At 70.8% G+C, this 56338-nt stretch carries 52 protein-coding genes and 2 tRNA genes (1 of these 54 running past the window's edge); 33 read left to right on the plus strand and 21 right to left on the minus strand.

Features of this window, described 5'->3' with window-relative positions:
* Both AC5YDV_RS02475 and AC5YDV_RS02480 read right to left on the minus strand, forming a co-directional pair.
* Positions 1 to 1611: the 5' portion of a helix-turn-helix transcriptional regulator gene (locus AC5YDV_RS02475; protein ID WP_496181972.1), read on the minus strand. Its footprint begins 1221 nt before the window's first position; only the first 1611 of its 2832 coding nucleotides appear in the window; its start codon is at positions 1609 to 1611; the stop codon falls past the left edge of the window.
* A 29-nt stretch (positions 1612 to 1640) separates the two neighbouring features.
* Entirely contained in the window at positions 1641 to 1811 is a 171-nt protein-coding gene (locus tag AC5YDV_RS02480; protein WP_496181971.1) for a hypothetical protein, read from the minus strand.
* A gap of 118 nt (positions 1812 to 1929) precedes the next feature.
* On the opposite strand from AC5YDV_RS02480, the gene AC5YDV_RS02485 reads away from it, so the two are divergent.
* On the plus strand, positions 1930 to 2445 hold the full coding sequence (locus AC5YDV_RS02485) for a hypothetical protein (protein WP_496181970.1): 516 nt from the start codon (positions 1930 to 1932) through the stop codon (positions 2443 to 2445).
* 17 nt (positions 2446 to 2462) lie between these two features.
* Here AC5YDV_RS02485 and AC5YDV_RS02490 read toward each other — a convergent pair.
* A tRNA-Lys gene (locus tag AC5YDV_RS02490) sits at positions 2463 to 2535 on the minus strand.
* Positions 2536 to 2572: 37 nt separating this feature from the next.
* Here AC5YDV_RS02490 and AC5YDV_RS02495 point away from each other — a divergent pair.
* Both AC5YDV_RS02495 and AC5YDV_RS02500 read left to right on the plus strand, forming a co-directional pair.
* Entirely contained in the window at positions 2573 to 3184 is a 612-nt protein-coding gene (locus AC5YDV_RS02495) for a hypothetical protein (protein ID WP_496181969.1), read from the plus strand.
* Positions 3185 to 3335: 151 nt separating this feature from the next.
* The gene (locus tag AC5YDV_RS02500; RefSeq protein WP_496181968.1) at positions 3336 to 4940 is read left to right on the plus strand and encodes an SH3 domain-containing protein; all 1605 of its coding nucleotides are present in this window, start codon (positions 3336 to 3338) and stop codon (positions 4938 to 4940) included.
* A gap of 95 nt (positions 4941 to 5035) precedes the next feature.
* Here the strand turns inward: AC5YDV_RS02500 and AC5YDV_RS02505 are convergent, their stop codons facing one another.
* Both AC5YDV_RS02505 and phoH2 read right to left on the minus strand, forming a co-directional pair.
* Complete coding sequence (locus AC5YDV_RS02505) at positions 5036 to 5596, minus strand: DUF4245 domain-containing protein (protein WP_496181967.1); 561 nt, start codon at positions 5594 to 5596, stop codon at positions 5036 to 5038.
* A gap of 20 nt (positions 5597 to 5616) precedes the next feature.
* Positions 5617 to 6960: an RNA 5'-3' helicase PhoH2 gene (gene phoH2 / locus AC5YDV_RS02510; protein ID WP_496181966.1), complete on the minus strand. Its 1344-nt coding sequence runs from the start codon at positions 6958 to 6960 to the stop codon at positions 5617 to 5619.
* Between the two features lie 257 nt (positions 6961 to 7217).
* Between phoH2 and tsaA the strand changes: the two genes are divergently transcribed.
* The gene (tsaA, locus tag AC5YDV_RS02515; protein ID WP_496181965.1) at positions 7218 to 7904 is read left to right on the plus strand and encodes a tRNA (N6-threonylcarbamoyladenosine(37)-N6)-methyltransferase TrmO; all 687 of its coding nucleotides are present in this window, start codon (positions 7218 to 7220) and stop codon (positions 7902 to 7904) included.
* A gap of 124 nt (positions 7905 to 8028) precedes the next feature.
* Positions 8029 to 10437 (plus strand): glycoside hydrolase family 31 protein, encoded by a 2409-nt coding sequence (locus AC5YDV_RS02520; RefSeq protein ID WP_496181964.1) that lies wholly within the window; start codon positions 8029 to 8031, stop codon positions 10435 to 10437.
* Here AC5YDV_RS02520 and AC5YDV_RS02525 read toward each other — a convergent pair.
* Positions 10425 to 11231, minus strand: a complete 807-nt coding sequence (locus AC5YDV_RS02525) for an isoprenyl transferase (protein WP_496181963.1) — start codon at positions 11229 to 11231, stop codon at positions 10425 to 10427. The genes AC5YDV_RS02520 and AC5YDV_RS02525 overlap by 13 nt on opposite strands.
* A 22-nt stretch (positions 11232 to 11253) precedes the next feature.
* Positions 11254 to 12198, minus strand: a complete 945-nt coding sequence (locus tag AC5YDV_RS02530; protein ID WP_496181962.1) for an NAD(P)-dependent oxidoreductase — start codon at positions 12196 to 12198, stop codon at positions 11254 to 11256.
* A 109-nt stretch (positions 12199 to 12307) separates the two neighbouring features.
* Here AC5YDV_RS02530 and trhA point away from each other — a divergent pair, with 109 nt between their 5' ends.
* Entirely contained in the window at positions 12308 to 12949 is a 642-nt protein-coding gene (gene trhA / locus AC5YDV_RS02535; protein WP_496181961.1) for a PAQR family membrane homeostasis protein TrhA, read from the plus strand.
* A 36-nt stretch (positions 12950 to 12985) separates the two neighbouring features.
* Here the strand turns inward: trhA and AC5YDV_RS02540 are convergent, their stop codons facing one another.
* The 3 genes from AC5YDV_RS02540 to mca are packed head-to-tail and all read right to left on the minus strand — an operon-like array spanning position 12986 to position 16256.
* Positions 12986 to 15127 (minus strand): thioredoxin domain-containing protein, encoded by a 2142-nt coding sequence (locus tag AC5YDV_RS02540; protein ID WP_496181960.1) that lies wholly within the window; start codon positions 15125 to 15127, stop codon positions 12986 to 12988.
* Positions 15127 to 15339, minus strand: coding sequence for a hypothetical protein (locus tag AC5YDV_RS02545; RefSeq protein ID WP_496181959.1), 213 nt, complete (start codon positions 15337 to 15339; stop codon positions 15127 to 15129). The genes AC5YDV_RS02540 and AC5YDV_RS02545 overlap by 1 nt, the downstream gene beginning before the upstream one ends.
* Positions 15321 to 16256: a mycothiol conjugate amidase Mca gene (gene mca, locus AC5YDV_RS02550; RefSeq protein ID WP_496181958.1), complete on the minus strand. Its 936-nt coding sequence runs from the start codon at positions 16254 to 16256 to the stop codon at positions 15321 to 15323. The genes AC5YDV_RS02545 and mca overlap by 19 nt, the downstream gene beginning before the upstream one ends.
* Positions 16257 to 16289: 33 nt before the next feature.
* Between mca and AC5YDV_RS02555 the strand changes: the two genes are divergently transcribed.
* Positions 16290 to 16694, plus strand: coding sequence for a DUF4307 domain-containing protein (locus AC5YDV_RS02555; RefSeq protein ID WP_496181957.1), 405 nt, complete (start codon positions 16290 to 16292; stop codon positions 16692 to 16694).
* A 12-nt stretch (positions 16695 to 16706) separates the two neighbouring features.
* Positions 16707 to 17213 carry a transcription elongation factor GreA gene (greA, locus tag AC5YDV_RS02560; protein ID WP_496181956.1) on the plus strand — a complete coding sequence of 169 codons (507 nt, stop codon included), beginning with the start codon at positions 16707 to 16709 and terminating at the stop codon, positions 17211 to 17213.
* Between the two features lie 8 nt (positions 17214 to 17221).
* On the opposite strand, the gene AC5YDV_RS02565 is transcribed toward greA, so the two are convergent.
* The 3 genes from AC5YDV_RS02565 to AC5YDV_RS02575 form a co-directional block, all read right to left on the minus strand.
* Positions 17222 to 17737, minus strand: a complete 516-nt coding sequence (locus AC5YDV_RS02565; protein ID WP_496181955.1) for a DUF2089 domain-containing protein — start codon at positions 17735 to 17737, stop codon at positions 17222 to 17224.
* The gene (locus AC5YDV_RS02570; protein ID WP_496181954.1) at positions 17734 to 18522 is read right to left on the minus strand and encodes a hypothetical protein; all 789 of its coding nucleotides are present in this window, start codon (positions 18520 to 18522) and stop codon (positions 17734 to 17736) included. Before AC5YDV_RS02570 ends, AC5YDV_RS02565 begins: the two co-directional genes overlap by 4 nt.
* A gap of 368 nt (positions 18523 to 18890) precedes the next feature.
* The gene (locus AC5YDV_RS02575) at positions 18891 to 20069 is read right to left on the minus strand and encodes an AI-2E family transporter (protein WP_496181953.1); all 1179 of its coding nucleotides are present in this window, start codon (positions 20067 to 20069) and stop codon (positions 18891 to 18893) included.
* Positions 20070 to 20136: 67 nt separating this feature from the next.
* On the opposite strand from AC5YDV_RS02575, the gene AC5YDV_RS02580 reads away from it, so the two are divergent.
* On the plus strand, positions 20137 to 20814 hold the full coding sequence (locus tag AC5YDV_RS02580) for a uracil-DNA glycosylase (RefSeq protein ID WP_496181952.1): 678 nt from the start codon (positions 20137 to 20139) through the stop codon (positions 20812 to 20814).
* 18 nt (positions 20815 to 20832) lie between these two features.
* Here the strand turns inward: AC5YDV_RS02580 and AC5YDV_RS02585 are convergent, their stop codons facing one another.
* Positions 20833 to 21501 carry an HAD family hydrolase gene (locus AC5YDV_RS02585; protein ID WP_496181951.1) on the minus strand — a complete coding sequence of 223 codons (669 nt, stop codon included), beginning with the start codon at positions 21499 to 21501 and terminating at the stop codon, positions 20833 to 20835.
* A 225-nt stretch (positions 21502 to 21726) separates the two neighbouring features.
* Here AC5YDV_RS02585 and AC5YDV_RS02590 point away from each other — a divergent pair, with 225 nt between their 5' ends.
* The 5 genes from AC5YDV_RS02590 (at position 21727) to AC5YDV_RS02610 (ending at position 27749) form a co-directional block, all read left to right on the plus strand.
* Positions 21727 to 22668, plus strand: a complete 942-nt coding sequence (locus tag AC5YDV_RS02590) for an HAD family hydrolase (protein ID WP_496181950.1) — start codon at positions 21727 to 21729, stop codon at positions 22666 to 22668.
* Between the two features lies 1 nt (position 22669).
* A complete protein-coding gene (locus tag AC5YDV_RS02595) occupies positions 22670 to 24397 on the plus strand; it encodes a glycoside hydrolase family 3 protein (RefSeq protein WP_496181949.1) in 1728 nt (575 codons plus the stop codon).
* 184 nt (positions 24398 to 24581) lie between these two features.
* Entirely contained in the window at positions 24582 to 25892 is a 1311-nt protein-coding gene (locus AC5YDV_RS02600; protein ID WP_496181948.1) for a TerC family protein, read from the plus strand.
* Positions 25893 to 26012: 120 nt separating this feature from the next.
* Positions 26013 to 26936 carry a proline dehydrogenase family protein gene (locus AC5YDV_RS02605; protein WP_496181947.1) on the plus strand — a complete coding sequence of 308 codons (924 nt, stop codon included), beginning with the start codon at positions 26013 to 26015 and terminating at the stop codon, positions 26934 to 26936.
* Positions 26937 to 27050: 114 nt separating this feature from the next.
* Positions 27051 to 27749 carry an EcsC family protein gene (locus AC5YDV_RS02610; protein WP_496181946.1) on the plus strand — a complete coding sequence of 233 codons (699 nt, stop codon included), beginning with the start codon at positions 27051 to 27053 and terminating at the stop codon, positions 27747 to 27749.
* 40 nt (positions 27750 to 27789) lie between these two features.
* Here the strand turns inward: AC5YDV_RS02610 and metB are convergent, their stop codons facing one another.
* Positions 27790 to 28953 carry a cystathionine gamma-synthase gene (gene metB, locus AC5YDV_RS02615; protein WP_496181945.1) on the minus strand — a complete coding sequence of 388 codons (1164 nt, stop codon included), beginning with the start codon at positions 28951 to 28953 and terminating at the stop codon, positions 27790 to 27792.
* Positions 28954 to 29035: 82 nt separating this feature from the next.
* On the opposite strand from metB, the gene AC5YDV_RS02620 reads away from it, so the two are divergent.
* The 5 genes from AC5YDV_RS02620 to AC5YDV_RS02640 all read left to right on the plus strand — a co-directional run bounded on the left by AC5YDV_RS02620 (position 29036) and on the right by AC5YDV_RS02640 (position 33066).
* On the plus strand, positions 29036 to 29464 hold the full coding sequence (locus tag AC5YDV_RS02620) for a CBS domain-containing protein (protein ID WP_496181944.1): 429 nt from the start codon (positions 29036 to 29038) through the stop codon (positions 29462 to 29464).
* Positions 29461 to 29760 (plus strand): acylphosphatase, encoded by a 300-nt coding sequence (locus AC5YDV_RS02625; RefSeq protein ID WP_496181943.1) that lies wholly within the window; start codon positions 29461 to 29463, stop codon positions 29758 to 29760. The genes AC5YDV_RS02620 and AC5YDV_RS02625 overlap by 4 nt, the downstream gene beginning before the upstream one ends.
* A gap of 103 nt (positions 29761 to 29863) precedes the next feature.
* Positions 29864 to 30586 (plus strand): response regulator transcription factor, encoded by a 723-nt coding sequence (locus AC5YDV_RS02630; RefSeq protein ID WP_496181942.1) that lies wholly within the window; start codon positions 29864 to 29866, stop codon positions 30584 to 30586.
* On the plus strand, positions 30586 to 32055 hold the full coding sequence (locus AC5YDV_RS02635; RefSeq protein WP_496181941.1) for a sensor histidine kinase: 1470 nt from the start codon (positions 30586 to 30588) through the stop codon (positions 32053 to 32055). The genes AC5YDV_RS02630 and AC5YDV_RS02635 overlap by 1 nt, the downstream gene beginning before the upstream one ends.
* Before the next feature lie 60 nt (positions 32056 to 32115).
* Complete coding sequence (locus AC5YDV_RS02640; protein WP_496181940.1) at positions 32116 to 33066, plus strand: 1-phosphofructokinase family hexose kinase; 951 nt, start codon at positions 32116 to 32118, stop codon at positions 33064 to 33066.
* Between the two features lie 12 nt (positions 33067 to 33078).
* Here AC5YDV_RS02640 and AC5YDV_RS02645 read toward each other — a convergent pair whose 3' ends face one another.
* The gene (locus AC5YDV_RS02645; protein WP_496181939.1) at positions 33079 to 34644 is read right to left on the minus strand and encodes a succinic semialdehyde dehydrogenase; all 1566 of its coding nucleotides are present in this window, start codon (positions 34642 to 34644) and stop codon (positions 33079 to 33081) included.
* Positions 34645 to 34704: 60 nt separating this feature from the next.
* Between AC5YDV_RS02645 and AC5YDV_RS02650 the strand changes: the two genes are divergently transcribed.
* The 7 genes from AC5YDV_RS02650 (at position 34705) to AC5YDV_RS02680 (ending at position 41989) form a co-directional block, all read left to right on the plus strand.
* Entirely contained in the window at positions 34705 to 36393 is a 1689-nt protein-coding gene (locus AC5YDV_RS02650) for an ABC1 kinase family protein (RefSeq protein ID WP_496181938.1), read from the plus strand.
* A 73-nt stretch (positions 36394 to 36466) separates the two neighbouring features.
* The gene (locus AC5YDV_RS02655; RefSeq protein ID WP_496181937.1) at positions 36467 to 37519 is read left to right on the plus strand and encodes an ABC transporter ATP-binding protein; all 1053 of its coding nucleotides are present in this window, start codon (positions 36467 to 36469) and stop codon (positions 37517 to 37519) included.
* Position 37520: 1 nt separating this feature from the next.
* Complete coding sequence (locus AC5YDV_RS02660) at positions 37521 to 38345, plus strand: ABC transporter permease (protein WP_496181936.1); 825 nt, start codon at positions 37521 to 37523, stop codon at positions 38343 to 38345.
* Positions 38346 to 38386: 41 nt separating this feature from the next.
* Entirely contained in the window at positions 38387 to 39616 is a 1230-nt protein-coding gene (locus AC5YDV_RS02665; RefSeq protein WP_496181935.1) for a sensor histidine kinase, read from the plus strand.
* On the plus strand, positions 39613 to 40218 hold the full coding sequence (locus AC5YDV_RS02670; protein ID WP_496181934.1) for a response regulator transcription factor: 606 nt from the start codon (positions 39613 to 39615) through the stop codon (positions 40216 to 40218). The genes AC5YDV_RS02665 and AC5YDV_RS02670 overlap by 4 nt, the downstream gene beginning before the upstream one ends.
* Positions 40219 to 40289: 71 nt before the next feature.
* Positions 40290 to 40958 (plus strand): deoxyribose-phosphate aldolase, encoded by a 669-nt coding sequence (gene deoC / locus AC5YDV_RS02675; RefSeq protein ID WP_496181933.1) that lies wholly within the window; start codon positions 40290 to 40292, stop codon positions 40956 to 40958.
* A gap of 194 nt (positions 40959 to 41152) precedes the next feature.
* Positions 41153 to 41989: an endonuclease domain-containing protein gene (locus AC5YDV_RS02680; RefSeq protein WP_496192326.1), complete on the plus strand. Its 837-nt coding sequence runs from the start codon at positions 41153 to 41155 to the stop codon at positions 41987 to 41989.
* 176 nt (positions 41990 to 42165) lie between these two features.
* Here AC5YDV_RS02680 and ppdK read toward each other — a convergent pair whose 3' ends face one another.
* Positions 42166 to 44820, minus strand: coding sequence for a pyruvate, phosphate dikinase (gene ppdK, locus AC5YDV_RS02685; RefSeq protein WP_496181931.1), 2655 nt, complete (start codon positions 44818 to 44820; stop codon positions 42166 to 42168).
* Between the two features lie 169 nt (positions 44821 to 44989).
* On the opposite strand from ppdK, the gene AC5YDV_RS02690 reads away from it, so the two are divergent.
* The 6 genes from AC5YDV_RS02690 (at position 44990) to AC5YDV_RS02715 (ending at position 52393) form a co-directional block, all read left to right on the plus strand.
* Positions 44990 to 46021 carry a class I SAM-dependent methyltransferase gene (locus AC5YDV_RS02690; protein ID WP_496181930.1) on the plus strand — a complete coding sequence of 344 codons (1032 nt, stop codon included), beginning with the start codon at positions 44990 to 44992 and terminating at the stop codon, positions 46019 to 46021.
* Positions 46018 to 46836: a YwiC-like family protein gene (locus AC5YDV_RS02695; protein ID WP_496181929.1), complete on the plus strand. Its 819-nt coding sequence runs from the start codon at positions 46018 to 46020 to the stop codon at positions 46834 to 46836. The genes AC5YDV_RS02690 and AC5YDV_RS02695 overlap by 4 nt, the downstream gene beginning before the upstream one ends.
* 25 nt (positions 46837 to 46861) lie before the next feature.
* The gene (locus AC5YDV_RS02700; RefSeq protein ID WP_496181928.1) at positions 46862 to 48223 is read left to right on the plus strand and encodes a glycoside-pentoside-hexuronide (GPH):cation symporter; all 1362 of its coding nucleotides are present in this window, start codon (positions 46862 to 46864) and stop codon (positions 48221 to 48223) included.
* Between the two features lie 57 nt (positions 48224 to 48280).
* Positions 48281 to 49333 (plus strand): alpha/beta fold hydrolase, encoded by a 1053-nt coding sequence (locus AC5YDV_RS02705; protein WP_496181927.1) that lies wholly within the window; start codon positions 48281 to 48283, stop codon positions 49331 to 49333.
* A 77-nt stretch (positions 49334 to 49410) separates the two neighbouring features.
* A complete protein-coding gene (locus AC5YDV_RS02710; RefSeq protein WP_496181926.1) occupies positions 49411 to 51414 on the plus strand; it encodes a S9 family peptidase in 2004 nt (667 codons plus the stop codon).
* A gap of 10 nt (positions 51415 to 51424) precedes the next feature.
* Positions 51425 to 52393, plus strand: coding sequence for a hypothetical protein (locus tag AC5YDV_RS02715; RefSeq protein WP_496181925.1), 969 nt, complete (start codon positions 51425 to 51427; stop codon positions 52391 to 52393).
* A 25-nt stretch (positions 52394 to 52418) separates the two neighbouring features.
* Here the strand turns inward: AC5YDV_RS02715 and ypfJ are convergent, their stop codons facing one another.
* Entirely contained in the window at positions 52419 to 53285 is an 867-nt protein-coding gene (ypfJ, locus tag AC5YDV_RS02720) for a KPN_02809 family neutral zinc metallopeptidase (protein ID WP_496181924.1), read from the minus strand.
* A gap of 133 nt (positions 53286 to 53418) precedes the next feature.
* On the opposite strand from ypfJ, the gene AC5YDV_RS02725 reads away from it, so the two are divergent.
* A complete protein-coding gene (locus AC5YDV_RS02725; RefSeq protein ID WP_496181923.1) occupies positions 53419 to 54132 on the plus strand; it encodes an NUDIX hydrolase in 714 nt (237 codons plus the stop codon).
* An 88-nt stretch (positions 54133 to 54220) separates the two neighbouring features.
* Here the strand turns inward: AC5YDV_RS02725 and AC5YDV_RS02730 are convergent, their stop codons facing one another.
* The 3 genes from AC5YDV_RS02730 to AC5YDV_RS02740 form a co-directional block, all read right to left on the minus strand.
* Positions 54221 to 55039 (minus strand): Bax inhibitor-1/YccA family protein, encoded by an 819-nt coding sequence (locus AC5YDV_RS02730; RefSeq protein WP_496181922.1) that lies wholly within the window; start codon positions 55037 to 55039, stop codon positions 54221 to 54223.
* Positions 55040 to 55129: 90 nt separating this feature from the next.
* A tRNA-Leu gene (locus tag AC5YDV_RS02735) sits at positions 55130 to 55202 on the minus strand.
* A gap of 68 nt (positions 55203 to 55270) precedes the next feature.
* Positions 55271 to 56239: an IS481 family transposase gene (locus AC5YDV_RS02740; protein ID WP_496181913.1), complete on the minus strand. Its 969-nt coding sequence runs from the start codon at positions 56237 to 56239 to the stop codon at positions 55271 to 55273.
* Positions 56240 to 56338 lie beyond the last annotated feature (99 nt).

The following is a 56338-nucleotide window of genomic DNA, read 5'->3' on the forward strand; positions in this document are numbered from 1 at the left end:
GATCGCACGGAGGCTGGCGGCAGCCTCGTCCCGGCCGAGGTGCCGCGCCAGGGTCAGCGCCTCCTCGCCCACCGTGGCGCCGGCGTCCCACTCCCGCTGGTCGAGGAGCGCCTCGGTGAGGGCACGCAGCGCCTCGAGGCGGACCAGATCCGTCCGCCCCTCGGTGATCCGGACGGCCTCGCGGGCCGCCTCCACGAGGCTCCCGTCGAAGATGGAGTGACGGCCGTACTCGACGTAGGCGGCCAGCAGCCGGGCGCGACGCTCGCCGGGTGTGGCCAGCCCCGGGTGGGCCAGCCGGTCGGCGATGTGCTGGCCGGCCCGGCGTTCCTCCCCCGCGGCGAGGGCCGCGTCGGCCGCCAGCAGGACCAGCTCGTCCTGCGCGGGGTCGTCCTGTCCGAGCCAGCTCATCGCCGCCTCGAAGTGGGCGAGCGCCTCGCGCGGGCCTCCCATGCGCAGGGCCTCCTCGCCGGCCCGGCGGGACGCCTCGACCGCCGTCGCGAGGTCACCGCTCCCCGCGGCGTGCCGCGCCAGTTCGGCCGGCGGGTGCCCCGGTCGCTCCCCCAGCGCCATGGCGAGCGCGCGGTGCAGCCGGATGCGCTGGCCGGGGAGCAGCGACTCGCGGATCGCCTCCCCCAGGAGCGCGTGTCGGAAGGTGTAACCGGCCGACGACCCCGGCGTCAGGATCTTGTGTTCCACGGCCTCGGCGAGCGCGGCGTCCAGGGTCTCCTCCCCGAGTCCCGCCACGGCGGCGACGATGTCGTGGGACGCCTCCGACCCGGCCACGGCCACCACCTGCACCACGCGCTGGGCGTCCGGACCGAGCTGGTCGACCCGGGACCGCAGGACGACGCCGAGGCTCTCGGCGAGCAGGTCCGAATCGCTGGCCGCCAGTTCCTCGGCGAAGAACGGGTTGCCCTCGGCGCGGGAGACGACCTGGTCGATGCGGGCCCGGCTCGTCCCACCCCTGATCAGGGCCCGGATGGAGGCGTCCGGCATCGGGCCCACCTCGACCCGTGAGACCGCCGGCAGGCGCGTCCACACCGGAAGCGTGTCGTGCAGCGGGTGCCCGCGGTGGAGGTCGTCCGACCGGTAGCTGACCACCAGCCCCACGGGCGCTCGGAACCCACGCGTCAGCAGCACGGTGAGCAGGTCGCGGGTGCTGTGGTCGGCCCAGTGCACGTCCTCGACGACGGCCAGCACCGGGCGCTCGGACGCCGCCCGCGTCAGGCAGGCGTGGACGGCCTCCGCAAGCGCCTGCGCCGAGGAGGAGTCGGCAGGGCGCGGGGAGAGCCCGGGCAGGAGCTGGGCCAGCGCCGGGTGGGTGGCGACCTCGGCCTCGACGGGTTCGGGCAGTTCGACGTGGAGGCCGAGCATCAGCTCGGTGGCGGGCAGGTAGGGCATGGCGAAGCCCGACTGGCCGACGCAGTGGCCCACCGCCACCGCCCAGCCGCGGGCGCGGGCCTCGTCGGCGACGCGGCCCAGGACGCGGGTCTTGCCGATGCCCGCGTCCCCGGACACGACCGCGAGGCCGCCGGCGCCCGACTCGACGCCGACGGCGTCCAGCAAGCGGGCGACCTCATCGTCACGACCGATGAACGGTCTGGGTTCCATGACCTCGATTATGACCGCCACGGCGATGCTCAAGCCGCGCGTCGGTGCACCAATTGCTCGGCGGCCGCGCGGACGGCGGCCGACAGGATCTCCGTCGAGGTCCGGCGGAGCAGCCGCGGCGGGATCAGGCCACCCTCTTCGAGGCGGCGCACCTGCTCGTCGGTCATGGTCTTGGCATCGGGGGTCGGGAAGATGTTCATGCTGGGATGGTGCGTGCCTGAGGTAGGGCCCCGCATGGGGTGGATGTCCTATTTGTGCGCCCGTCCGTGTCGGCTACCTCAGTGGGACCCGAGCGACTGAGTGCGTAGGCTCGGGGGCATGACCTCCCAACCCGCAGCCAGCCGTCCGGACGCCAAGGAACTCGATCGCCTGCGGGCCTCCCTCGCCGCCGCGGGACGCATCACGATGACCCACGCCGAGGCGCTCGCGTGGAACCGGCACTGGTCGGAGGCGGACACCCAGATCCTGCAGCGTCACCTCGCGCGCGTCGGTGCGGTCCGCTTCAGCCGCACCGGCAATGGCGCCTACGTCCGGTGCGTCGACGCGCAGGACCGCGTCGTCATGATCATCGCCCCCGGTTACGTGACGTTCCCGAAGCCCTGGGTGAACGAGGAGTGCTCGCCGGACTGGCCCGGCATCGCGCTGTCCACGTTCGGTTTGCGGCCGTCCACCAGCGCGGCCGCGAAGCCGGCTCGGACGCCCCGGGCGTCCACCCGCGCGCCCCGCCAGCCCGCCGCCCAACGGACGCCGCCGCGCGCCGAGCCGACGCCCAAGTACTGCCCGCGGTGCTTCCTGGAACTCACGACCACCGGGCTGTGCGGCAACTGCGACTGACTGGTCCCCGCTCAGGGTGGGCCCACTGGGGATCGAACCCAGAACCCGCGGATTAAAAGTCCGCTGCTCTGCCAGTTGAGCTATAGGCCCCGCGACGGGTGAGTCTACCGCCGCCTAGGCTGGCGGCATGAACCCTCCGGCATGGGGCATCCCGGTCCTGCTGGTCCTCGGCGTGTTGGTCATCGGCCTGGGCTGGTGGTGGGACCGACGCCGCGCCAGGGAGGAGTCCGAGGGGTCCACGACGGAGGAGGACCTCCAGGCCCAGACCCCGAACGACGTCCTCCCTGACGCCGACCTGGCCGCGCTCCTGTCCTCGCGGGGCCCTGAACCGACCCTGCCCGGCGGGCTGGCGGACCGGGAGTTCCTGACCCACCCGCAGCGCGGGGTCGCCGCCGTCCGGAACCCCATCGTGGTCGTCACGGACGCCCCACTCGAGGACGAGCGGCTCATCCTGTCCCTCCTCGACTCCGCCCGGACGCGATCCCGGCCCCTCGTCCTGGTCGCCCCCGATTTCGGCTTCGGACTGCTCGGGACGCTGCGCGCCAACCACCGCACCGGTCGGGTGACCACCCTCCCGATCGAGCTGGCCGATCCCGACCTCCTCGCTCGGACGGCCGCGCTGTGCGGCACCGTCGTCGTCCCCGACGCCGACCTCCGGTCCGGCTGGCTGCCGGAGACGAGTCGCGGCTCCGCGTCGTCCTGGGTGGCCGACCTGGACGACTCCTGGGTCGAGGGTTGAGCCTGCCCACTCTCGACCTCGCCTTCAGGTTTCTCAGGGTTCCCCGTCAATCCGCTTGCCACGCCCGTGTTGGTCGGCATCTACTGACGCTTGCCGTCCAGCGCGTCCTCAGGGAACGTCCAGCGACGGACAGGACTCAGGAGGGGGACCCATGAAGCGTGCCGGCCGATTGACGAACGCGGTCGTGGGCGGCTGCGTCGCCCTCGCGATGCTGGGCACCACCGGACTGGTCATCGCGGGCGTCGCCAACGCCACGACGACCATGACCGCCACCACCTGGGTGAACATGCGGTCCGGCCCCGGCACCGCCAACGGCGTCATCGCCGTCCTGGCCCCGTCCGAGCCTGTCACCGCCTCCGGCAAGATCTCCGGAGGCTGGTACGAGGTCACCACCGCCAAGGGCGTGACCGGCTGGGTCTACAAGAACTACCTCAAGGCGACCGAGTCGGCGGCGCCAGCCGTGCCGCTGTCGACCGGCGGGGCCGCACCCACGGCGTCCGGCCAAGCCACGACGACGGCCGGTGTGAACGTGCGGACCGGCCCCGGAACGAGCTACGCCGCCGTCGGCGTGGCCCCCAAGGGTTCCACCCTCCCGACGACGGGGAAGACGTCGGGGGGGTGGACCGAGGTCATCTGGTCCGGGCAGGCCCGCTGGATCTCGAGCAACTACCTGACGACCGGCACCCCCACCGCGAGCAAGCCCGCGGGCCAGATACGGACGACGGCGAACCTGTACCTCCGCACCGGCGGCAGCACCGCCTACTCCTACACCGGGGTCCTGCCGGCCAACTCGGTCGTCGACACCACCGGACAGACGACCGCCGACTACACCGAGATCATCTGGTCCGGCCAGAACCGCTGGATCGCCACCCGCTACACCACGGCCGTCACGACGAGCGCGCCGACCCCGGCTCCGGCCCCCGTGGCCCAGGGCACGGTCCAGGTGAACGTCGGCGCGCTGTACGTCCGTGCCACCTCCGCATCGGACGGGCGGATCGTCGGCACCGTCTACCGCGGCGCCACGCTGCAGACCACGGGCGCCGAGGCGAACTCGCGCATCCAGGTGATCCACAACGGGGTCGCCGCCTGGGTCTACAAGCCGTACACGACCTCCGGCGCGCCGGCGCCCAGCGCGTCCGTGCCCCTGGCGAGCGGGGCGGTCTGGGTGAACGTCGGCTCCCTGTACGTCCGGGCGACGTCGTCCGCGAGCGGGACCGTGGTGGGCACCGTGTACCGCGGCACCAAGCTCCCCACCACCGGCACCGTGGAGGGCGACCGCCTGCAGGTGATCTTCAACGGCGCGGCCCGATGGGTCTACAAGCCCTACACCACGACCGTCGACCCCGGGACGTCCTCCCCCACGTCGTCCGCGCCGAACACCTCGGTCTCGCTGCCGGGGTACGACCGGCTGAACGGCAACGCGAAGACGGCCGTCCAGTACGTGCTCGACAACTACCCCCTGGTCCGGACCATCGGCGGCTACCGTCCCTCGAGCGACTACTCGTCCGACCACCCCAACGGCCGGGCGATCGACGTGATGATCTCCAACTGGTCCACGCAGTCGGGCCAGGACTACGGGTGGGCCATCGCGCGCTACTTCGCCGCCAACGCGCAGCGGTACAACGTCACCTACATCATCTGGCGCCAGCAGACCTTCAACGCGTCCTACCCCGAGCGCGGGTGGCGTCCGATGGAGGACCGTGGGTCGGCCACGGCCAACCACCTGGACCACGTGCACATCTCGTTCCGCGACTGAATCAAGGCTGAACCAAGCCTGGCGCGTGTGCATTTCCGGGACAGCATTTCCCCGAGGATCCTTGGGAAAATGCTGTCCCGGAAATGCATCTGAGCTCAGGGGCGCACCGGCTCCAGCGTCGTGGCGAAGGCATCAAGGGCCTCGTACGACAGGTCGCCGGACACGATCGTGACGGCGTCCTCGCCCCGGGCGACCAGCGAGCGCGTGCGCCCGTCCTCGGACACCATGCGCTGCCAGGTGCGGCCCAGCGCGTCCGAGCTGCCCTCGACCCGCCCGTTGCGCGTCACGACGCCGACGAACTGGTCGGGCGCCACGTCACGCTGGTCGACCGCGACATAGCGCTGCTCCGGGCTGAGGAAGCCGAGCTGGAGCGTGTCCCCGATGGCGGTGTCACCCCCGATCGCGCGGCTCCCGGTCGGGATGAAGCGGGCCCGCGTCGCGATCCAGCCCTCGGGCAGGTTCCCCGGGGCCAGCACCTCGTAGTCGGCCTCGGACGCCGCTTGGCGCACCACCGGCGCCCAGTCGATCGCCGTGACCGGCGGCGGGGGGTTGCGCGTGAACAGCATCGAGATCGCGATCACGGGGACGAACAGGACCGCCATGGCCACGAGCATGTGCAGGACCGTGGGGTTCGGGCGCTTCTTGGTGGTGGCCATGGGGGCCATTGTCCCATGCGTCAGAAGCTGATGTCCTCCAGCATGTCCGTGACGAGGGCCGCGATGGGCGAGCGCTCCGAGCGGGTCAGGGTGACGTGGCCGAACAGCGGGTTGCCCTTCAGCTTCTCCACGACCGCGGCGATCCCGTCGTGACGGCCGACGCGGAGGTTGTCGCGCTGGGCCACGTCATGGGTGAGGACGACCTTCGAGTTCTGCCCGATGCGGCTCAGCACCGTGAGCAGGACGTTGCGCTCCAGCGACTGGGCCTCGTCCACGATCACGAACGCGTTGTGCAGGCTCCGACCGCGGATGTGCGTCAGGGGCAGCACCTCGATGACCTCGCGGGCGACGATCTCGTCCATCACGTTCTTGTGGACGACCGACCCCAAGGTGTCGTAGACCGCCTGCCCCCAGGGCGACATCTTCTCGTGTTCGGTGCCGGGCAGGAACCCGAGCTCCTGGCCGCCCACGGCGTACAGCGGGCGGAACACGATCACCCTGTCGTGCTGCCGGCGCTCCATGACCGCCTCCAGGCCGGACGCCAGCGCCAGGGCCGACTTGCCGGTTCCGGCCCGTCCGCCGAGGCTGACGATGCCCACGGACGGGTCGAGGAGGAGGTCGAGGGCGACCCGCTGCTCGGCCGAACGCCCGTGCAGGCCGAAGGCGTCCCGGTCGGTCTTGATCAGGTGCAGCGACTTGTCCGGATGGACGCGGGCCAGCGCCGTCGAACCGCCGCCCTTCAGGACGACACCGGTGTGGACCGGCAGATCGACCGCCTCGACGACCGCCGTCACGCCGGTGTCGTACAGCTCGTCCATGGCCTCGGGGGTGAGGTCGAGGGAGCTCATGCCGGTCCAGCCGGAATCAGGGGGCATCTCGTGGCGGTACTCCTCCGCGGCGAGCCCCACGGCGGCGGCCTTGACGCGCAACGGCAGGTCCTTGGTCACGAGGACGACGTCGCGGCCCTCGTGGGCGAAGTTCACCGCGACGGCCAGGATGCGTGAGTCGTTGTCGCCCAGGCGGAAACCGGCCGGGAGGCGCTCCACATCGGTGTGGTTCAGCTCGACGTGGACGACCCCGCCCTGGTCGTTGACCTTGACCGGCGCGTCGAGGCGTCCGTAGGTGACGCGCAGGTCGTCCAGGAAGCGCAACGCCTTGCGGGCGAAGAAGCCCAGCTCGGGGTGGTGGCGCTTGCCCTCCAGCTCCGTGACGACCACCAGGGGCACGACCACCTGGTGCTCGGCGAAGTACATGAGGGCGTTCGGGTCGGACAGCAACACCGAGGTGTCGATGACGTACGTCCGCAGTGTGGCGGGGGCGCTCGTCGCGGTGCTGGTCCGGGCGTCGGCGGCGATGTCGGTCACGTCGGTCCTTTGCGTCAGGGCCGGATGACCACCACCCGGCCTGTCCGTGTGGTTCAGCCGAGGGCGTCCCGTGATCGGGGAAGGAGTCTCATCGGAATCCTCTCGAGGCCACCAGTCGGTGGTGTCCTGAGGCCGACAGTAAGCGTGACGTCGGCGGGATCAAGGCCGACACGGCGATGTTCAGCGAAAGTTCATCCACGGTGCCCCAGGAGCGCGAGGTCGGCGAGGTGGGTCAGCGCCTTGGCAGAATGCGGGCCATGAACCACGAGATCCGGCCGGTGGCGTTCGCGCGCACCGACTTCCCCGCGAAGTTCGGCATCCCGCGCCAGGCCGGGTTGGTGCCCGAGTTGCGCGCCCGGATCGTGTTCGTCCCCGAGTTCCGCACTCCCGACGCCGTGCGCGGCCTCGAGGGGTTCTCCCATGTCTGGCTGGTCTGGGGGTTCTCGGCCGTCGTGCGCGAGGGGTGGTCGCCGGTCGTCCGGCCGCCGCGGTTGGGGGGTGGCACCCGGGTCGGGGTGTTCGCGTCGCGGTCTCCGTTCCGCCCCAACGGATTGGGCCTGTCGTCCGTGCGGCTGCTCGCGATCGAGTCCGACGCCGCGGGCGCCCCGGAACTCGTCGTCGGCGGCGCGGACCTCATGGACGGCACGCCGATCTACGACATCAAGCCCTACGTCGCCGCGGACTGCCACCCGGATGCGCGCTTGGGCTTCACGGCGACCAACGCGGACTACGAGCTCGACGTGGACCTTCCTCCTGCACTCGCCACGCAGGTGCCCCCTGACAAGCGGGAGGCCCTGCTCGGCATCCTGGCCCAGGACCCGCGTCCGGCCCACCAGCGCGACCCTGAGCGGGTCCACGGGGTGACGTTTGCCGGCCTCAACGTCCGGTTCCGGGTCGCCGACGGAGTGCTTCACGTCGTCGAGGTGATGGCGATCGACCAGTGAGTGGGCACTCACTTGGGCGGCTCCGCTCAGTGCCTTGGAGCGACCCGCCCCGAGTGGACGATCACCATCACCGAAGCACCGTTCCTTGGTCCTGACAAAGCGGTGCGGTCCCTAGGCTGGACCCATGCCCCTGCACCAGCGCTTCCGTCCCGCTGTCTCCCCGTTGTCGGACCCCGGCCAGGTGCTGGTCGGGCCCACCTGGCGCATCACCATCCTCACCGAGCGCCTGCTGCGCCTGGAGTGGTCCGACGACGGCCAGTTCGAGGACCGCCCCACCCAGGTGGTGTGGAACCGTGAGTTCCCACCGGTCCCCTTCGAGCTCGCCCGCGACGGGGACGCCCTGCAGCTCACCACGCGCGGCCTGCACCTCACCTGGGACGGGCAGCGCTTCTCCGCCGGCGGCCTCCAAGTCCGGCAACCGGGCGTTGCCGACTGGCGCAGCGTCTGGCACTTCGGCGATCCCGAGGTCGTCCAGGAGCGCGAGGCCGGCTGGCACGTCGGCAACCTGGGCGGCACGGCCCGGACCCTCGACGAGGCGGACGGCGCGGTCCCGCTCGAGAAGGGCCTGATCAGCGCCTTCGGGTACGCCACCTGGGATGACAGCGCCTCGTTGGCCCTCGACGAGGACGGCTGGCCGACCCCGCGCATCGGCGACGTGGACCTCTACCTCTTCGTCCACGGGTACGACGCCCCGGGGGTGCTGCGCGACTTCCACGCGCTGACCGGCCCGACGCCCCTGCTCCCCCGCTGGGCCCTGGGCAACTGGTGGTCGCGGTACCACGCCTACACCTCCGAGGAGTACCTCGCCCTCATGGACCGCTTCGACCGGGAGGGCCTGCCGTTCTCCGTCGCCGTCCTCGACATGGACTGGCACTGGGTCGACGTCGACGCGCGCCACGGTTCCGGCTGGACCGGCTTCTCGTGGAACACCAACCTCATCCCCGACCCGGTGGCCCTGCTCGCCGACCTCCACGAACGCGGCCTGACGGTCTCGGTCAACCTGCACCCGGCGGACGGCGTCCGCTCGTTCGAGGACGCCTACGCGGACCTCGCCGAGCGCCTGGGCCTCGACCCGGCGGCGGGCGACCCAATCCCGTTCGACGTGACGAGCCCCGACTTCATGGAGGCCTACTTCGACGAGGTCCTCCACCCCCTGGAGGAGCAGGGCGTCGACTTCTGGTGGGTCGACTGGCAGCAGGGCGGCTCGTCCTCGATCCCGGGGCTGGACCCGCTGTGGCTGCTCAACCACCTGCACTTCCTCGACTCCGCCCGCGAGGGGAAGCGTCCGGTCACCTTGAGCCGCTACGCCGGCCCGGGGTCGCACCGCTACCCCATCGGCTTCTCGGGCGACACGGTCACCTCGTGGGAGTCGCTGCACTTCCAGCCGTGGTTCACGGCGACCGCCGCCAACATCGGCTACGGCTGGTGGAGCCACGACATCGGCGGGCACATGTTCGGCGAGCGCGACGACGAGATGGTCGCGCGGTGGTTCCAGTTGGGCACGTGGTCCCCCATCAATCGCCTGCACTCGACGTCGTCGCCGTTCCAGGGCAAGGAGCCGTGGAACTTCGGTCCCCAGGCGGCGGCCGTCATGGCGGAGTCGCTCCGCCTCCGGCACCGGCTCGTCCCGTGGCTCTACACGATGAACGAACGGGCGCATCGGCTGTCCGAGCCGCTCGTCCGGCCGCTCTACCACCTGGACCCGCGCCCGGAGACTGCCCTCCGGGGCTCTGGGGGGTTCCTGTTCGGCACCGGCCTGCTCGTCGCCCCGCTCACCACGCCGGCCGACCGTCGGACGCGGCGGGCGTCCGTCACCACGTGGCTGCCGGAGGGGACCTGGCACGACTGGTACTCCGGGCTGCGCTACACCGGCGGACGGTTCGTGACGCTGCGGCGTCCGCTCGAGACGTACCCGGTGCTGGCGAGGTCGGGGACGATCGTGCCGCTGGTGGACGGCGACGACCTGTCGGTCGCCAACCCGGGCGCCCTGCACGTCCGGGTCTTCGCCGGGGCGGACGGCGAGTTCGTCCTCTACGAGGACGACGATGCGGTCGAGCCGAGGTCGTGCACCACTCGCCTGACCTGGGACGAGGCCGGGGGCCTGTTCACCGTCGACCCCATCGTGGGGGACGCGTCGGCGATCCCGGCGACGCGCCGCTACCGGGTGTCGGTGACGGGCCTGGCCCCGTCGGACACCCTCTCCTCGGATCAGACCGTCACGTACGACCACGCGACCGGGACGGTGACGGTCGACCTGGGCGAGGTCGACGCCTCCACGGGGGCGACGTTCCACTTCTCCTCGTCACCCGGCACATCCTCCCAGCGCATCGAGGACCGCCTGTTCGCGATCATCCACGACCTGCAGGTGGGCTACATCGACAAGCACACGCTGTGGGCGTTCCTGGCGTCGACGCCGGGGACCCTCGCCCGCGTGGCCGGCGTGGCGTCCCTCCCGATCGCCCAGGACATCAAGGACGTCATCTCGGAGGTCCTGCTCGCCGAGGTTGACGAGCAGCGGGGTCACCGCCCGTAGCGACGCTCCCGGGAGGCGTAGTCGCGCAGGGCGCGCAGGAAGTCCACGCGGCGGAAGTCCGGCCACAGCGCCTCGCAGAAGTAGAACTCCGAGTGCGCCGACTGCCACATCAGGAACCCCGACAGCCGCTGCTCGCCGGAGGTCCGGATGATGAGGTCGGGGTCCGGATCGCCGGCGGTGTAGAGGTGCTGGGAGATGTCGTCGATCTCGAGGCGCTGGGCGACGTCCTCGAGGGTGGCGCCGTGGGTGGCCTCCTGGGCCAGCAGCTTGCGGACGGCGTCGCGGAGCTCATGGCGTCCGCCGTACGCGATGGCGACGTTGACCTGGAGCCCGGTCACGGACGCCGTGTCGAACTCCGCGGCGCGCAGCGCGTCCGTCATGGTCTCGGGCAGCAGGGTCGGGTCACCGACGAGCTTGAGCCGCCACCGTCCGGTCTCGGCCAGTTCAACGAAGAGGTGCTCGATGACGTCGAGCAGCGGGCGGACGTCGTCCTCGTTGCGGGCCAGGTTCTCGGTCGAGAGCACCCACAGGGTCACGACGCCGATCCCGACCTCGTCGCACCACTCGACGAACTGCTTCAGCTTGTCCGCACCCGCCTGGTAGCCGACCTCGTAAGGCTGCCCGGGAGCGTTCAGGCGTGCCCACCGGCGGTTGCCGTCCGCGAGCACGGCCACGTGGCGCGGCAGCCTCGTGCGGTCGATCTCGGCCAGCAGGCGCTGCTCGTACGTCGAGTACAGCAGGCTCGCCGGGTGCAACCGATCAACGAGTTCACGTGCTCGTTCACCCCAGGACATGCTCGCAGCCTAACGCCGACGATCACCGCGGGACGGCGTTGCGGAGCGGCTGCCCCGCCCGCAGGCGCGTGATGTTGTCGTTCAGGAGCTCGTTCGACCCGTGGGCCCGACCGCCCGCCATGTGCGGGACGATGATGGTGTTCGGCGCGTCCCACAGGGGGCCGTCTGCGGGGTAGGGCTCGGGCGTGACGACGTCCAGACCCGCACCACCCAGCTCACCGGCGTGCAGGGACGCGATGAGGGCGTCCTGGTCGACCGTCGTGCCGCGGCCCACGTTGATCACCCACGCGCGCTCGGGCAGCAGGGCGATCCGATCGGCGTCGAGGGCCTTGTCGGTGGAGGGATCGGTCGGCAGGACCATGACCAGGATGTCCGTCTCGGGGAGCAACGTCGGGAGGTCGGCGTCGGTGAAGACCTCGAAGCCCGCCCGTTCACCCGCCGAGTTCGCCACACCCCGGACGCGGCCGCCGACGGCCGCGAAGTTGCGCGCGACCTGCTGTCCGATGGCGCCGAACCCCCAGACCAGGACGTTGGCGTCGACCACCGAGCCGACCTTGCCCGCCGGGTGCAGGGGACGCCACGACCCGAACTCGTCGTGCGCCCAGCGGCGTTCGCGCTGGGCGTCCTGCAGGGCGGGGAACCGCAGGATGCCCGCCAGGGCCAGCGCGAGAGCCGTCTCGGCGACCGTCCGGTCGTGCAGGCCGCCCCCGTTGGTGATGACCACGTCGGGGCGGAACCCTGCCGCGAGCACGCCGTCGGGGCCGGACGCCATCGTCTGCACCCACCGCAGGTTGGACGCCTCGCGCGCGAGTTGGGCCACGGCCGGGGACGTCCACCCCTGGACGATCGCGGCGTCGGCGTCCAGGTGCTCAGCGGGGACGGGATCGTCCTCGCCGAACGGGACCACCACCACATCGGCAGGGGGCTCGAACTCGAAGGGGACGTCGGTGGTGGCGAGGATCTTCACCCACTCACCCTAGGGGCCGTGCGGGCCGCGGAGCTTGCGTGTCCGGAGCCACCGAACTACCCTAACCTACGTGACCGTAAGTTACGCTTCGTCAAGTAAGGGCACGGGCATGCAGACCATCGTCCCCAAGCCGCGCCTGCGGGGGTGGTTCCACCTCGGCATGGCACCGGTCGTCCAAATCCTCGGGCTGGCGCTCATCGTCGCCGCCGATTCCTGGGTCGCGCGGTTGGGCATCGCGATCTACCTCGTGGGCGCCACCCTGCTGTTCGGCACGTCGGCCCTCTACCACCGAGGCACCTGGACCGAGCGGGTCGGCGGGGTCCTGCGGCGGATGGACCACGCCAACATCTTCATCTTCATCGCCGGCACGTACACGCCGCTGGCCCTGCTCCTGCTCGAGGGGACGAGCCGGGTCGTGCTCCTGGCGCTCGCTTGGGGCATCGCCGCCGCCGGCATCGCCTTCAAGCTGGGCTGGATGAACGCGCCCCGGTGGCTGTACACCGGCCTCTACGTGGCGATGGGTTGGGTCGCCGTCGGCTGGCTCGTCCCGTTCTGGAACGCGGGCGGCCCGCTCGTCGTGAGCCTCATCATCGTCGGCGGCCTCATCTACACCGCGGGCGCGGTCGTGTACGCCCGGAAGCGCCCCGACCCCGCCCCAGCCTGGTTCGGGTACCACGAGATCTTCCACGTGGCGACGGTCGTGGCCGCCCTGTGCCACTTCGCCGCGATCGCGATCGTCACGCTGCGCTGACGTCGTCCGCGGTCGGGCCTGAACTGCCCCGCGGCCTCAGGCCCGCGACCAGAGCGCCGCGCGCAGTTCCTGCACGGTGGACGCCGGCGGGAACTTCACCTCGGCACGCCGGACGCGGACGACCTGGTCGAACGGGACGACCTCGTGCTCGTCGTACTCGTCGCCCTCACCCGCCACCTCGGACACCTGGCCCGAACCGCCCACGCGGGCGTGGGTCAGCTTGGCGGGCCCCGAGGCGCCGGCCGTCGGGGACGCATCCGAGGCAGCCGCCTCGAACCACGACCCGAACCCGGTCCCCGGACGTCCGGACACCACGACCGTGCCCACCGGTGCCATGCGCCACGCGGCGCGTGCGGCCTCGTTGAGCGGGTCGCCCGACTCGTCGAGCACCACCGCGACGGCGGGGCGCAGGCCCTTGCGGGCCTCGTCCGCCACCAGGAGGTCGGTCAACGCGGCGGACGCGTGGCGCGGTCCGGCCGCGACCGTCCCCCACGTGGTCTTCGCCGCGGCGTCCGCACGGGTCACGAAGTCGGTCCGCTCTGCGAGCAGCCCCACCGTGCGCAGCGCCGTGACCAGGGTCATCGTCCCGGACGGCGTCGGGTTGTCCTGCACGTCACGAGGACGGGAGAAGAGCCCGTCGCCGGCGGCGTCGAAGAAGCCGCCGTCCTCAGCGCCGAAGAGCCCGACGGCCTCGTCCAGCAACGCGACGGCCCGGTCGAGCCACACCGACTCCCCCAGCACGCCGGCCAGCAACCCGTAGGCCTGGGCCATGGCGCCGAAGTCCTCGGCGACGGCGGGCGCCGTGCCCGCGTGCCCGTCCAACGACGTCCGGACGAACCCCCCGTCCGTGCGGTGCACCGCCCACACGTACTCGGCGGCCCGGACGGCCAGGTCGAGCCACGACCGCTCGCCGAACACCAGGGACGCCCACAGCAGGGACTCGATCATCCAACCGTTCCAGGACGCGACGACCTTGCCGTCGCGCGGCGGCGCGAACCGGTTCTGGCGCACCGCCAGCAGCCGCTCGGTCACCGACTCCAGGCGGGCGACGTCCGGCGCTCCCCGCAACTGCAGGGTCGACAGGCCGTGCTCGAAGCTGCCGTCCTTGGTGACGTGGAACACCGAGGACGCCCAGTCCGCGTCCTCACCCAGCGCGTCCGCCAACAGCTCGGGGTTCCACGCGTAGTAGATGCCCTCGTGGGCCATGCCGCGGATGTCGGCGGAGTCGGCGTCCAGCGATGCGGCGAAGCCGCCGCCCTCGACCACCATCTCGCGCTCGACCCACCCGACGACGCCCCGGACCACGCGCTCGAACAGCCAACGCAGGCCGGTCTCGTGCTGGGGCGTCCGGCGCCAGCCACGCACATAGGAGCCGAGCAGCAGCGCGTTGTCGTACAGCATCTTCTCGAAGTGGGGAACGACCCAGCCGGCGTCGACGGCGTAGCGGTGGAAGCCCCCACCCACCTGGTCGTGGATGCCGCCCCGGGCCATCGCCTCCAGCGTCCGCTGTGCGAGGTCGAGCGTGCCGGCCTCGCCCTTGACCAGCAGGGCGTCCACCAGCAGCGGCGACGGGAACTTCGGCGCGCCGCCGAACCCGCCGTGCAGCAGGTCGAAGTCGGCGCTCACCTCGTCCAGCACCTCCCACACCCCGGGCGGGGCGGACGCGCTGGGCAGCGCATTGATCTGCGCGAGCTGCTCCACGATGTTGGACGCCGACGCCACGACCTCGTCCTCGCGGTCGCGCCAGGCCTCACCAAGAGCGCCGACGACCTGGGAGAAGGACGGCAGCCCTCGGCTCGGCTCCGGCGGGTAATAGGTGCCCGCGAAGAACGGCTTGCCGTCCGGCGTGGCGAAGACGGTCATCGGCCAGCCGCCCTGCCCGGTGAGGGCCTGGGTGGCGCGCATGTACACCGCGTCCACGTCGGGGCGCTCCTCGCGGTCGACCTTGATCGCGACGAAGTGCTCATTGACCAGCGCGGCCGCCTCGGGATCCTCGAAGGACTCGTGCGCCATCACGTGGCACCAGTGGCAGGCGGAGTAGCCCACCGAGATCAGCACGGGCACGTGGCGCCGGCGGGCTTCGGCGAAGGCCTCCGGACCCCACGGCCACCAGTCGACCGGGTTGGTCGCGTGCTGGAGCAGGTACGGACTGGTCTGGTCGGCGAGGTGGTTCGCCATCAGTTCTCGGGCTGGTCGTCGGGGTTCAGGGACCGGTCTTCGATGCGCGGGGCGTGGATGTCGACGCCCTCGTCATCGGAGAACCGCGCGGCCCGCTTGAGGTGCCGCCGCATGCTGAACCACAGCAGCAGGAGGGCGAGCAGCAGCACGACGGCGGCGCCCAACGGCGCCCAGCTCGGCGCCAGATCGCGCCCTAGATCGAGTAGAACCACGTGTCCAGCCTATCCGCCGCGTGGGTCTCCACCCCCGCGAAGAGGTCGTCCTCGGGCAGCGTCGTCGCGACCCGCGACTTCACGAGCTGGTAGTCCTCGGTCGGCCAGGCCTTCTGCTGGATCGACAGGGGCACCGCGAACCAGAAGCCGTCGGGGTCCACCTGGGTGGCGTGCGCCCGCAGGGCCTCGTCGCGGACGGGGTAGTACTCGGCGCACGGGACGAACGTGGTCAGCCGCTCCGCCTGGCTCGGGTCCTCCGGCCAGTCCGCCAGGCGTTCCCGGTACGGCGACTCCATCCCGTGCTCGTGCATGGCGGCGTCCAGCGCGACGGCCCGCTCGCGGTGGAAGGTCATGTGGTAGTAGAGCTTGGCCACCGGCCAGGGCGCGCCGTGGACGTCGGCGTCCGGGTCGGCCGCGAGGTCGACGGCGCGCATCGTGACGCGGTGGGTCTGGATGTGGTCGGGGTGCGGGTAGCCGCCGTTCTCGTCGTAGGTCGTGACCACGTGGGGCCGGAACTCCCGGATGATCGCGGCGAGATCCGCCCCGGCGGAGTCCACAGCGGCGAGCGCGAAACAGCCCTCGGGCAGCGGCGGCAGCGGGTCGCCCTGCGGCAGGCCCGAGTCCATGTAGCCGAGCCACCGCTGCTCCACACCGAGGATTTCGCGAGCGCGCTCCATCTCGGCGACGCGTAGCGCCGCGATGCCGGCCCAGTTCTCGGGAGTGTCCAGGCGCGGGTTGAGGATGTCGCCGCGCTCCCCGCCCGTGCACGTCACCACGAGCACCTGGACCCCCTCGGCCACGTACTTGGCGACCGTGGCGGCACCCTTGCTGGATTCGTCGTCGGGGTGCGCATGCACCGCCATCAGGCGCAACGGCTCGCCGGATGAGTCCACGCGCGTCTGGGGAAAGTCGGCCATGGCGGCCATTGAACCACGGGCACAATGGGGGCCATGACCGCTTCCGAGACCGACGCCCAGCGCATCGCGCGCCGCTACCCGCCGAGCCGGACGCCGCGCTGGTTGTGGATCGTCGTCGCGGTCATGCTTGCCGGTGTCGGGGGCACGTGGCTGCTCTGGTCGGCCCTGTACGGGGCGAACCCGCCGATCAGCGCGAAGATCGTGTCGTGGACGGTGACGTCCGACCAGACCATGGACGTCCGCGTCACGACGCAGCGACCCGACCCGGGACGTCCGGCGGTCTGCACGATCACCGCCCAGGCGGAGTCGTACGAGACGGTCGGGCAGTACGACATCGAACTCGCGCCCGGCGCCGAGGAATTGGAGGACCACGACATCGTGATCCGGACGTTCAAGCGACCCACGTCGGTCAAAGTCCTCACCTGCGTGCCCCGCTGATAGGGTTGTGGGATGTCTGAAGCAGCACAGAACACCGTGTGGCTCACCCAGGAGGCGTTCGACAAGCTCTCCGGGGAGCTCGAGCAACTCAAGGGCGAGGGCCGCCGAGCTGTGTCGGCCAAGATCGCCCAGGCGCGCGATGAGGGCGACCTGTCCGAGAACGGCGGGTACCACGCCGCACGCGAGGAACAGGGCCAGCAGGAGGCCCGCATCCGCCAACTCGAGGCGATGCTCCGGGACGCCCAGATCGGCGAGCCGCCGACGTCGGCCCGCGAGGTCACCCCGGGCATGACGGTCACCATCTGCTACGACGGGGACGAGGACGACACGGACACGTTCCTGCTGGGCTCCCGCGAGCTCATGGGCGTGACGGACGCCGCCATCGAGGTCTTCAGCCCCCAGTCACCGCTGGGTGCGGCGATCCTGGGCGCCAAGAAGGGCCAGACGGTCTCCTACGAGGCCCCGACGGGCAAGACCATCGAGGTCACCGTGCTCCACTACGAGGTCTACACGGGCTGACGGACGCCTCAGCGCAACTTGTCCAGCAGGTCGGCCGCCACGGCGGGGGAGAGCTGTCCGGACGCCACCTGCGCCAGCACCTGGTCGCGGATCAGGTCGTTGTCCGCGGGGGCGGGGCCCGCGGCGTCCTCCATTGGGGGCGTCGTTGGTGTTGCTTGCTCGACGTCCTCGGTCGGGTCGCCGTTCTCCTCCTCGGTCGAGTCGCCGTCGGTGTCCGCCCCCGCGTCGGACGCCTCGCCCAACCAGCCCAGCCGTTCGAGCACGTCGTTGAAGCGTGCCCTGGCGGTGGGGTAACTCACGCCGAGGTGGCCCTGGAGCTCCTTGAGGTTTCCGCGCGAGGTGAGGAAGACCTTGAGCAGCTCATGGTCGGCCTCGTCCAGTCGGCAGTAGGGACAGGGCGCGAAGTGCCCCACCAACTCGGTGCCGCAGCTCGTGCAGCCCAGGCGAGTGGTGACGAGCGCCTCCCCGCAGACGGGGCAGTCGGCGGGCGCGCGGTGCAGCGGGTGGTGTCCGGGGGCCGTCACGCGTCGGCCCTCTTGACCGTCGCCGAGCCCATGACGACATCGAGGTCGAGGCGTGCTGCTCCGTTGCCGAAGACGACCTCGTCAGGGCTGCCCCCGTCGTCCGGCCAGAGCACCCGCCCCAGCTGGGTGGACGAGCGAACGGTCACGGAAGCCCGCTTGGCCAGCGTCAGCGTCAGGGCTCCGGACTCGATCTTGACCCGCGACCGTCCGACGTTGATGGGGCCCTCGATGCTGCCCGAGCCGGCCTGGATGAGGGCGTCCGTGACGCGACGGGCACCCTTGATGTCGGCGCCGCCGGCGGTCACCCGGACACGCCCCAGGAACGGGACGGCCGTAACCGCGAGGCTGCCCGCGGTGAGCTCGACGTCCACCTCGATGGCCGGGTTGACGCGGACGGTCAGGCCGCGCGCGAAGGTGAGCCCGCGCAGGTCGTCGAGGCTCTTGGGCGGGTTGATGACACTGAAGCCCTCCAGCTTGGGTCCCACCTCACCCTCGGCCGAGATCTCGAGCGATTCGCCGTGGCGGCGCAGCACGTGCTCGCCCGTGACGGACGCCGTGGCCACGGACGGGTCACCGATGACGGTGACCCGCCGACCCACGGCGCGGATGGTCACGCGGTCGGTGCCCTTCACGCCGGTCGGGCCGGCCGGCTCGTCGAAGGTCTCGTGTCCGCCGGTGCCCTGCGCACCGGCTCGGGCAGCCTCGATGCGGCGAGCCGCCTCGGCGGCGTCGATGGTGCCGGCCGCGAGGTCGGCGAGGATTTGCGTGAGATCCGGGTCACTCATGTCACAAATGGTAAGTGCGGGTTGCCATTTGTGGGAGACCAAGTCTCCCCTGATGCGGCCCTGGGGTTCAGTTCGCGGTGTGGAGGCCTGATTGATGGCTTGGGTTCCCGTACGCCACGGCCCAAGCAAATCCCCCGCCCGAGGTACGCCGGATGGGGAAGGGTCCGCCGGTTCAAACCGTGGCAGCTGTTCCGACCCGGCGCGTCCGTCGGCGCGGATGCTCTCAACCGGCGCAGGTGTTCTCAACGCGCGCACACGTGCGCGGCAGGAGCGGGGTACTCCCCTCGAGCGGAGTCCTGAATCCCACCGTGGTCAATGTTGGGAACCCGCGGTCGGCCCGCCGGGTCGGAACCCACACGAAAGGGATGTCAGCCAGACTCGGCCGGAACCACGGGGTCAGGGGTCCGCAGCGCACGCACGAACGCCACACCGAACGCCAGCACCGGGATGGCGACCAGAGCGCCCAGGATCCCGGAGATGATGCCACCCGCCGTGATGCCGACCAGCACGGCCAGCGGGTGCAGGTCGACCGCCGAGCCCATCACGAGCGGCTGCAGGAAGGTGCTCTCGATCTGCATGACCGCGATCACGGCCGCCAGCATGATCACGGCGGACACCCAACCATGGGTGACCAGGGCCAACACGACGGCCACCGCACCGGCGATGGTGGCCCCCAGGATCGGGATGAACGACAGGAAGAACGTCAACGCGAACAGGGCCGCGACGAGGGGCACCTGCAACAGGAGCGCCGCCAGGGCCACGCCCACGGCGTCCACGAACGCGACGATGGCGGCGGAGCGCATGTAGGCGACCAAGGACGTCCAGCCCCGGCGGGCGGCGCGGTCGACGGGGGCCTTGTACGGCCGGGGCATCAGCACCTCGACGGCCCCGGAGAAGATGCGCCGGCCCTGGTAGGCGAAGAAGAAGGTCGCGACGAGCGCCGTGGCCAGCCCGGCGAAGAAGCCACCGAAGGCCGCGCCGACCGAGGCCGCCGCGCTCGCCAGGGCGGACGCCTGGCCCTGCAGCCACTCCGTCCCTTGGGCGATCCACTCACTGAGGCGAGCATCGTCGATGCCGAACGGCAACGTCCCCAGCCAGGCGACCAGGGCCTGGAATCCGTCGCGGGACTGCTCGAGCAGCGCCGGCCACTCGGAGGCGACCTGCTGTCCCACGAAGCCGAGGAGGCCCAGGACGACGAGCACGAGCAACAGCAGCGACACGATGGCGGCCAGGGCGGGGGGCCAGTTCCACCTCCTGAGCAGTGCGGTGAGGGGGTTCAGCATCGCGGTGAGCAAGATCGCGATCCCCAGGGGGACGGTGAGCTGGGAGAAGTGGGCGACCACCTGGTACAGCGCATAGACCGCCGCGCCGATGAACAGCAGCCGCCACGCGTACCCCGCCGCGACGGTCACGCCGCGCGGGATGTCGGGTTCGAGGGACGCCCTCGTCTCGGTGGGAGGCGCTGCGACGGGTACTTGGATGATGACCGGCTCGGCCGGACGGTCCTCGGTGCCGAGGAGACGGCGGAGGGCTGGGATGAGCGACACGGGGTTCTCCTTCCGGGGTCAGCGTACCGGCGGCCCCGGTCAGTGACAGGGAGGCTAGCCTGAGCCGGTGACCGCTCGTCCGCTGACCGAACTCATCGCCCCCGACTGGGCCGAGGCCCTGGCCCCCGTCGCCGATCAGGTGGCCACGATGGGCCGGTTCCTCCGGGAGGAGGTGGCAGCCGGACGGCCCTACCTCCCGGCCGGGGAGAACGTCCTGCGAGCGTTCACGCGTCCGCTCGCGGACGTCCGGGTCCTGATCGTGGGCCAGGATCCCTACCCCACCCCGGGTCATGCGGTCGGGCTCTCGTTCTCGGTGGCCCGGGACGTCCGACCGATCCCCCGGTCGCTGCAGAACATCTACGCCGAACTGGACGCCGACCTGGGCATCCCGCCGGCCGAACACGGCGACCTGGGCGCGTGGTTCGAGCACGGCGTCCTGCTGCTGAACCGCTGCCTGACCGTGCGGCCGGGCGCGCCGGCCTCCCACCGGGGCAAGGGGTGGGAGGTCGTGACGGACGCCGCCATCGACGCCCTGGTCGCACGCGGTGGCCCCCTGGTCGCGATCCTGTGGGGCAAGGACGCCCAAGGTCTCGCGCCCCGGCTGGGTCACGTGCCGGTCATCGCGTCCGCGCACCCGTCACCCATGGCGGCCCGGTACGGGTTCTTCGGCTCGCGTCCGTTCAGCCGCGCGAACGAGGCCCTCGTCGCGCAGGGCGCCGAGCCGGTGGACTGGCGCCTGCCGTGACGGCGACCGCCCCCGCCCTCACTCCAGCAGGCCGAGGACCAGGTCGACGGTCAGGGCGTCCAGATCGTCGATGACCGCGTGCGCGCGGGCGAGGACGTCGTCCGCAGGCGGGTGGAAGCGCGGCGGCACCGCGACCACCTTCATGCCCGCGGCGAGCGCCGACCTCAGGCCGTTGGTGGAGTCCTCGATGGCCACGGTGGCCGCCGGGTCGACACCCAGTTGCCGGCAGGCCGCGAGGAAGCCGTCCGGGTGGGGCTTGCCACGCGCGACCTCCTCGGTCGACACGACGACGGCGACCAGGTCACGGACGCGGAGCAACTCCAGACCCACCTCGATCAGGTCGCGCGGCGAACTGGACGCCACGGCCAAGGGAGCGATCTCCGCCATCCGGTGCACGGCGTCCGCTGCTCCGTGCAGGACCGGGATCCGGCCCGCGCGGTAGGCGTCCGCCATGGCATCGATGGTGCGGCGGGCGGCGTCCTCGGGTGTTCCGGACAGGCCGACCGTCTCGACCAGGTAGTTGGACCACTCGGGTGTGCTCATGCCCATCATCGCCTTGGTGGCGTCCTCGGGCCACGGCAACCCCTCGTCGGCGGCCAGGCGGCGACGGACGACGTCCCACTCCTCCTCGGAGTCGGTCAGGGTGCCGTCCATGTCGAAGACCACGGCTTGCAGGCGCGATTCCATGGCTCCATCCAAGCAGAGGAGGAGAGTCACAGGCCCTCGGCGGCCCGAACCCGAGCCCTCGGCGCCGCGGACCGGAGCCCTCGGCAGCCCGAACCCGAGCCCTCGGCGGCGCGGACCGGGCAATTCGGCGGAACGCGAGCGCATCCCCAGGTGCCCGGCGAGAATGAGGGAACCGCCGGACGCGGCTCGCGCGCGTCCGCACCAGCGCACAAAGGAGACCTCCACGTGAGCCAGCGTCCCGAAGCCGCCCAGGTGCTCGTCGACTTCGTGCCCACGCAGAAGTACTTCGTGGGCATCGACTCCGACGGCTGCGCCATGGACGCCATGGACATCAAGCACCTCGAGTGCTTCACCCCCGCCTACATCAAGGGCTGGGACCTCCAGCCGGTCTCCACGCTCGCCCGTTCGACGGCCCTGTTCGTCAACCTCGGCTCGATCACCCGGGGCCTCAACCGCTGGCTGGCCCTCAAGCAGGTGCTCGACCTCCTCCGCGATCGCGTCGAGGTCGCCGAGCGCGGCGTGACCATCCCCGACTACCCGGAGCTGACCGAGTTCATCAACGCGCCCGGCTATCCGCTGTCCGACAAGGGCATCGCCCGGTACTACGAGGACCACCCGTCCGAGACCATCGCGCGGGCGATCGCGTGGGGCAACGACGTGAACGCCCGGATCGCCGACATGGTGCACAACGCCGGCCCGTTCGTGGGCGTCCTCGAGTCGATGCAGGCGATGCAGGCTGCCGGCGTCGACCAGATGACCGTGTCGGCCACGCCCCTGCACGCGCTGGAGTACGAGTGGAACGCCCACGGGCTGGCCCAGTACATGCAGGTGATCGCCGGCCAGGAGATGGGCTCGAAGGCCGAGCACGTCCAGTACGCCGCCAAGGGCAAGTACGACGACGACAAGATCATGCTGATCGGCGACGCCCCCGGCGACCGGGACGCCGCCGACAAGGTGGGCTGCCTGTACTACCCGATCCTGCCGGGCGAGGAGAAGCGCTCCTGGCTGCGCTTCAAGGACGAGGCCCTGGGCAAGTTCCTCGACGGCACGTTCGCCGGCGAGTACCAGCAGGCGCTGATCGACGAGTTCAACGCCAAGCTGCCCGGCGAGGTCCCGTGGGAGACCATCTCGGGCAACCGGACCATCACGATGCCGAAGGTGAAGTGACATGCCCGTTCTCGTGGACCTCAAGGCCGCCCCCTACAACCTCGACGAGGACCAGATCCAGTGGGTCGAGGACACCCTCGTCTCCATGACGCTGGACGAGCAGGTCGGCCAACTGTTCACCAACCTGTTCTTCTTCGGCGAGGACAGCTTCTCCGGCAACCCCTACACCGCCGAGCAGATCATCGAGAAGTTCCACATCGGCATGGCCCGCTACCACGGCGGCGTGGCCGCCAAGGTGCAGGACCTCCTCAACCGCCTGCAGACGGCGTCGAAGATCCCGATGATCATCGCGGCCAACTGCGACTCCGGCGGCAACGGTGCCATGAACGACGGCACCTACATCGCCTCGGGCGCCCAGACCGAGGCGTCCGGATCGACCGAGGTCGCTCACAACGCGGGCTGGGTGTCCGGCCGCGAGATGAAGGCCATCGGCGTGAACATGAACTTCGACCCCTGCGTCGACATCCTGTTCAACTGGCGCAACACGATCGTCAACACCCGCGCGTACGGCACGAACGCCGATGACGTCATCAAGTACACGACGCCGTTCATCGAGGGCCAGCGCGAGTCGGGCATCCTCACCTGCATCAAGCACTGGCCCGGCGACGGCACCGAGGAGCGCGACCAGCACCTCGTCCTCGGCGTCAATGAGCTGTCGGTGGAGGACTGGGAGGCCAGCTTCGGCAAGGTCTACCGCCACCACATCGACAACACCCAGGTCGAGATGATCATGGCCGGGCACATCGCCCTGCCCGAATACTCCAAGAAGCTCGACCCGAGCCTGGAGGACAAGGACATCCTGCCCGCCACGCTCGCCCCCGAGCTCCTCAACGGTCTGCTCAAGACCGAGCTGGGCTTCAACGGGGCGATCATCACGGACGCCTCGCACATGCTCGGCATGACCTCCGCCATGCGCCGCGAGGACTACGTCCCCGCCGCGATCGCCGCGGGCTGCGACGTGTTCCTGTTCTTCAACAACCTCGAGGAGGACTTCGGGTTCATGAAGGCGGGCGTCGAGAAGGGCGTCATCACCAAGGAACGCCTCGACGACGCGAACCGCCGCCTGCTCGGCCTCAAGGCCAAGCTGCGCCTCCACGAGAAGCGCGAGGCGGGCACCCTCCTCACCAAGCCCGAGGACCTGGAGGTCGTCGGTTGCGAGGAGCACCTCCGCATGCGCGCCGAGGCGGCCGACCTGGGCATCACGCTGGTCAAGAACACCCTCGACCAGCTGCCGCTCAACCCGACCGACCACAAGCGGATCCGCCTGTACCACCTGACCGGCGAGGTGGGCGGCATCACCGGTGGTGGCGACCCGGCGATGCTGAACAAGTACCTCGAGGTCCTCACCGAGCGCGGCTACGAGGTGACCGTCAACGACGGCACCACCCGGGTGAAGGGCCCGACGCTGAAGTACCGCGAGGACGTGGACGCAGCGCTCGTCATCGCCGAGGTCATCGGCTACGGCGCGCAGAACAACTACCGCATCCAGTGGAAGACCGCCATGAGCAACGAGGTGCCCTGGTACGTCTGGGAAGTGCCGACCTTCATGGTCAGCCACAACTTCACCACCCACCTCCACGACGCGACGATGGTCAAGTGCTACGTGAACGCATACCACCCCAACGACGCGAACGTGGTGGCGACGATCGACAAGCTCGAGGGCAAGTCGGAGTTCAAGGGCAAGCCCAACGACCTCGTCTGGGCCGACAAGTGGCAGGCCAGGCTCTGACATGACCCACGATCGATGGCAACGGGACCGGTTCTGGCAACCCGGTCCCGTTGCCGGGGGTGCGTGAAATAGAATCATCGGACGGCCCGTCGTCGGGCCAGTAGGACAACGGAGGTTGGCTGCCTGCGCGACCCACTGCCTGGCGGGACCCCGAGAAGCACGACATTCCGGAAAGGCTCCCCTTGTGCTTGCACCCTTGATGGTCTCCACCACCGTCTGGACCGCGACGATCATCGGCATCGTCGCGCTCCTGGCCTTCGACTTCATCTTCCACGTCCGCAAGGCCCACATCCCCACCATCGGCGAAGCTGCGAAGTGGACCGCCATCTACGTGTCGTTCGCGGTCGCGTTCGGCATCTTCGTCTGGGTGAACTTCAGCCCGGACTGGGGCATCCAGTACTTCGCGGGCTACATCACCGAGTTGAGCCTGTCGGTGGACAACCTGTTCGTCTTCCTCATCATCATGGCGAGCTTCAGGGTGCCGCGACAGAACCAGCAGATGGTGCTGATGTTTGGCATCGTGGTCTCCCTGATCTTCCGCACCGGCTTCATCTTCCTCGGCGCCGCCCTGATCAACAGCTTCGCCTGGGTGTTCTACATCTTCGGTCTGATCCTGCTCATCACGGCGGGGAACCTGATCAAGCCCGAGCAGGACGAGGACGACGAGGAGTCCTCCGAGGCGAACAACTTCATCATCCGTCTCGCCAAGCGGTTCATGCACACCACCGACTACTACGACGGCGACAAGCTGTTCACGATCCACAACGGCAAGAAGGCCATGACGCCGCTCCTGCTGGTCATGATCGCCATCGGCGGCACCGACGTGATGTTCGCGCTCGACTCGATCCCCGCGATCTTCGGCCTCACGCAGGAGACCTACATCGTCTTCACCGCCGTCGCGTTCTCGCTGCTCGGCCTGCGCCAGTTGTACTTCCTCATCGACGGCCTGCTCGACCGCCTGATCTACCTCAAGTACGGGCTCGCGATCATCCTCGCGTTCATCGGCGTCAAGCTGATCCTGCACGCCCTGCACGAGAACACCCTGCCGTTCATCAACGGCGGCGAGCACGTCCCGGTGTTCGAGGTCTCGACCGAGCTCAGCCTCGGCGTCATCGTCGCCACGCTGATCGTGGTCATCTTCTTCTCGTTGGTGTCCCCCAAGGGCAAGGCGCTCACGACCATCAAGAACACCCGCCGCCACGCCAAGCAGTACCTGGACACCGGTTTCGAGGCCGACCCCGACCAGCGCGAGAAGAACTACCGCCTGCTGCTGAAGGAGGAGGCCGCGCTGCTGGCCATCCCCGAGAAGTACAAGGAGGAGATCTACCGCGAGCAGGAACTCCTCGACCTGCTGGACGAGGCGCACGCCACCCACGACCGGTACGTGGAGTCCAACCCCGAGCGGTTCACCACCCATGACCGCCTGCAGGGCCAGGCCAAGCTGCACACCGACACCTACCGGCGTGCGGCGGAGGAGCCCTCGCAGGAGGGCTGACCCTCCTCTCCCCACGCTGGGGAGCTCTCCCCACACCGGGGAGGCTGCGGGGGACGGCGTCCGGGGGTAGATTCACCTCGGGCGTGGCGATCCCACGTCCCCCGCACCACAGGAGGATCGATGAAGAACCTGCTGTTGGCCGCTTCGCGCCAGCACACCGTGCGCGACGTGGCCACCCGCCTCCCGTTCATCCGGCGAACCGTTGATCGCTTCGTCCCGGGCGAGGGGATCGACGACGCGATCCGCGCCGTCCGTGAGATCAGCGCGTCCGGACGCCTCGCCACGATCGACACCCTGGGCGAGGACACCACCACCCGGACCGAGGCCCGGACCGCGACCGAGGCCAACATCCGGCTCGTGCGCCGGTTGGCCGACGCCGGCCTCACGGAGGTGGCGGAGGTGTCCCTGAAGGCCAGCGCCCTGGGACAGTCGCTCCCCGACGGCGCCGACCTCGTCCTGGAGAACGCCGGGCGCATCGCCGCCGCAGCGGCCGAGGCGGGCACCACCGTCACGTTGGACGCCGAGGACCACACCAGCACCGACGCCACGCACGCGCTGGTGGACGCGCTGCGCGCCGAGTTCCCCTCGACCGGCGTCGTCCTGCAGGCGATGCTGTTCCGCACGCAGGCGGACGCCGCGCACTTCGCCGGCCCCGGTTCCCGCGTCCGCCTGTGCAAGGGCGCGTACGCCGAACCGTCCGACATCGCCCACCAGTCCGCCGCCGAGGTCCGCGCGGCGTGGACCCGCTCCCTCGGCGTCCTCATCGCCGGCGGTGCGTACCCCATGATCGCCACGCACGATCCGGCACTGATCACCGCTGCGCTGGGGCAACTGCTCGTCGCGGGTCGCTCCGTCGACAGCTACGAGTTCCAGATGCTGTACGGCGTCCGCCCCGAGGAGCAGGTCAGGATGGCGCGCGAGGGCCACCGGGTGCGGGTGTACGTGCCGTACGGCGCCGACTGGTACGGCTACTACATGCGCCGACTGGCCGAGAAGCCCGCCAACCTGGCCCTGCTGGGGAGGGCGTTGGTGTCCCGCCGTTGATGTCCCGGAGCTGACCCTGAATTCCGGTGCCGCTCCCTTGAACTGGGGACGGACCCTGCGGAAAGGTCGTCCTGTCGTCCGTGCACAGGGCACGGCACCGGGCAAGGAGGAACCATGGGTCTCTTCGACATGTTCCGCCGCGAGAAGGACATCACGCGGTCGGCGCTGGACGAGGCGAACGCCCCCACCGGCAACGATGACGCTGTCACCAACCTGATCAAGCAGTTGACCGGCGTCGGCATCGAGGGCGTCCCCGGCTTCCCGGGCGCACGCAAGGTCGCCGAGGACGCGCTCGCCAAGTCCAACGGTGATGTCGAGGCGGCCGTGGACGACGTCGTCCGCCGGCACCTGGTGGGCGGTGCGGCCGGTGGCTTCGTCACCTCCTTGGGCGGCTTCCTCACGATGGTGGTCGCGATCCCGGCCAACGTGTTCGAGTTCTACGTCCAGGCCACCCGCATGACCGCGGCCGTGGCGCACCTGCGCGGCTACGACATCAGCGACCCGACGGTTCGCACCGCGGTGCTCCTGACCTTGGTGGGTTCCGACTCGGCGGACATCCTGACCAAGGCGGGCGTCGGCGTCGGTACGTCAGCGGCGCTCAACACGTTCGGCCGGAGCCTGCCGAAGTCGGCCCTCATGGTGATCCAGAAGGCCGTGGGGTTCCGCATCCTGCGATCGGTCGGCGAGCGCCTGTTCGCCCGCGTGGGCAAGCTCGTCCCGGTCGCGGGTGGCGTGATCGGCGCCGGAATCGACCTGGTGATGATGAAGCGGATCGGGGACCAGGCGCGGGTCGAGTTCCCGCTCACCCTCTGACCCGGACGCCGCCGGCCAGCCCCAGCCGTCGCCTCAGCCGTCAGCCCCTGGCGCGCGCCAGGCCGGCTTCGAGGTCGGCGACCAGGTCGGCGGCGTCCTCGATGCCCACCGAGAGGCGCACCAGACCGGGACGCAGGCCGGCGGCCTCCTGGACCTCCGGCGGCATCGCCGCGTGGGTCATCGAACCCGGGTGGCAGACCAGGGACTCGACGCCGCCGAGGGACTCGGCCAGCGAGAAGTGCCCCAGGCCGTGCACGAAGGCGGCCACGGCGGCCTCTCCCCCGGTCAGCTCGAAGGACACGATCCCGCCGAACCCGGACATCTGCCGCGCGGCCAACGCGTGGCCGGGGTGGGCGGGCAGTCCCGGGTAGTGGACCTTGTCCACGCCGTCCCCGAGGCGGGCGACGAGGGCGTCCGCCACGATCGCCGCGTTGGCCTGGTGCGCCGCCATCCGGACGCCGAGGGTGCGCAGCCCCCGCATGGTCAGGTAGGAGTCGAAGGCCCCGCCGGTGACGCCGAGGCAATTCGACCACCAGCGCATCGTCTCGAAGAGCTCCGGTGTGGCGGCCGAGACGACACCGCCGATCACGTCCGAGTGCCCGTTGAGGTACTTCGTGGACGACTGGACCACGACGTCCGCCCCGAGGGTGATCGGTCGCTGGAGGATGGGCGAGCAGAACGTGTTGTCGACTGCCACCAGGGCGCCGACCCCGTGGGCCGCCTCGCCGAGGGCCACCAGGTCGGAGATGCCGAGCAGCGGGTTGGACGGGGTCTCCACCCACAGCAGGGCCGGCGCCGCGGCAGAGACGCGCGCCGGGGCGTCCGGGGCGGTGAGGTCGAGCAGCTGCAGGTCGAAACCGACGCGACGCGCCAGCGCGTCCAGCAGGCGCCACGTGCCGCCGTAGGCGTCGTGCGGCGCGACGACGACGTCGCCGGCCGAGACCAGCCCCAGCACGACGGTGGTGATCGCGCCCATCCCCGACGCCGTCACGACCGACCCGGCGGCGCCGTCCAGCTCGGCGAGCGCATCGGCCAGGAGCGAGCGCGTCGGGTTGCCCGAGCGTGAGTAGTCGAACGCCCGGGGCTCGCGCATGCCGGCGAAGCGGTAGGTGGTCGAGAGGTGGATCGGCGGGACCACGGCCCCCTCGGCCACATCGGTGTCGATCCCGGCCCTGACGGCAGCGGTGAGCAACGATCGCTCCACGGGGTTCCCTTCGGTCGACGTGGGCACGATCATACGTCCCGGACTCTGGCGGTTCGCGGGGCGTTCCGGGTAACGTCCGTCCATGAAGCTCGAAGACGTGATCCGCAGCAAGGGCACCTCTGTCGTGACGATCTCGCAGACCGCCTCGGTGGCCGAGCTCGTCTCCCTGATGGCCGACAACAACATCGGCGCCGTCGTCGTGTCCGGCGACGGTCACCACATCGACGGCATCATCAGCGAGCGCGACGTCGTGCGTGGGCTCGCCACCAACGGTGCCGGCCTCCTGGACATGACCGTGGCCGACCTGATGACCGGCGAGGTGGTCGTCGGCCACCTCTCCGACGGCATCGAGGACACCGCCCACACCATGACCCACAAGCGTGTCCGGCACATCCCGATCGAGGTGAACGGCGAACTGGCCGCGATCGTCTCCATCGGCGACGTGGTGAAGTACCGCATCGACCAGCTGACCGACGAGCGCAACCACCTCGTCGACTACCTGCACAAGTGACCCCGGACGCCGGAGGGCTGGCCCGAGCGCTCGTGCGGGTGGAGGGCCACGTCCAGGGCGTCGGTTTCCGCTGGTGGGTGTCGCGCCAGGCCGGACGGCTCGGGCTGTCCGGCCACGCCGCCAACCTGATGAACGGCTCGGTCGAGGTCGAGGTGCAGGGCCTTCCCGCGGACGTCGACGCCTTGGTCGACCTCCTGATCGCCCCCAGGGCACCCGGCCGGCCCGGCCGCGTGACGGGCCACCTGGTCGACCGCCGCTCCCCTGACCCCTCCATCACGGGCTTCGACACGCGCTGACCCCGGGGGAACCCCTGCGGATGGCGTCCACCGGACGACGTCTCACAGCTGGCACACAGCTGACTCATGGCGAGCCGCCACGTGCACCTGCCACAGTGGGGGCATGACCGAACGCCAGCAGCTCACCCGGGCGGACGGGACGCCCATTCGCGTGCTCACCGTCGACGACGAGCCGGCCATCACCGAGTTGCTGGGCATGGCGCTGCGCTACGAGGGCTGGGAGGTGACCACCGCCAACTCGGGCCTGTCGGCCGTGCAGGCGGCCCGCGAGACGCGACCGGACGTCCTCGTCCTCGACATGATGCTCCCCGACTTCGACGGGCTGGAGGTCATGCGCCGGATCCGCGCCGAGCAGCCCGACGTGCCGGTCATCTTCCTGACCGCGCGTGATGCCGTGGACGACCGGATCAACGGACTGACCGCGGGCGGGGACGACTACGTCACCAAGCCGTTCTCCCTGGAGGAACTGGTCGCCCGCCTGCGCGGCCTGCTGCGCCGTTCGGGAGCGACCCTCGTCAAGCCCGGGTCGCAACTGGTGGTCGGCGACCTGTCACTCGACGAGGACTCCCACGAGGTGACCCGCGCCGGGGAGGAGATCCAGTTGACCGCCACGGAGTTCGAGCTGTTGCGCTACCTGATGCGCAACCCGCGACGCGTGCTCAGCAAGGCGCAGATCCTCGATCGTGTCTGGAGCTACGACTTCGGCGGACAGGCCAACGTCGTCGAGCTGTACATCTCGTACCTGCGCAAGAAGATCGACGCTGGGCGTGAGCCGATGATCCACACGTTGCGGGGCGCCGGCTACGTCCTGAAGCCGGCCGGCTGATGACGTCGCCGGAGCACCCGTCCCCGCTCGGCGCTGGCACGCTGAGCCGGCAGCTCATCCTGGCCACGACCGCGCTCGTCGCGGTGATCGCCATCCTGCTGTCGGGGCTCACCGCGCTGTCGATGCACCGGATCCTCGAGGGCCAGATCGACGCGCAGATCGTCGACTCGGCCGGCCGGTTCCGTGGCGACTTCACAGAACGAGGGCGTACCTTCGGCCAGCCCGGGGGGCCCGGCCAGCAGCAGGGCCTGCTGTACTACGTCCAAGGTGTCGACGGGATCGTGCAGGAGGGCCGCGACCGGGAGCGCCTCTCGGACGCGGTGCGCGCCCAGCTGGACGGGCTGGTCCCTTCCGACAGGCTGGTCACCCTCGACCTGGCCGACGGCCTCGGTGAGTACCGTCTCTACGCGACCAGCATCATCGGCGTGGCCAACGGCGTGCCCGGCACCTACGTGCTCGTCACCGGCCAGTCGACGTCCTTCGTGAGGACGACGATGGCGTCGCTGCTGGTCGCCGCGACCGTGCTGACGCTGATGGTGATCGTGATCGCCTTCCTGGCGGCCCGCACCCTGGTCGAGCGCAGCCTCCGCCCGCTCGCGCGCCTGCGCGCCACCGCCATCCAGGTCTCCAGCCTGCCCCTGCACTCCGGCGAGGTGAGGGTCCCCGTGCGGGTGCCGGACGCCGGCGTGGACCCCCGCAGCGAGGTCGGCCAGGTCGGACTCGCGTTCAACCACATGCTCGACAACGTCGAGGGGGCACTGGCCGCGCGTCAGAGGTCCGAGACGAAGGTCCGCCACTTCGTCGCGGACGCCAGCCACGAACTCCGAAACCCCCTGACGTCCATCCGCGGCTACGCCGAACTCACCCGACGGGAGCGTGACGCCGTCCCCGAGACCACGGCCCACGCCCTGACCCGCATCGAGTCGGAGTCTGAGCGCATGTCGCGGCTCGTCGAGGACCTGCTGCTGCTGGCCCGTCTCGACTCCGGCCCCGAGTTGGCTGTCCTGCCCACCTCCCTCAACCGGGTCGTCGCCGACGCCGTGTCGGACGCCCGGGCCGCGGGCCCGGACCACGTGTGGACGCTGTCGGTGCCGGACGACGACGTCGTCGCCCTGGGCGACCGGCACCGCCTCACGCAGGTCGTGGCGAACCTGCTCGCCAACGCGCGAACCCACACAGCGCCCGGCACGCGGGTCCACGCATCGGTCGCCACCGACGGGCCGGACGCGGTGATCACGGTGACCGACGACGGGCCCGGAATCCCGCCGGAGCTCCAGGAGCGGGTGTTCGAACGCTTCACCCGGGCGGACTCCAGCCGCGTCCGATCCGGAGCGGGAGGCCAGTCGACCGGGCTGGGCCTGGCAATCGTCGCCGCCGTCGTCGCGGCGCACGGTGGGCGTGTGGGCCTGAGGTCACAGCCGGGCTGGACGGAATTCACCGTCCGGATCCCCCTCGCTGCTGGGGCCTGACCCCCGCGCGGACGGACACCGGTCCACAAGGGGGTGGGTTCCCCGGGTAGCCTCTGGCGGGTGATCATCACCTTCACGGCGAACCCCAGCCTTGATCGGAGTGCGCCCCTGGCCGGCGAGCTGCGCACCGGCCAGGTCAACCGGCTCGGACAGGTCTACCGACTCGCGGCGGGCAAGGGGGTCAACGTCAGCACTGCGGTCTGGGCCGCGGGTCACCCCACCCTGGCGATCGTCCCGGTCGACAGCAACGACCCGCTGGCCGAGGCGTTGCGGGACCGCGGCCTCCCCACCCGGATGGTCCCCGTCGGCCGCCGGGCCCGGACGAACCTGTCCATCACACACCCCGACGGCACGGCGACCCGCTTCCACGAGCCCGGCGAACCGCTGACCCCCGAGAACCAGACCGCGCTCATGTCGGCGCTGCTGGCCAGCGTGCCGGGCGCCTCGTGGCTGGCGCTGTGCGGCAGCCTCCCACCCGGATCCCCCGTGGACTGGTACGTCAAGCTCGGGGCGCTGGCCCGCTCCGTCGGGGTCAAGGTGGCCGTCGACGCGAACGGTCCGGGCCTGAGCGCGGTCGTCGCCGACAACGGCTCCACCCCGCCCGACCTCATCTCACCCAACGCAACGGAGTTGCAGCAGGTCACGGGTCGCCGGGTCCGCCTCGGGCTCGACCACGACGACCTCGAGCCTGCCATCGAGGCGACCCTGGACCTGCGGCGTCGCGGCATCCCCTGCGTGCTGTCCACGCTCGGCGAGCACGGCGCACTCCTGTCGTGCGAGGACGGCCTCTGGCACGCCGAGCCCGAGCCCGTCCAGACCGTGTCGATCGTGGGTGCCGGCGACGCCGCCCTCGCCGGGATGCTGCTGGCCGACGCCCAAGGGCTCGACCGGGCCCAGAGCGTGAAGCGGGCCGTGGCCTACGGCACCGCCGCGGTCCTCATGCCGGGCGCCGAGGTGCCCACCCCCGCGGGGGCGGACGCCGTCGCCGTGTCGGTGCGCCGACTGGCCTGAGCGGCCGGAGGACTACCAGCGCAGCACCCGGAGGGCCTTCAGGGCGGGCGTGACCAGTGACACGAAGCGTTCGTCGGAGACCAGGTCCCCGGCGTTCAGGTGCAACCAGCGCTGGGTGGCCACGGTCTGCTCCTCGGTGAACCGCAGCAGTCCCTCCGGGCCCTGCCGGCGTCCCATCCCGGAGTCACGGAACCCGCCCATCGGCGCCGCCAGTGAGGAGAACGTGGCGGCGTACGCCTCGTTGACGTTCACCGAGCCGCACCTGAGCCGGGACGCCAGGGCGCGGGCCCGCCGGACGTCCCGGCTCCACACGGAGGCGTTCAACCCGTAGGCCGAATCGTTGGCCAGGGCCACGGCCTCCTGCTCGGTGGCGAAGGGGTACAGGGCCACCACCGGCCCGAAGGTCTCGGACCGGTGGCACTCCATGGACTCCGTCACCCCTTCGAGGAGGGTGGGTTCGTAGCACCAGGGCGCGAGGTCGGGGCGGGGACGCCCGCCGACGAGCACGGTGGCTCCCTTGGCCCGGGCGTCCTCGACGTGCGCGGAGACCTTCTCCACCTGGGCGGCGCTGCTGAGGGTGCCCATCTGGCCGCTCCACTCGAGGCCAGGGCGCAGGTCCAGGGCTCCTACGGCGCTCACCAGCTTGTCGCGGAACGCCTCGTACACCTCCTGCGCGACGTAGAGGCGCTCGAAACTCACGCACATCTGCCCGGCGCTGCCGAAGCAGCCCCGGACGGCGCCCCGGACGGCATCGTCCAGGTCTGCGTCGGCGAGGACCAGGAAGGCGTTCTTCCCGCCCAGTTCGAGCGAGGCGCCGACCAACCGCTCGCCGGCCCGCGCGCCGATCCTGCGCCCGGTGGCGGTCGATCCGGTGAAGCAGATGTGGTCCCCGCGCTCGACCAGCGCCTCCCCCACCATGTCGCCGGGCCCCGCCACCACCTGCCACACGTCGTCGCCGACACCGGCGCGGCGCAACAGGTCCACGCCCGCGAGCGCGGTCAGGACGGCCTGGCTGTCGGGCTTGGCGACGACGGTGTTGCCCGCAGCCAGGGCGGCCACGCCGTCGCACATGGCCATGGTGATCGGGAAGTTCCACGGGGAGATGACCGACACGACCCCCACCGGGGGGTGGTGCACGTCGACGCGTGTCACCAGGGGGAAGACCCCCCGGCGACGCTCCGTGCGCAGCAGGCCGGCGGCATGCCGCCCGTAGTAGCGGGCCGTCAGCGCGAGGTGGTGGATCTCCTCCGTGGCGTCCCGGCGCGCCTTGCCGGACTCCACGACGATCAGGTCGGCGAGTTCGGCCTGGTGGTCCAGCAGCAGGTCGTGGAACCGCAGCAGGCGGCGTCCACGTTCGGACGCCCCCAGCGCGGCCCACGCCGGCTGGGCGGCGCGGGCGCGAGCGAAGGCGGCGTCCACATCGGCGATCGTCGACTGGGGGACGGACGCGAGGGGGCTCCCATCGAGCGGGGAGACGGTGTCATGGGTGGCGTCCGGGGTGGCGCTCAGCAGCGCGAGGAGGCGCTGCACGGTGGCGGTGGTCACCAGGCGGGTGGGGTCCGTGTGGGTCGCTGGCATGCAGACAGCCTATTCTCGCTCGTGGAGGGCCCGGGGTGGCCCGGGGAGGAACACGAGCACGTGGCCGAGAAGCTGAAGCGCGCGACCCAGATCATGGCCCTGCTGGCCCGACACGCCCGTCCGGGGCTGTTGGCAGGCCCGGCGGACGACCTCGTCCCGGTGGAGGCCCAGACCTCCGATTCGGGGTCGGGAGGCGACCGGCTGGCGTCCGACCTCGAGGCCATGGGGCCGACGTTCATCAAGTTCGGACAGCTCTTGTCGACCCGCTACGACCTGCTGCCGCCCGAGTACACCGACGCCCTCGCGCGGCTCCAGGACAGCGTGGACCCGGTCCCGGCGGAGCAGATCCGGGAGCAGATCGAGGCCGAGCTCGGCCTGCGCGTGCGCGACCTGTTCACCGAGTTCGACGATGAACCGCTCGGGTCTGCCTCGCTCGGGCAGGTGCACCGGGCCCGGACCGTCACGGGCCACGACGTGGTGGTGAAGGTGCTCCGGCCGGACGTGCGCGAGATCGTGCGCGACGACATGCACCTGCTGGAGAAGGTCGCCTCGCTGGTCGACGCGAAGACCCCGGCCGGACCGCGCCTCGGGACCGCGGCCCTGCTCGCCCAGTTCCGCCGCTCGCTCGCCGACGAACTGGACTACCGCAAGGAGCTGGCCAACCTGCAGCGCTTCCGTGCCCTGGCCGAGGGCGAGGACGACCTCGTCGTCCCCGAGCCGCTCCCCCGGTTCAGCACCGCGAAGGTGCTGACCATGGAGTACCTCCTCGGCCGCAAGGTCACCGACGTGGGCCCGCTCGGCATGCTCGACGTGGACGGTCCGGCCCTGGCCGAGTCGCTGTTCCGGTTCATGTTGCGCACGCTCCTGAACGAGGGCCTGCTGCACGCCGACCCCCACCCGGGCAACCTCCTCATCACCCCCGAGGGACGCCTCGCCATCATCGACCTCGGCATGGTCGCCCGCGTCCCCCGCCGCGTGCAGTCGCAGCTGGTCAAGCTCCTGCTCGCCATCGGCGAGGGAGACGGCGAGCAGGTCGCCACCATCCTGGCCTCGATGGGACACCCGCTCCCCGACCACGACCCGGCGGCGTTCCGTGACGAGGTGTCCCACCTGGTGTCCTCGACGCTGACGCTGGGCTCGGAACTGCAGGCCGGTTCCGTGCTGGTCGAGCTGGCCCGGTTGTCCGGGACCCATGGGCTGCGTCCGCCCGCCGAGATGTCGCTGGTCGGCAAGGCCCTGCTGAACCTCGACCAGGCGGTCATGCACCTGGATCCGACCTTCTCCCCCGGCGAGGCGATCAAGCAGAACGTGCTCACCCTGGTGGGTGCCGGACTGTCGGTCTCCCCCGGCACCGCCATCGCGGGGGCGCTCGAGGCCAAGGAGTTCGCGGAGAACCTGCCGCGCCGCGCCAACCGGGTGCTGGACGCGCTGGCGGACGGCGAGTTGGGCCTGCGGGTGGACGCCTTCGACGAGGACCGGCTCCTCGCGGTCGCGCAGCGGCTCGCGAACCGGGTCACGATGGGGATCGTCCTGGCCGCCATCACCGTGGCGGCCGCCCTGATGATGCGCACCGAGGGCGGCCCGCGCCTGTTCGGCTACCCAGCGCTGGCGATGGTGTTCTTCCTGGTCGCCGCGCTCAGCGGCCTGGGGTTGGTGCTCGGCATCTGGCTCACGGACCGCCGGACGCGCAAGCGCGCCGAGGCGCACGAACGCAACCGCGCGCACGGACGGAGCGACCTCGCCGGCTGATGTGACAAACGTCACGGGGAACCGGTGACGCCCCGCACTGGGAAGGGAGCCGTCCCGGGCCGAGGGTGGAGGCATGACCACGACAGCCACCCACCCCGGATCCTCCACCTCCCCTGGAGCCTCCTTCGCGCCGGCCGCGTTCGCCACGTCCGTCACCCCAGACCGGGCCCCTGACGAGGCCATCGTCCTGGCCGGCGTCCACCGCCGCTACACCACGGCATTCCGCGTCCACCCCCTGACCGGACGCCGCGTCCCGAGCGCCACGTTCGAGGCGGTCCGCGGCGTCGACCTGGCCGTCCGCCGCGGCGAGTTGTTCGCGCTGCTCGGCACGAACGGCGCGGGCAAGACCTCCACCGTCGAACTCGTCGAGGGGCTTGCCAAGCCGTCGGCCGGCAAGATCGAGGTCCTGGGCCACGACCCGTTCCGCGAGCGTGACAGGGTCCGTCATCGGACGGCCGTCGTCCTGCAGGACTCCGGCTTCCCCTCGTCGCTGACCGTCATCGAGATGGCCCGGCTCTGGCACGGCACCCTGTCCCGACCGCTTCCCGCCGACGACGTCCTCGCGGCCGTGGACCTGGCCCGGCGCGCCGACCTCGAGATCGCCAAGCTTTCAGGCGGCGAGCGCCGCCGTCTCGACGTGGCGCTCGCGCTCATGGCCGACCCTGAAGTCCTCATCCTGGATGAGCCCACCACAGGCCTGGACCCCGAGAGCCGACGGGCCATCTGGACCCTGGTGGGCGCCCTCGTGGACCGGGGCACCGCCGTCCTGCTCACCACCCACTACCTGGAGGAGGCCGAGCAACTCGCCGACCGCATGGCGATCATGCACGACGGTCTGGTCGCACGTGAGGGGACGCTGGGCGAGATCGTCGCCGATGCCCCCGCCCGCATCTCCTTCGCGCCGCCGTCCTCATTGTCACTCACCGACCTGGACGCGCCCGGCGCCCTGGTCACCGTGGGCGACGAGGTGCTGATCGAGACGCCGACCCTGCAACAGACACTCGCCCGCGTGCTCGCCTGGGCCGGCGGCGTCCCCCTGGGCTCGCTCAAGGCGCGCGCCGCCTCCCTGGAGCAGGTCTTCCTCTCCATCGCCGACCAGCCGACCACAACCACTCCGGAGAACTGACATGACCGCCACCACCCTCGTCACCCGTCCGGACGCCGCGGCGTCCGCCCCCACACGCGGGAACGCCCGGCGCCGCTTCGGCGCCCTCGTGGCCGCCGAGACGCGCATCCTCACCCGCAACAGGACCGCCCTGTTCACGGCGACGGCGCTCCCGATCCTGATGGGGCTCATGTTCACCGGACTGGCCCTGGACCGGACCGCCATGGGGGTGGCCCTCACGACCGTGCTCGCCTCCAGCTCGCTGATGTTCGTCGTGTACTACACGATGGTCACCTCGCTGGTGGCACGCCGGGAGCAGCTCGTCCTCAAGCGGCTGCTGGCCGGAGAACCCACCCCCCTGGAGATCCTGCTGGCGCCGGCGGTGCCGCTGTGGGTGCTGTTCGCGCTCCAGTCGCTGGTCGGTGTCGCGGGAGCCGTGGCACTGGGCACACCCGTGGCCCACCCGTGGGCGCTGGTGCTGGCCCTGGTGGGCGGCGCCACCGCCTGGACCGGCATCGCGATCGCGAGCGCGACGCTCACCCGCACCGTCGAGTCGGCACAACTGTCGACGATGCCCCTGATCCTGGTGTCGATGCTGCTGTCGGGGACCTCGCTGCCCTTGGGCATCTTCCCCGCCGTCGTACAGCGGATCGCCCACTGGCTGCCCATGACGCCGGTCGTCGACCTGATCACCCTCGCCTACACCGGGGCGGGCATCGACGGCACCGTCCTGACCGGCCCCGGTGAGCTGGCGGTCGCCACCCTCGGCATGCTCCTCCCCCTGGCCGGGTGGACCGCCCTCGGTCACCACGGCGTCCGCACGTTCCGCTGGGACGCCCGCGGATGAGCCGCGGGAGCCATCGCTACGCTGGCGCCGAAGGAGGGCCGATGACCGACACCCTGCTGGGGCTGCAGCGCAACGAGCGGTACGTGTACTGGTCGATCCACTGGGGCTTCCCGGTGCTGCCGATGATCGGGGTCCTCGTGCTCGTGGGAGAGGCGGCCCTCCACCTGGCCCTGCCCTGGGTGGTCCTGGCCACCATCGCCGGCTGGGCCGGGTTGACCGTGACCCACACGTGGCTCCGGCGCGACGGCCAAGTGGGGCCCAGCGGTTGGGACCGCCTGGCGCTGGCCCGGGACGTCCGGCCCGCCCGCCGGGTGTGGGTCCTCGCCACGCTGGGCACCGTCGCGTTGATCCCCTGGATCGCGCCGGACGACTTCGTCCTCGCCCTGCTCATCGTCGTCATGACGGTGGGCATCCTCACCCAACCCCTCCTGGCCGGCCGCCCCCTGCGCGTGGCGCGTGCCGCGACCGGAGCGGTCATCCTCGCCCTGCTCGCGCTCGTCCTGCCGGGCCCCCTCGCGCTGGAGACCCGCTTCCAGACGGGCGTCATGGCCGTGTTCCTGGCCCCGCTCCTGCTCAGCTACGCGGTCATGTTCCTCAACACCCTGGACACGAGCCGCCACCTCGACCGCATGCGTCACGACCAGGCCCGACTGGCGGTCACCGAGGAACGGCTCCGCTTCTCCCGCGACCTGCACGACGTGTTCGGGCGCACCCTGTCCGCGGTGGCCCTGAAGGCCGAGCTGGCGGCGGCCCAGGCCGAGCGTGGGCGTCCGGAGGCGGCCTCGACGATGCGCGAGGTGCAGTCCATCGCGGTGGCCGCGCAGGAGGAGATCCGCGCGGTCGTGCGCGGCTACCGGGAAACCGACCTGGCCGCCGAGGTCGCCGGGGCCCGCGCCCTCCTGGAGGCCGCGGGCACCACGGTCACCACCGTCGTGGAGGGCTCGGACGTCCTGCCCGGGCCCGTCGCCCGCGCGTTCGCGTGGGTCGTCCGGGAAGGTGCCACCAACATCCTCCGCCACTCGGACGCCACCGCGGCCCGTATCAGCGTCAGTGCGGACGCCACCGGCGCGGAACTGAGGGTACGGAACGACCGTCCCTCACCCGCGGGTGGGGCCGGCTCGGGGTTGCTGGGCCTGAGGGAGCGCCTCGCCGAGGTGGGCGGCACCGTGGAGACCGAACACACGGACACGGACTTCACCCTGACCGCCCACGTGGCACCCGACGCGCTGGATCGCCTCGCCCGCGCCCAGCACCAGGAGGAGCGCGCATGATCCGCATCATCGTCGCCGAAGACGAACACCTCATCCGGGAGGCACTCGTCTCCCTCCTCAGCCTGGAGGACGACCTCGAGGTCGTCGCTCAGGCCGCCTCGGGTGACGAGGCGCTGGCGATGGCGCGCAAGCATGCACCCGACGTGGCGGTCCTCGACCTCCAGATGCCCGGGCCGTCCGGCATCGAGGTGGCCAGAACGCTGGCGTCCGAATCGCCGGGGTGCGGGTGCGTGGTCGTGACGTCCCACGGGCTGCCCGGCCACCTCAAGCAGGCCCTCGGCGTGGGCGTCCGGGGGTTCGTGCCGAAAACCATCTCGGGGGCCGGCCTGGCCGCGGTGATCCGGACGGTCCACGCGGGCGGGCGCCACGTCGACCCCGCCTTGGCCGCGGACGCCATCGCCGCCGGCGACTCACCCCTGACCGCGCGCGAGGCCGACGTCCTGCTGGCCGCGGGCGACGGCGCCCCCGTTGAGGACATCGCCGGACGGGTGTCCCTGTCGCCGGGGACCGTCCGCAACTACCTCAGCTCGGCGCAGACGAAGCTGGGTGCCGCGACCCGGCACGAGGCCGTCCGGTTGGCCCGGGCTCGGGGGTGGATCTGACCGGGGCCCGCGCCGCTCGGCGGCGTGGGGGGTGGAGCTACGCTGGCCACACCAGACCTCGAAGGAGAACCATGGCCCTCAGCCGTGACGAGCTCGCCCGTCTCGTCGACCACACCCTGCTCGCCCCGACCGCCACGCAGGCGGACGTCGAGGCCCTGGCCGACGAGGCCGCCGAGCTGGAGACCTACTCCATCTGCGTGTCCCCCTCGATGCTGCCGCTGCCGTTCTCGTCCCGGGTCAAGGTGGCCACGGTGGTCGGCTTCCCGTCGGGCAAGCACACCCCGCGGGCCAAGGCATTCGAGGCGGCCGAAGCCGTCCGCAACGGCGCTGACGAGGTCGACATGGTGATCGACATCGGCGCGCTGAAGTCCGGCGACGCGACCCACACCGAGGACGAGATCCGCGCCGTCCGCGACGCGGTCCCGGCTCCCGGGGTCCTGAAGGTGATCATCGAGTCCGCGACGCTCACCGATGACGAGGTCGTCGCGGCCTGCAAGGCAGCCGAGGCCGCTGGGGCCGACTTCGTGAAGACGTCCACGGGCTTCCACCCGGCCGGTGGGGCGTCCGTCCACGCCGTCGCTTTGATGGCCCAGACGGTCGGTGGACGCCTCGGCGTGAAGGCCTCCGGGGGCATCCGCGACTGGGACACCGCCCAGGCCATGGTCGCCGCAGGCGCGACACGTTTGGGCCTCTCCGGTACCCGGGCCGTGCTGGACGGGGGCACGTCGGAGGGTTACTGAGTCCGCTCGACCCACCCGGCCGGTCTCCCCGCGGAGGCCGGCCGTGTCGCGTCCCTCGGTTTCCGCCGAAGACGCACGGCCGGCGTCCGCCCACAGCCAGGGCTGCACGGAGCGCACGGTTGTGCACAGCCCACGGAATCGAGGGACCGGAAACGGGGTGAACCGCCCACTGTCCCGGCATGGACGATCGACTCATGCCCCTGTTCGCCGCCGGCCCTGTCGCCCTTGCCGACCACCGCCACCTACGCCATCAACTCGACTACGCCGTGAAGCTCGGGCAGGTGACAGTGCCGTTCCGGGGCCTCTACCTCGCCTCGGACGCACCGTTCACCCACCGGCTGCAGGCCCTCCGATTGGCGGATCCCGCCGCCATCGCCACCGGCACCACCGCGGCCCACCTGCACGGCTGGTGCACCCCACCGGACGTCGTGAGTGCGGCCTCGTCGCTGACCGCACGCCCCGGCTACACCCTGGCGCGACGACGCATCCCGCCGCAGCTGGTCGCACGCACCGGAGGGCGGCGGACTTCTCGCGCGCTGACGGCCCTCGACCTGGCCCGCGAGGTGGGGGCGTCCGCGATCGATGATGCGCTGCGCCACCGGGTGAAGCTCGCGGAGCTCGAGCAGGCACTGCGGCTGACACCCCAGGTCGCTGGCAACAAGGAACTGCGCCAACTCCTCGACGACTCGCGCGACGAACCGTGGTCGCCGGCCGAGCGGGGCGCCCACAGGGCCTTGCGCGCAGGCGGGGTCCGAGGCTGGGTCACCAACCACAAGGTCGCCGTGGGTGAGGACAGCTGGTACGCGATCGACATCGCCTTCAAGGCCATCAAGCTGGGGTTCGAGATCGACGGGCGCGAGTACCACGGCGAGTACGACGCCTTCGTGCGCGACCGCCTGCGTGACCTCGCCCTCGCCCGTGGTGACTGGCAGGTCATCCGGGTCCCCGCGCAGTGGGCGCTCGACCACCCCGTCCCGTTCGTCGAGGCAGTCCACGAGATCGTGCAGCTCCGCACGGCACTGTTCCGCTGATTCCGTGGAACCCGCACGACCGGGCCGGTTCCGTAGCCACGGCTGTGGTCGGCGTCCGGTCGTGGGTCCCCGGCGGAATGGCACGAGGTCTGGACGCACGAGGGCCCGGACGCCACTGGCGTCCGGGCCCTCGTGTCAGGGACCCTTCGAGAGCCTCGGGGACCGTTCGAGGGACCTCAGCCGTGCTGCAGCGCCGCCCGGGCCGCTGCGAGGCGCGCGATCGGCACGCGGAACGGCGAGCAGGACACGTAGTTGAGCCCCGCGCGGTGGAAGAAGTCGATCGAGTCCGGATCGCCGCCGTGCTCGCCGCAGACACCGGTCTTGAGGTCAGGCTTGGTGGAACGACCCTTGTCGACGCCCATTTGCACCAGCTGGCCGACGCCCTCCTGGTCGAGGGACTCGAACGGGTTCCGTGCGATGACCTCGTCGTCGACGTAGTGACCCAGGAAGCCACCCTCGGCGTCGTCACGCGAGATGCCGAGACCCGTCTGGGTCAGGTCGTTGGTGCCGAACGAGAAGAAGTCGGCGTGCTTGGCGATCTCGTTCGCGGTGAGCGCCGCGCGCGGGATCTCGATCATCGTCCCGACCGTGTAGTCGAGGCGCTTGCCGGCCTTCTCGAACTCGTCCTCGACGGCCTTCACGACGATGTCGCGCTGCACCTCGAGCTCCTTCGAGATCGCGACCAGCGGGATCATGATCTCCACGCCGACGGTCTCGCCCTCGCGCTCCAGAACCGCCAGCGCGGCCCTGATGATCGCGCGAGCCTGCATGTCGGGGATCGACGGGTACAGCATCGCCAGGCGGCAGCCACGGGTGCCGAGCATCGGGTTCTGCTCGTGCAGGCGCTTGACCTGGGCCAGCGTCTCGCGCTCGCGGGTGAGGTCCTCGTCCGAGCCGCCGGTCAGCTCCAGGCGCTGCACCAGCAGCGACTGCTCGACGAGGTTCGGCAGGAACTCGTGCAGCGGCGGGTCGAGCAGGCGGACGGTGACGGGCAGGCCCTTCATCGCGGTGAAGATGCCCTCGAAGTCGGCCTGCTGCATCGGCAGGATCTCGGCCAGGGCGGCCGCGCGCTGCTCCTCGTTCTCGGCGAGGATCATCTTGCGGACGGCGGGCAGGCGGTCGGCTGCCATGAACATGTGCTCCGTGCGCGCCAGGCCGATGCCCTCGGCGCCCAGCTCGCGGGCCTTCGAGGCGTCGGTGAAGTTCTCCGCATTGGCGCGGACGCCGAGGCGACGGGCGGCGTCCGCCCACTCGCCCACCTTCTGGAAGTTCTCGTCCAGCTTCGGCGGAACCAGCGTCAGCGCCCCCTCGAACACCTCACCGGTGGAGCCGTTCAGCGTCAGGGTGTCGCCCTTGCCGTACGCCTTGCCGTTGATGGTGACCGTCTCGCCCTTGACGTCGATCTTGATACCCGGCGCGCCGGCGACGCACGTGATGCCCATGCCGCGCGCGACGACGGCCGCGTGGGAGGTCATGCCACCGTGGGCGGTCAGGACGCCCTGGGACACCATGACGCCGTGGATGTCGTCCGGGGTGGTCTCGTAGCGGACGAGGACGACCTTCTCGCCGGCCTTGCCACGCTCGGCGGCGTCGTCCGCGGAGAACGACAGCATGCCCACGGCCGCACCCGGGGAGGCGGGCAGGCCCTTGACGATGGCGGTGGCCGTCTCGTGCGGATCGATCCCGTCGTGGAGCAGGGCGTCCAGGTCGGACGGGTTGAGGCGCAGGAGCGCGTCCTCCTTGGTGATGAGGCCCTCCTCGACCATGTCGACGGCGGTCTTCACCGCAGCCGCGGCGGTGCGCTTGCCGTTGCGGGTCTGCAGCATGTAGAGCTTGCGATCCTCGACGGTGAACTCCATGTCCTGCATGTCCTTGTAGTGGAGCTCGAGCTTCTCCATCGTGGCCAGCAGCTCGTGGAACGCCTCGGGCAGGACCTCCTCCATCTCCGCCAGGTCACGCGGGGTCCGGATGCCGGCGACGACGTCCTCGCCCTGGGCGTTGGTCAGGAACTCGCCGTAGAGCTCCTTGTCGCCGGTGGACGGGTTGCGGGAGAAGCAGACGCCGGTCGCCGACGTCTCACCACGGTTGCCGAACACCATCTGCTGGACGTTGACGGCGGTGCCGAGGTCGCGGGAGATGTGGTTGGCGCGGCGGTACACCTCGGCGCGCGGGTTCAGCCAGCTCGCGAACACGGCGTTGACCGCGCGGAACAGCTGCTCGCGGGGGTCGGACGTCCAGTGGCCACCGAGCGCCTCGTTGGCCAGTTGCTTGAACTCGGCGGTGAGCTCCTTCAGGTCCCCGGCCGTCAGGTCGGTGTCCTGGGCGGCGCCCTTGCGGTGCTTCATGGCGGTGAGGGCGTCCTCGAAGACGTCGGGGGCGATGCCCTCCACGACCTCGCCGTACATCTGGATGAACCGGCGGTAGCAGTCGTAGGCGAAGCGCTCGTTGCCGTCAGCGAGGGCGGCCACGGCCGGGACCGTGTCGTCGGAGATGCCCAGGTTGAGGATCGTGTCCATCATGCCCGGCATGGAGAAGACGGCACCGGAACGGACGGAGACGAGCAGCGGGTTCTCGGCCGAGCCCAGCTTCTTGCCCGTGCGCTCCTCGAGCCGGTCGAGACCGGCCTCGACCTGGTCGCGCAGGCCCGCGGGCCACTCGCTGTTGTTGTTCATGGTGTCCACGCAGGCCTGCGTGGTGACAGTGAAGGCATCCGGTACGGGGACCCCGATGCGGTTCATCTCGGCGAGGTTGGCACCCTTGCCACCCAGCAGGGGCTTCAGCGACGCGTCACCCTCATTGAGGTCGTAGACGTACTTCGGCTGATCATTCATGAAAAGGCTTCTCCTTCATGTGCTCCGTACACGTCGACGTGCTGGCCCTCGGGCCACCGGACGGCGGAGCGTCCGCCCGGAGTGTCCAGCACCCACCGTAGTGGGTGGAAGCGACGGGACAGCGCAAGTGTTCCGGATCGGAACGAGGACGCCGGATACGATGACGGGCATGACCCTCGACCCCGTGGCGGCCCTCATGTTGGACGAGGCCGGCCCGCTGTCAGGACGAGTCCTCGTCGTGGACGACCTCGGCGGAGGGCTCACCCGGGCGGCCCGGGAGGCCGGCGCGGAGGTCCTCACGTGGTGTGACGACCTGAGGGACCTGGACGCCATCCCGGCCGAGAACCGCCTCGCCGCGCTCCCACCCGAGGGATGGCGGCCCGACCTGGTGTTGCTGCGGTTGCCGAAGTCCGTGTCGGCCCTGGAGGACTACGCCGAGCACCTGGCGCTGCTGCTCGCCCCCACGGGCAGGATCGTGGCCGGCGGACGCACCAAGCACATGACGCCCAACCAGAACGTCGCGCTGCGGCGCCAGTTCGCCCAGGTGTCGGCGAGCCTGGGGCGGCAGAAGTCCCGAGTCCTGCACGCCACCGGCGCCACGCCCGGTCCACGTCGCTGGCCGTCACGGCACCACCACCCCGAGGTCGGCGTGACCGCCATCTCCCACGGGCACGTGTTCAACACGAGCCGGCTCGACGACGGCACCCACCTGCTGCTGCGCACGCTGGCCCGCACCGCCGGGGACGTCGTCCCCGACCACCGCACCACACGCGGCACGGCCCTCGACGTGGGGTGCGGGTCGGGCATCGTCGCCGCGTGGCTCGCCCAGCGCGGGTGGACCACCACCGCCACGGACGTCTCGTATTCCGCGGCGCACTCGGCCCGGCTGACGGCGCGCGCCAACGGCGTCCGGGTGGGGATCCGGCGGGCAGACATGCTGGTGGGGACGCCCTCCCACTCCATCGACCTGCTGGTCAGCAACCCGCCGTTCCACGTCGGGGCGTCCAAGGACTCCACACCGACCTTCGAGATGATCCGCGACGCGAGCCGGGTGCTCCGTCCGGGAGGCGAGGCGTGGCTCGTGTTCAACGCGCACCTGCCCTACCTCGCCGCGCTGCGCCTCTACATCGGCAACACCACCGTCGAGGCACAGGACCGCCACTACATCGTGGCGCGCGCCCTCAAGGAGCCGAACCCGTGACCAGCGTCGTGCACCCGAGACCCAAGCCGACGCGGCGGGGCAAGCGACACGCCGGCTGGGTGCCGAACCAGCACGGCGCGTGGGCGATGCTCGTCGTCCCCTTCCTCCTGGGCACGTTCCTCCGGCTCACCGACGGGGGGTCGGGTTGGTTCCTGGTCCCGCTATTCGTGTGCTGGATGATCGGCTACTTCGCGTTCCACGCGGCGTCCGGTTGGCTGAAGGCCCCACCCACCCGCAAGGCCGGCTGGGTGCGTCCGTTGGTGGTGTGCGCCTCGATCGCCGCGGTCGCCGGCGTCCTGACGCTGGTGGCCGTGGGCTGGCGGATCGCCCTGTGGGCGCCCGCGTTCGTCCCGCTCGTGGTGCCCGCCCTGTGGCTGGCGGCCCAGCGCAACGAGCGCGCCACGATCGGCGGTGCCCTGACGATCGCGGCCGCGTCCCTGATGATCCCGATCGCGCGGTACCCCGACCCGGCCGACGCCTTCGCCGGCGCCACGTGGCCCACCTGGCTGCTGACGCTGCTGGTGTTCGCCTACTTCTTCGGCACCGTGCTGTACGTGAAGACGAACATCCGGGAGCGGGGTTCGCGGCCGTGGCTGGTGGCGTCCATCGCCTACCACGCAAGCTGGACGGCCGTCGCCGCCCTCCTCGCGGCACTGGGCTCGATCCCGTGGTGGTGGACGCCGTTCTTCGCCCTGACCACGCTGCGCGCGGCACTCATCCCCGCCCGCACGTGGAGCGCCAAGCACATCGGCTACCTCGAGATCGTCCTCAGCGCCCTGCTGCTGGTGTGTTTCGTGGTCTGGCCCCTGCGGTAAGGGGACGCCGGTCTACATTGTCGCCATGGACCCCCAGGGTGGTGTCAGGCGCAACCGTTGGACCTTCGCGATCGGTACCGTCGGCCGCGACATGGTCTATTCGATGATGGCCGTGTTCCTCATCTTCTTCCTCACCGAGATCCTCGACCTGGACGACGCCACGATGTGGTGGATCAACGGCATCTTCCTCGCCGTCCGGCTGCTGGACGCGTTCGACGACGTCATCACCGGCTTCATCGTCGACAACACCCGGACGCGCTGGGGCCAGTTCAAGCCCTGGATCGTCATCGGCGCGCTGGCGACGGGGGTGATGACGCTCCTGCTGTTCAGCGACCTGGGCCTGCGCGGCATGACGTTCGTGGTCGTGTTCGGCCTCGTCTACCTGGCGTGGGGCATCGCGTTCAGCATGAACGACATCGGGTACTGGTCGCTGTTGCCCGCGCTGAGCCTGGATCCCGAGGAGCGCGAGCGCCTCGGCTCCCTGGCCAAGGTCTTCGCCACGATCGGGCTCTTCACGACGGTGGTGGCCATCTTCCCCGTCACGAACGCACTCGGGGGTGATGCCCGCGCCTGGACCACGTTCGCCGGCGTCATCGTGGCGATCATGCTGCTGGGCCAGGCGGTGACCGTCTTCGGGGTCAGGGAGCCCCGGATCACCTCCGAACCCGAGAGCACTCCGCTGCGCGACGTGTTCGCGATCATCGGGCGCAACGACCAGCTGCTGTGGGTCGCGGCATCCATGGTGCTGTTCCTCATCGGTTACAACACGACGACCACGTTCGGCGCCTACTTCTTCAAGTACGCCTACCGCGACGAGAACATGTACTCGCCGTTCGCGGCGATCCTCGGCGTCGGCCAGCTGGTGGGCTTCGCGGTGTTCCCGATCGTCAGCAAGTGGCTCACCCGACGTCAGCTGTTCTCCGCCGCCATGGGGACCATCGCGGCGGGCTACGTCGTGTTCTTCTTCTCGCCCATGAACCTCATCCCGATCGGCGTCGCCGGGCTGATGCTGTTCGTGGGGAACGCCTTCGTGGCCGTCCTGATGATCGTGTTCCTCAGCGACTGCGTCGAGTACGGCCAGTGGAAGCTCGGACGCCGCAACCAGGCCATCACGTTCTCCGTCCAGCCCCTGATCAACAAGGTCGGCGGCGCGATGGGGACGGCGATCGTCGGCGCGACGGTCATCCTGACCGGTATCAACGAGGCGCCGACCCCGGACGACGTCACCCCCGAGGGCCTGTTCGGGATGAAGATGATGATGATGGTCTTCCCGCTGGTCCTGATCTTCACCAGCTACGTCCTCAATCGCCGCTTCTACAAGATCGACGAGGAGTTCCACGCCCGGATCGTCGCCGACCTGCGCGCCCGGGGTGAACTGGTGGCCTGACCTGACCCTCCGAACGAACCCTTTACAGAAACCTGAATCAGCCGTCAGGATTGCGCCATGAGCGACCTCACGCCCCAGCGCATCGAGACCCACCGCCTGACGCAGAACGTCTGGCTCTCCGGCCCCTCCGACGGGGTCCCCCTGCTGCTCGTCCACGGCAACCTCTCCAGCGGTGGCTTCTGGCGCTACGTCGCCGACGAGCTGGACGACGACGTCCGCGTCATCGCCCCCGACCTGCGTGGCTACGGCGACACCGACCCCGAGCCGATCGACGCCACTCGCGGACTCGGGAACATGGTCGACGACCTCCACGCCCTCCTCGAGACGCTGGGCCTGGCCGGCCAGCGCCGGGTCAACGCGGCGGGGTGGTCGATGGGCGCCGGCGTCCTGCAGCAGATGATGCTCGAGTACCCGGACGACCTCGCCTCGGTCACCCTCGTCGCCCCGCTCTCGCCGTACGGCTTCGGTGGCACCAAGGGGACGAACGGTGAACACGCCACCCCGGACGCCGCGGCCTGCGGCGCGGCCGGCGCGAACCCGGCGTTCGTCGAGCGCCTCGCGGCCAAGGACATGAGCGAGGACGACCCCCAGACCAGCCCCCGGGTCGTCATGCGGACCTTCTACGGCGGCGGGGCCAACGCGGCCAACATCGACGAGGACTTCCTGACCGCCGAACTCGTCAAGACCCGTACGGGCGACGACTTCTACCCGGGAACGGCGGTCCCGTCCGAGACGTGGCCGGGGCTGGCGACCGGGGACCGCGGCGTCCTCAACACCATGAGCCCGAAGTACTACGACGCGTCCGCGATCGTCGACCTCGAGCGGAAGCCGGCGATCACGTGGATCCACGGCAGCGAGGACAAGATCGTCTCGGACGCCTCCCTGTTCGACCTCGCCACCCTGGGCCAGCTCGGCGCCGTCCCCGGTTGGCCGGGTGAGGACGTCCTGCCCCCGCAGCCGATGGTGCAGCAGACCCGAGCCGTCCTCGAGGCCTACCGCGCCAACGGCGGACACGTCACCGAGGTGGCGCTGGAGGGCGAGGACCACGGCATCCCGCTGGCCGTCCCTGGCCGTGTCGCCGAGGAGATCACCGCGATCCTCGTCCGCTGACGCACAGTGAAATTTCAACGCTCCGAGGAGAGCCGCGGGGTACCGGCGAGCGGGGGGCGCGCCGGTAGGGTGCCGACATGCGCCCGGAACACCTGCCGCTGCTGACCACGGTCGGCACGCCCACCGTCGCTGCGGACGGCTCCTATGCCGTCGTCGCCACGTCCCGGCCCTCGTTCGAGGCGGACGCCTACACGGGTCAGCTCTGGCGCGTCCCGCTGGACGGGGGAACGCCGGTCAGGATGACCCGCGGCTTCGCCGACTCCGGCCCGCAGGTCAGCCCGGACGGACGGCTGGTGGCGTTCCTGCGCCGTGAGGCCGGGGGACGTCCCCAGCTGTTCGTGGCGCCGGCGTCCGGGGGCGAGGCCGCTCAGACGACGGAGCAGAAGCTGGGGGTGGAGGCGTTCTGCTGGTCCCCCGACTCGACGCTGCTCGCGTTCACCGCGCGCGTCCCCGACGAGGGCCGCTACGGCACCCTGGAGGGCGTCGACGCGGGCCAGGAGGACCCACGCCACTTGACCGGCTACCAGGTCCAGTCCAACGGGCTGGGCTGGTCGACCGACCGCACCGCCCAACTGTTCGTCGTGGCGGCGCCGGATCCCCACGGCGAGCCGCCGGTCAAGCCCGTGGGTCGTGCGGCGCGCGACCTGCCCAAGGACGCCGTCTGGAACGTCCCGCCCGCGCGCCGACTCACCGAGGGCGTCTGGGACGTCACCGAACCCGCCTTCACCCCCGACGGCGACGCGGTGCTCGTCACCACCAAGTCCGGGGCGGACGCCGACGAGCACCTCCGCACGGCGATCCACCGGGTGTGCGTCGAGACCGGCCAGACCACGCCGGTCGTGGCCGACCACACCCTCTCGTTCCGAGCACCCTGCCCCGTCGGCGACGCGTGGCTGTTCGTACTCGGCTCCGACCTGGGCGAGGACGGCCGCGACTTCGTGGCCACCAACGAGGCCGTGTACGTGGTGGCCCGCGACGGCGGCTCCCCCGTCCGTCTCACCGATCCCGAGACCGTGGAGACGCAAGGACGGCTGGCCCCTGTCGGCGAGGACGCCGTGCTGGTCGTCCGCGCGCACCGGGGGTCGACCGAGGTCCTCCGCGTCGCCGCGGACGGCACCGTGGACACCGTGTGGTCCGGGGAGGCGTCGACCCAAGCCGTGGCCGAGGTCCCCGGCGGCGGGTTCGTCGCCTCGGTCGTCCCCGTCGACTCGGCCGGTGAGCTGCTGCTCGTCCGGGACGGCGCACCGCGCCGCCTGACCGACTTCGGCGCCGCCCTGCGCGGAGCCACCACCGTCATCGAACCGCGCGAGCTCACGGCGTCCGCCCCGGACGGCACCGAGGTGCACGGCTGGGTGCTGGTGCCCGAGGGGGAGGGCCCGCACCCGGTCCTGTTGAACATCCACGGCGGCCCGTACGCGCACTACACCGGCGACTTCTTCGACGAGTTCCAGGTGCTCGTCGAGGCCGGTTACGCCGTCGTGGCGTGCAACCCGCGCGGGTCGGGCTCGTACGGCCAGGCACACGGTTCGGCGATCCGCCACGACTTCGGCAACCTCGACATGGTCGACGTGCTCGCCTTCCTGGCCCACGCCACCGGCACCGTCGAGGGTTTGGACGCCGAGCGCGTCGGGATCATGGGCGGCAGCTACGGCGGCTACCTGACGGCGTGGATCATCGCCCATGACCACCGGTTCGCCGCCGCCATCGTGGAGCGCGGGTTCCTCGACCCGGCTTCGTTCCTCGGGGCGTCCGACATCGGGTGGTTCTTCATGCCCGCCTACAACGGCACCGACCCAGCCGAGCAGGATCGGCAGTCCCCCATGCTGCTGGCCGACCAGGTGCGGACGCCGACCTTCGTCGTGCACTCCGAGCTCGACCTGCGTTGCCCGCTGGGTCAGGCGCTGCGCTACTTCACCGCGCTCAAGGCGTCCGGCGTCCCGACGGAACTGCTGGTGTTCCCGGGGGAGAACCACGAGCTGTCCCGGTCCGGCACGCCGTGGCACCGTCGCCAGCGCTTCGAGGCGATCCTCGCGTGGTGGGGACGGTACCTCCCCCTGCGTGGTGCCGAGCGCACGGGGTAGTCTCGCCAAGGTGACCATCCCCCGCAGTGCCGCAGCACTCGCGGCGGCCGTGACGGTCGCGGCGGTGTGCACGGGTTGCGCGACGGCGCCGCCCGCGGGTTCCCCCCCACCCACGGGAACGACGGCGGGCCCAGCAGTTCCCGCACCCACGGCGTCCGCGACGCCGACGGTGGTGCTCGACCTCACCGTCCCCGGGGAGGCCAAGGCCCTGGTGGCCGAGCTGATGCGGGCCGCCGAGTCGGAGCGGGCGATCATGGTGACGGTCACCAGCACGGACGCCGCGGTCACCGTCCTGCGGGACGGCGAGGCCCAGACGTGGGCGTGGCGCGACAGTCGCGTCCAACGCGTCCCGTCCGACATCACCTACGTCGACCAACGGACGTTCGACCCCGACAACTACGACTTCTCCGACGTCGGCGCGCTCTTCCGGGCCGCCGAGGCGGTCTCGGCCTCGCGCCAGCGGCAGTCGCTGCAAATCGTCGACTACTCCGCCGGACTGGTGTCGATGTCGGTGTCCACCGTGCCGGAGTCGCGCGCCGTGTTCTTCAACCCCGACGGGACACTCCTGCCCACCCTCGACTTCACCTCCGCGTGGGGCCTCGAGCAGGGCTACGCGGACGCCGTGGGCGATCGGCGGGTCGCCACGGCGGTCGGGTTCGGCTCGGCGAACGGAGTCCATCTCGACGGGCTGCAGGGCGACGACGGCTCCTTCCAGCGGCGGCAGCGGAACGCCCGCACCCCGGTGATCGTCACGCCACGCTCCGACCCGACGATCCTGCGACCCTTCGACCCCGCGCTGGTCGACCCCGCCGTGGTGTGGGACGTGCTGGTCCGCCTCCGTGAGCAGGGCGCGTTCTCGCTCGACCAGACCTGGACGTGCATCGCCGATGACCGTGCGGCCAACGGCGTGCCGCGCCTGCACTTCACGGTCGGCGACCGATCGTTCACCACCGACCTCGAGGGGGACGTGATCCCCTGACCCGCGGCAGCGGGCCCCGTTCACGTCAGGACAGGGATCCCACCGCGAACGTGTTGCACTGGTTGGGGTCGCCGGTGTTGAAGCCCTTCGAGAGCCACTGCTTGCGCATCTGCGAGGAGCCGTGGGTCCACTGGCTGGGGTCGATGCGCCCCGCCTGCATGCGCTGGATGTGGTCGTCACCGACGACCTCGGCGGCGTTCACGGCGCGGTCCAGGTCCTCCTGGGTGACCTCGCTGATGATGCTGTCGGTCTCGCCGGCGGCGTAGCGCAGCCAGACACCGGCGTAGCAGTCGGCCTGCAGTTCGAGGCGGACGGCCGGGCTGTCCGCACCGGCGGTCTGCCCCTGGCGCTGGACCTGCTCCATTCTGCCGGTCAGGTTCGAGATGTGGTGACCGTACTCGTGGGCGATGACGTACGCCTCGGCCGCGTCGCCGCCCTGGGCGCCGAGCTGGGGCAGCATGGTCGCGAAGAAGGCCTTGTCGAGGTAGATGGTCTGGTCGGCCGGGCAGTAGAAGGGGCCAACCTGGGCGGTGGCCTGGCCGCACGCGGTGTTGATCGCACCATCGAAGGTGACCGTCTTGGTCATCTGGTAACCCGGCAGGGCCTGCTGCCAATAGCTCTGGATCGAGTTGGTGTACGCCACGTAGCGACACTCGGGATCCTTCTCGATGTCCGCGCCCGTCTGGCAGTGCGCGTACTGGCTGTCGGGCTCCTGCGGCGTCTGGCCGGCTGACCCCCCACCCAGCAGCATCCCGGGATCGAAACCGAACAGGAGGGCGAGGATCACCACCAGGATGCTGGCGCCACCGCCCACGGCGATCGTGCCGCCGCGGCCCCTACCGCCTCCTCCCATCTGCGACGGGTCCAGTTGGGCTCCCGGGTTGTACTCCACGTCATGCTCCCCTCGTCGCGTGCCGGATGTGGGTCGAGCATAGCCAACCGACATCGGCCGGACGAGGGTCTCGACTCCCATCTCCCCGGAGGGGCGACTTGGTTCGTCCGTCGGGGAGGGCCAAGATGGGCAGGTGGAGATCTTGGGCGTGGAACTGCCGGGCGGGACGCCCGTGCTGTCGTTCACGCTCGGGCACGGGGAGGACCCGTACCAGGTGGCTTGGGAGAGCGGCTACCGCGTGCTCCGGCCGCTATCGGCCTCGGGGACGCTGGAGGACCTCACCGTCACCCTGCAGGTGGTCCCGCACCGGCGTCCGGTCACACCGCGGGGCCCGCAGCGCGTCCGGACGACCCTGCGCCCCGGCGAGGTCACCGGGCAACCCGTCGTCCGCCAGCGGCTCGCCGCCTACGCGCTGGTGGTCTCCGAGCGCGGCGTGCTGGCCACCGAGTTCTCCAACCGGACGGCCGTCCCCGGCATGTGGGGCCTGCCCGGAGGCGGGATCGACCCCGGGGAGAACCCGGCGGCGACCGTCCAACGGGAGGTGTTCGAGGAGACCGGGCAGGACATCGAGATCACGCGCTTCCTCGACATGCAGTCCGACCATTGGATCGGCCATTCCCCCACCGGCATCATCGAGGACTTCCACGCCGTCCGGCTCATCTATGCCGCCCGGTGCGACTCGCCGCAGGACCCGGTCGTCCACGACGTGGGCGGCACCACCGCGAACAGCCAGTGGGTGCCGGCCGACCGGCTGCGCGAGGTCGCCTGGATCAACGGCTCCCGCGCGCTGCTCGGCAAGCACGGGCACGACGTGATGCGGATGTTTCGCCGCCGCCGCTCGGCCTGAGGCCGCCACGCGAGGAACCCCCGCCCGGACGCCCGGACGGGGGTTCGCTCTGTGGTGCCAGTTATGGCCTGTCAGTCCTGGCCGGCTGTCAGTTCTGGCGGAAGTAGCTCAGGATGCGCAGGATCTCGGTGTACAACCAGACCATGGTGACGGTCAGGCCGAACGCACCGCGCCACGACTCCGAGGCGGGCAGGCGGTTGCGGATGCCCTGCTCGATGTAGTCGAAGTCCATGATCAGGTTGGCCACGGCGAGCACGACGGCGACGGCCGAGATGAGCCACGCGAGGGGACCCGCGCCCGCACCGATGCCGCGCAGGCCGAGGTCGGCGCCGAAGAGGGCGGCGACGAAGTTGACCAGCACGACGCCCAACAGGGCGAACGTGGAGATGGTCACGATCTTGCGGAACCGGCTGGTGACCTTGATGCGCAGGAACTTGTACGCGGCCAGCGTGGCGCCGGCGGCCACGAACGTGCCCATCACGGCCGCCGGGACGATGCCGGCGTACAGGGTTTCGAACAGGAGGCTGAACGCGCCGATGAAGACGCCCTCGATGACCGAGTAGGCGAGCACGAAGGCGGGGTTGATGACGCGCCGCAGCGACACCATGAGCACCGCGACGAAACCGACGATGCCGGAGACGAGAAGGGCCGGCAGCAGCAGCGTCGGCGGGAGGAACAGGAAGGTGATCGCCGCGGACACGATGAGCGCGCCGAGCGTGATCGCGGTCTTGGTGATGACGTCGTCGATCGTCATGACACCCTGGCCGGACTGGGTCTGGTGGGGGGCCTGCGCGCCGGGGCCGTACGGCTGCGTGCCGTAGGGCGAACCGTACGGAGCGCCGTACTGCTGCGGGGCAGCCTGCTGGAACTGCTCGCTGCGCGTGAAGACGGGATTGGTACTACGCATCAGGGGTCGCGCCTTTCTGGGGGACTCGCTGTCATCCTAGACAACGCTCCCAAGCCGGCCACCTATTCCCTCCGCGCGCCCGAGAACGGGTGCCCCCGGCGGGATTCGAACCCGCACTTGGGCGGGTTTAAGCCGCCTGCCTCTGCCGTTGGGCCACGGGGGCCGGCCCGGACGCCGTGCGTGACGGCCGGACGCGGTGGGTGCGAGTCTAGGTGTACTGGGCCACGACGTTCATGACAGGCGGCTGGTCGGGGGTAGTCCTCCGAGTGCGCTGTGGCGTCTTTGAGTGTTGTAGGTCTCCAGCCAGGGGTCAAGGGCGTCGCGGCGGGCCTGGTTGCTGGTGAACACGTGGCGGTAGGCCCACTCGGTGGTCAGGGTGCGGTTGAAGCGTTCGACCTTGCCGTTCTGCCAGGGGCAGTGGGGTTTGATGAACTTCTGCTTCGCGCCAATGGTCTCGACCGCGTCGATGAACGCTCGACCATGTCGGTAGGCGAACGCGTTGTCGGTCATCACTCGCTCGATGCTGGTGATGCCGTGGGTGGCGAAGTAGGCCGCGGCTCGCAGCAGGAAGCCGGCGCAGGTGTCGACGCGTTCATCGTCGTGGATCTCGCTGTAGGCCAGGCGGGAGTGGTCATCGACCATCGAGTGGACGTAGTCGTAGCCGATCTTGGGCCGCTTGTTCTTGGCGACGATGGTGTCGGAGCGTCCGTGGGCCCGCCAGCCGCCACCGTCGGGGATCTTGCCCAGCTTCTTGACATCCACGTGCACCAGTTCGCCGGGACGTTCGCGTTCGTAGCGGACCGCGGTCTGCTTCGAGGTGCGGATCACCTGGCCGGTCATCGGGTCCAGGCAGGTCAGGGGCGGCATGCCCCGTCGGTGCAGGATCCGGGTCACGGTCCGCGGCGCGAGCCCGAGTTCGGCCGCGATCCAGTCAGGGCCGCGTCGGTGCTCCTGACGGGCGGCCACCACCAGGTCCTCCACCGTGGCTGGTGTCGCGGTCGGGCACGCGTGAGGACGGCTGGACCGGTCATGCAGACCGGCCTCGCCCTCGGCGTCCCAGCGTGCCAGCCAGCGGTGAGCACACTGACGTGAAATCCCCATCGCCTTCGCTGCATGGGCGACCGGCCAGTGCTGGTATCGGACCCGATCGACCAGCAGCTTGCGGCCATGAAAGTTGAGGCGGGCGTTACGGTGGGACACGAGGACCTCCGGGTGTGAGATGTGACCTTCGACAAGCCACACCCCACCCGGGGGTCCTCCCTCACGTCAATACCGACGCGCTGTCACCAACCTCTTGGC

The organism is Propioniciclava sp. LT432, from assembly GCF_059515965.1.

Excerpts from the sequence above, each read along its gene's own strand:
- greA (WP_496181956.1), top strand. The coding sequence starts at position 16,707 with ATGTCTGAAGCAGCACAGAACACCGTGTGGCTCACCCAGGAGGCGTTC.
- AC5YDV_RS02630 (WP_496181942.1), top strand. The coding sequence starts at position 29,864 with ATGACCGAACGCCAGCAGCTCACCCGGGCGGACGGGACGCCCATTCGC.
- AC5YDV_RS02620 (WP_496181944.1), top strand. The coding sequence starts at position 29,036 with ATGAAGCTCGAAGACGTGATCCGCAGCAAGGGCACCTCTGTCGTGACG.
- AC5YDV_RS02730 (WP_496181922.1), bottom strand. The coding sequence starts at position 55,039 with ATGCGTAGTACCAATCCCGTCTTCACGCGCAGCGAGCAGTTCCAGCAG.
- AC5YDV_RS02555 (WP_496181957.1), top strand. The coding sequence starts at position 16,290 with ATGACCGCTTCCGAGACCGACGCCCAGCGCATCGCGCGCCGCTACCCG.
- AC5YDV_RS02610 (WP_496181946.1), top strand. The coding sequence starts at position 27,051 with ATGGGTCTCTTCGACATGTTCCGCCGCGAGAAGGACATCACGCGGTCG.
- AC5YDV_RS02700 (WP_496181928.1), top strand. The coding sequence starts at position 46,862 with ATGGACCCCCAGGGTGGTGTCAGGCGCAACCGTTGGACCTTCGCGATC.
- AC5YDV_RS02655 (WP_496181937.1), top strand. The coding sequence starts at position 36,467 with ATGACCACGACAGCCACCCACCCCGGATCCTCCACCTCCCCTGGAGCC.
- AC5YDV_RS02665 (WP_496181935.1), top strand. The coding sequence starts at position 38,387 with ATGACCGACACCCTGCTGGGGCTGCAGCGCAACGAGCGGTACGTGTAC.
- AC5YDV_RS02505 (WP_496181967.1), bottom strand. The coding sequence starts at position 5,596 with ATGGCCACCACCAAGAAGCGCCCGAACCCCACGGTCCTGCACATGCTC.
- AC5YDV_RS02525 (WP_496181963.1), bottom strand. The coding sequence starts at position 11,231 with ATGTCCTGGGGTGAACGAGCACGTGAACTCGTTGATCGGTTGCACCCG.
- AC5YDV_RS02680 (WP_496192326.1), top strand. The coding sequence starts at position 41,153 with ATGCCCCTGTTCGCCGCCGGCCCTGTCGCCCTTGCCGACCACCGCCAC.
- tsaA (WP_496181965.1), top strand. The coding sequence starts at position 7,218 with ATGAACCACGAGATCCGGCCGGTGGCGTTCGCGCGCACCGACTTCCCC.
- AC5YDV_RS02660 (WP_496181936.1), top strand. The coding sequence starts at position 37,521 with ATGACCGCCACCACCCTCGTCACCCGTCCGGACGCCGCGGCGTCCGCC.
- AC5YDV_RS02605 (WP_496181947.1), top strand. The coding sequence starts at position 26,013 with ATGAAGAACCTGCTGTTGGCCGCTTCGCGCCAGCACACCGTGCGCGAC.
- AC5YDV_RS02520 (WP_496181964.1), top strand. The coding sequence starts at position 8,029 with ATGCCCCTGCACCAGCGCTTCCGTCCCGCTGTCTCCCCGTTGTCGGAC.
- trhA (WP_496181961.1), top strand. The coding sequence starts at position 12,308 with ATGCAGACCATCGTCCCCAAGCCGCGCCTGCGGGGGTGGTTCCACCTC.
- mca (WP_496181958.1), bottom strand. The coding sequence starts at position 16,256 with ATGGCCGACTTTCCCCAGACGCGCGTGGACTCATCCGGCGAGCCGTTG.
- ppdK (WP_496181931.1), bottom strand. The coding sequence starts at position 44,820 with ATGAATGATCAGCCGAAGTACGTCTACGACCTCAATGAGGGTGACGCG.
- AC5YDV_RS02480 (WP_496181971.1), bottom strand. The coding sequence starts at position 1,811 with ATGAACATCTTCCCGACCCCCGATGCCAAGACCATGACCGACGAGCAG.
- AC5YDV_RS02595 (WP_496181949.1), top strand. The coding sequence starts at position 22,670 with ATGCCCGTTCTCGTGGACCTCAAGGCCGCCCCCTACAACCTCGACGAG.
- AC5YDV_RS02495 (WP_496181969.1), top strand. The coding sequence starts at position 2,573 with ATGAACCCTCCGGCATGGGGCATCCCGGTCCTGCTGGTCCTCGGCGTG.
- AC5YDV_RS02710 (WP_496181926.1), top strand. The coding sequence starts at position 49,411 with ATGCGCCCGGAACACCTGCCGCTGCTGACCACGGTCGGCACGCCCACC.
- AC5YDV_RS02485 (WP_496181970.1), top strand. The coding sequence starts at position 1,930 with ATGACCTCCCAACCCGCAGCCAGCCGTCCGGACGCCAAGGAACTCGAT.
- AC5YDV_RS02690 (WP_496181930.1), top strand. The coding sequence starts at position 44,990 with ATGACCCTCGACCCCGTGGCGGCCCTCATGTTGGACGAGGCCGGCCCG.
- AC5YDV_RS02500 (WP_496181968.1), top strand. The coding sequence starts at position 3,336 with ATGAAGCGTGCCGGCCGATTGACGAACGCGGTCGTGGGCGGCTGCGTC.
- AC5YDV_RS02570 (WP_496181954.1), bottom strand. The coding sequence starts at position 18,522 with ATGAGTGACCCGGATCTCACGCAAATCCTCGCCGACCTCGCGGCCGGC.
- AC5YDV_RS02705 (WP_496181927.1), top strand. The coding sequence starts at position 48,281 with ATGAGCGACCTCACGCCCCAGCGCATCGAGACCCACCGCCTGACGCAG.
- AC5YDV_RS02645 (WP_496181939.1), bottom strand. The coding sequence starts at position 34,644 with ATGCCAGCGACCCACACGGACCCCACCCGCCTGGTGACCACCGCCACC.
- deoC (WP_496181933.1), top strand. The coding sequence starts at position 40,290 with ATGGCCCTCAGCCGTGACGAGCTCGCCCGTCTCGTCGACCACACCCTG.
- AC5YDV_RS02540 (WP_496181960.1), bottom strand. The coding sequence starts at position 15,127 with ATGGCGAACCACCTCGCCGACCAGACCAGTCCGTACCTGCTCCAGCAC.
- AC5YDV_RS02585 (WP_496181951.1), bottom strand. The coding sequence starts at position 21,501 with ATGGAATCGCGCCTGCAAGCCGTGGTCTTCGACATGGACGGCACCCTG.
- AC5YDV_RS02635 (WP_496181941.1), top strand. The coding sequence starts at position 30,586 with ATGACGTCGCCGGAGCACCCGTCCCCGCTCGGCGCTGGCACGCTGAGC.
- AC5YDV_RS02670 (WP_496181934.1), top strand. The coding sequence starts at position 39,613 with ATGATCCGCATCATCGTCGCCGAAGACGAACACCTCATCCGGGAGGCA.